Genomic DNA, 57,225 nt, shown 5'->3' with positions numbered 1-57,225 from the left:
GGAACACCATCTGGATGTTGCGGCGCACGGCCTTCAGCGCACGGCCGGACAGCTTGGTGATGTCCTGGCCCTTGTAGAAGACCTCGCCGGCGGTGGCCCGCTCCAGGGTCATCAGGAGCTTGGCGACCGTGGACTTGCCACAGCCGGACTCGCCCACGATGCCGAGGGTCTCGCCCTGGTAGAGGTCGAACGAGATCCCGTCCACGGCCTTGACCGCGCCGACCTGCTTCTTGAACAGGATGCCCTGGGTCAGCGGGAAGTGCTTGACCAGGTTGCGCACCTGGAGGATCGGCTCGCCCCTCGACACCGGGGTGTCCAGGGCGGCCACGGCCTCCGTCTCGCTGGCCGCGTTGACCGTCGCCACTTCGGTGACGTTCGGGGTGGCGTCCACGGACTTCTTGTCGAGCTCAGCCATGGATCGTCTCCTTCCAGAAGTGGCAGGCGCTGCCGCGGCCGACCAGCTCGGCACCGTCCTGCTCGGTCACCGGGCGCAGCGCCGGGACCTCGGTACGGCAGATGTCCTGCGCCATCGTGCAGCGCGGGTTGAAGGCGCAGCCGGACGGCACGTGCAGCAGGTTGGGCGGCAGGCCCTTGATCGCGTAGAGCTCCTGGCCCTTCTGGTCCAGGCGCGGGATCGACTCCAGCAGGCCCTTGGTGTAGGGGTGCGCGGGGCGCTTGTAGATCTCGTGGACCGGAGCGGTCTCGACGATCCGGCCCGCGTACATCACGGCGATCTTGTCCGCGACGTCGGCGACGACACCGAGGTCGTGCGTGATGAGGATCAGGCCCATGTTGAAGTCGCGCTGGAGCTCCGCGAGGAGGTCCATGACCTGGGCCTGGACGGTCACGTCGAGCGCCGTGGTGGGCTCGTCCGCGATGATCAGGTCGGGCTCCAGCGCCAGCGCCATCGCGATCATGATGCGCTGGCGCATACCGCCGGAGAACATGTGCGGGTAGTCGTTGACCCGCTCCTTGGCCGCCGGGATGCGCACGCGGTCCATCAGCCCGATGGCCTTGGCCTTGGCCTCCTTCTTGGAGAGGCCCTGGTGCACGCGGAACATCTCGCCGAGCTGGTAGCCCACGGAGAGGACCGGGTTCAGCGAGGAGAGCGCGTCCTGGAAGATCATCGCGATCTTCTGGCCGCGGATCTGCCGGCGCTCCTCGTTGGACATCTTGAGCATGTCCTGGCCGCGGAAGAAGATCTCGCCCTTCGGGATGCTGCCCGGGGGCATGTCCAGGATGCCCATGATCGCCTGAGCGGTCACGGACTTGCCCGAACCGGACTCGCCGAGCACGGCGAGGGTCTCGCCCGCGCTGACGCTGTAGTTGACTCCGTTGACGGCCTTGGCGACGCCGTCGCGGGTGTGGAACTCCACATGGAGGTCGCGGACCTCGAGCAGCGGGCCGCTCGCGTCGTCGGAACCCCGCGGAGCGGGAACATCCGCCGTCTTGTCGATGATGGTCATGTACGCCTCCCTCAGCGCAGCTTGGGATCGAGGGCGTTGCGTACCGCATCGCCGAGCATGATGAACGCCAGGACCGTGATGGACACCATGACCGACGGGATGATCAGCACGAACGCGGCGTTGCGCAGCTGCTCCTGGCCGGAGGAGATGTCGACACCCCACGACACGGTCGGCTCGGCGAGGCCGATGCCCAGGAAGGACAGGGTGGCCTCGGCCGAGATGTAGCCGCCGAGCGCGATGGTCGCGACGACGATCACCGGGGCGATCGCGTTGGGCAGGATGTGCCGGAGCAGGATGCGGCTGGTCGAGGCGCCGAGCGCCTTGGCCGCCATCACGTAGTCGGCCTGCTTGATCGTCAGGACGGAGCCGCGTGCGACACGGGCGATCTGGGTCCAGCCGAGGAAGGCCAGGGCCAGGATGACGACCCAGATGTGCCGCTCCTCGAACGAGGTCAGGACGACCATCGCGCCGAGGATGAACGGGACGCCGAAGAAGATGTCGGTGACCCGGGACAGGATCGTGTCGATCCAGCCGCCGAAGTAACCGGCGAGCATGCCGACCACGGTGCCCAGGACCGTCACGAGGACCGTGACGACCACGGCGACGGTGATCGAGGCACGGGCGCCGTAGACGACACGCGCGTAGATCGAGCGCCCCTGGATGTCGTACCCGAACCAGTCCTCCTGGAAGAAGTTCCCCCACCTGGGCTTCTGCAGGTAGTGGTGGGCGAGGTCCGCGTAGCGCGGGTCGGCGCCGGTGAACAGGCCGGGGAAGACGGCCATCGTCATCAGGAAGACGATCAGGATCGCCGACACCACGAACAGGGGGCTGCGACGCAGGTCGTGCCAGGCGTCCGACCACAGGCTGCGGGGCTTGCCGACCGCGGCGGTGGGAGCCGGCACGGCGGCGATCGGGGCGGACGCGTCCGCGGAGGTTTCCTTGAGCGTCTCAGGCATACCGGATCCTCGGGTCCAGGACCGCGTAGAGCAGGTCGACGATCAGACTGGCGGCGAGGTACACCACGACGATCAGCGTCACGATGCCGACGACCGTGGCGCCTTCGCGGTGCCGGAGCGCGTCGAAGACGGCGGAGCCGACACCCTTGACGTTGAAGATGCCCTCGGTCACCACGGCACCTCCGAGCAGGGCACCGAGGTCGGTGCCGAGGAAGGTGATCACGGGGATCATCGAGTTGCGCATCAGGTGGACGCCGATGACGCGGCGGCGCGGGAGTCCCTTGGCCACGGCGGTGCGCATGTAGTCGGAGCGGAGGTTCTCCGCCACCGAGGTACGGGTCAGCCGCGCCACGTACGCGAGCGACAGGGACCCGAGCACGACCGCAGGCAGGATCAGCTCGCTCGAGCTCGCTTCAAGGCTGACGTTGGGCTCGACCCAGCCGAGCTGGAAGGCGAAGAGGTACTGGCCGAGGAAGCCCAGCACGAACGACGGCACCGAGATGAGCAGGAGCGTCAGGATGAGCAGTCCGCGGTCGCGGAGGGTGTCGGCCTTCAGACCGGCGAAGACACCCATGGAGATGCCGACGACCACCGTGAACAGGAAGGCAAACAGGGCCAGCCGGATCGTGATCGGGAACGCTTCCGAGATGATGTCGGCCACCGGTCGCCCACTGGCGATCTGGGTACCGAAGTCGCCCTGGAAGAGGCCTACGAGGTAGTTCCAGTACTGGTGCCAGAGTGGCAGATCCAGACCGAGGTCCTTCTTCATCGCCGCGATCTGCGCGGGGTCGACGGTCTGTTCGCCGGCGAGCGCGCGCACGGGATCGCCGGGCAGCGCGTACATCATGGCGAAGACCAGCAAGGTCGACCCGAGGAAGACCGGGATCATCTGGAGCAGTCGCCGCGCGACATAACGCCCCATGTTTGCCTCCGATTAGGGGTAATGCAGCCCAGGGACCGCGCTCCGGATAACGGAGCGCGGCCCCCGGGACCTACTGCCTGTGTGGGCGGCTGATGGCCGAGTGGGGCCCTCAGGCGTGGTTACTTCACGGTGACGTCGGTCATGACGTAGTCACCACGGAAGTCGATCGCGACGTTGTCGACGGACTTCGAGTAGCCACCGTTGATCTTGTAGTTCCAGAGCGGGATCGCCGGCATCTTCTCGAGGACGAGCTTCTCCGCGATCTGGTAGTCCTTGATCGCCTCGTCCAGGGAAGCCGCGTTGTCGCCCTTCTTGAACTCCGCGTCGACCTCCTTGTCCGAGAACCGGCCGTTGTTGGCCTCGGCGGTCGTGCCGTACAGCTCCCGCATGAAGTTGACGTTCAGCGGGTAGTCGGCGACCCAGCCACCGCGGTACATCGACTTGACCTGGTCGTTGTCACGCGCTTCCAGGTCGGTCTGGAAGTCCGGCTTGGCGTCCGGCACGCAGTCGACACCGGTCGCGTTGCGGATCGACTCGCAGACCGCGGTCACCCACTCCTTGTGGCCGCCGTCGGCGTTGTACTGGATCCAGATCTTGTTGTCCGGAACGCCGCCGCCTTCCTTGATGAGCGCCTTCGCCTTGGCCGGGTCGAACGTGAAGACGTCCGTGTCCAGCTTCTGGTTACCGGCGACGCCCGGAGGCGTGAAGCTGGTGGCGGGCTCGCGGGTGCCGTTGAGCACGGTCTTGGTGATCGTGGCGCGGTCGATGCCCATCGACAGACCCTGGATGACCTTCGGGTCGATGTCCTTGAAGGTCTTCGAGTAGAAGGTCGGGACCAGCGACTGGACGGCCGCGTAGGGCTCCTCGACCGTGCGGTCACCGAGGTCCTGCTTGTACTTCGGCAGGTCCTTCGGGCCGATCTGGCGGATCATGTCCAGGTTGCCGGAGATCAGGTCCTGGTACGCGGCCTCGACGGTCGCGTAGTTCTTGAACAGGATGCCCTTGTTCTTGGCCTTGTTGGGACCCTGGTAGTCAGGGTTGGCCTTGACCTGGATGAGCTTCTTGTGGTCCCACTTCTCGAAGACGTAGGGACCGTTGCCGACCGGCGCCTGGCCGAACGCCTTGGTGTCCTTGTAGAACACCTCGGGCAGCGGGGCGAAGGTGTAGTAGCCGAGCTTGTACTCGAAGTACGGAACCGGCTTGTCCAGCTCGATCGTGAAGGTGGTGTCGTCCACCGCCTTCAGACCGGACATCTCCTGGGACTTGGGGTCACCCTTCTCCGGGTGGACGTCCGCGTAGCCCTTGATGTCCTCGAACCAGAAGGCGTTCTGCTGGTTGTTCTTGATGTTCGCGTACCAGTTCCACGCCTTGACGTAGGACTCAGCGGTGACCGGGGTGCCGTCGTGGAACTTCCAGCCGGGCTTGAGCTTGACCGTCCACGTCTTGTTGTCGTCCGACTTCACGGACTCCGCGTTCGTGTAGACGATGTTGCCGTCGCCGTCGAACTCCAGCAGCTGGGTGAACAGCGACTGGATGACATAGCTGCCGAGCGACTCGTTGGTGTCGGCCGGGATCAGCGGCTTCTGCGGCTCGCCGACGTCGACGGAGACGTAGCCCGCGGGCTTGCCCTTCTCCTTCGAAGCCGAGTCGCTGCCGTCGTCGTTGCCGCCGCCACAGGCAGTCGCGGCCAGGGCGATGATTGCCGCTCCCGCGACCCACTTGGCGCTCTTGGCACCGCGCATGGGTTTCCTCCTCATGAGTCCACTTTTGACTACAAGAAGGGCACTGGAGAGATCCACCGACACCCCTGACGGCGATCGTTTTCAGTGCCCCGAGTGTGCTCGTGAGTCCGCACTCCCCACAGTGCGCCGACCCATTGACCCGAGCTCAATGGAGCCAACTATTAAGTAACACCGGGCTGTAAACCACACTTAAAGGGTCTCGGTTTGACAACATCGAGAAGCCATGGTTGCCCGAAATCCGGACAAAGTGATCCCAGACAGACACCCCCGAAACGGACCGTTAACACATGTTCCGGAGAGCGACGCACGATATCCGGACACCTCGGTCAGAAAAACGGGTTGACGAAAGGCCCGGACCCCCACAGTGTCTGCGGGGGTCCGGGCCTCATGTCAATGGCTCGTACTGACGGTTCGTCGGCCGGAGCGGACGGTCCGGTCAGGTCAGCCGTTCTTCGCGCGCGAGGCCGAGCGGCCGCGCTGCTTCTGGTCCAGGACGACCTTGCGGATGCGCACGGTCTCCGGGGTCACCTCAATGCACTCGTCGTCGCGGCAGAACTCCAGGGACTGCTCCAGCGACAGCTTGCGGGCGGGCACCACGTTCTCCGTGGTGTCCGCGGAAGCCGCACGCATGTTGGTGAGCTTCTTCTCCTTGGTGATGTTGACGTCCATGTCGTCGGCGCGCGAGTTCTCGCCGATGATCATGCCCTCGTAGACCTCGGTGCCGGCCTCGGTGAAGATGACACCGCGCTCCTGGAGGTTGACCATCGCGAACGGCGTCACGACGCCCGAGCGGTCGGCCACCAGCGAACCGTTGTGGCGCGTGCGCAGCTCGCCGAACCACGGCTCGTGGCCCTCGAACAGGGAGTGCGCGATGCCGGTGCCGCGGGTCTGCGTCAGGAACTCCGTACGGAAGCCGATGAGGCCGCGGGACGGCACGATCCACTCCATGCGGACCCAGCCCGAACCGTGGTTCGTCATCGTCTCCATGCGGCCCTTACGGGTCGCCATGAGCTGCGTGATGGCGCCGAGGTGCTCCTCGGGCGAGTCGATCGTCATGCGCTCGATCGGCTCGTGCGTCTTGCCGTCGACCTGCTTGGTGACGACCTCCGGCTTGCCGACGGTCAGCTCGAAGCCCTCACGGCGCATGGTCTCGACCAGGATGGCCAGGGCGAGCTCACCGCGGCCCTGGACCTCCCACGCGTCGGGACGCTCGGTCTCCAGGACGCGGAGCGAGACGTTACCGATCAGCTCGCGGTCGAGGCGGTCCTTGATCTGACGCGCGGTGACCTTGTGGCCCTTGCCGCCCTTGCCGACGAGCGGCGAGGTGTTCGCGCCGATCGTCATCGAGATGGCCGGCTCGTCGACCGTGATCAGCGGCAGCGCGATCGGGTTCTCGGGGTCGGCCAGGGTCTCGCCGATCATGATGTCCGGGATACCGGCGATCGCGCAGATGTCGCCCGGGCCGGCCTTCTCGGCGGGCTTGCGGGTGAGCGCCTCGGTCATCAGCAGCTCGGTGATGCGGACGTTGGACATCGTGCCGTCGCGCTTGATCCACGCGACGGTCTGGCCCTTGCGCAGCTCGCCCTGCTCCACACGGCAGAGCGCGATACGGCCGAGGAAGTTGTCGGCGTCCAGGTTGGTGACGTGCGCCTGGAGCGGGGCGTCCTCGTCGTACTCCGGGGCCGGGACCGCGGAGAGGATCGTGCTGAAGAACGGCTCCAGGCTGTCGCTGTCCGGCGGGACGCTGCCGTCCTCCGGCTTGGTCAGCGAGGCGACGCCGTCACGGGCACAGGCGTAGACGATCGGGAACTCGATCTGGTCCTCGTCGGCGTCCAAGTCCAGGAAGAGGTCGTACGTCTCGTCGATGACCTCGGCGATCCGGGAGTCCGGGCGGTCCGTCTTGTTGATGCAGAGGATGACCGGCAGCTTGGCCGTCAGCGCCTTGCGGAGCACGAAACGCGTCTGCGGGAGCGGGCCCTCGGACGCGTCGACGAGCAGCACGACCGCGTCCACCATCGAGAGGCCGCGCTCGACCTCACCACCGAAGTCGGCGTGGCCGGGGGTGTCGATGATGTTGATGGTGATGACGTCGCCGCCATCCTTCGGGTGGTACTTGACGGCCGTGTTCTTGGCCAGGATCGTGATGCCCTTCTCACGCTCCAGGTCGTTCGAGTCCATCATGCGTTCGTCGAGGTTCTCGGCGGCGTGCGCGGCGAAGGCGCCCGCCTGCTTGAGCATGGCGTCGACCAGCGTGGTCTTGCCGTGGTCGACGTGGGCGACAATGGCTACGTTACGGATGTCGTGGCGCGTGGGCATGGGTGGCTTGCGCTTCTCTCGGATCGTGGGATCAGGCGTCTCAGTCGGTCTCGAGTCCTCGTACGCCCGCCGGGCGGCACGCCACGGCTAGTCCAATGGTACGGGCCCGATGGGTCCGGGGCTTCCCGGGCCGATCCTGAGAGCCCGGCCACAGCCACAATTCAGCCGATATTCAGCCGGTATTACGTCATCGTCCAGCCGGTGTGCGGCCGGACGGCAAGGGGTGTGGGACAACGAGCGGCCCGGGTCTGGGCGGACACCACCTTGCCCGCCGGGGACTCCGGCGGGCAAGGGAGTTGAGCTGTATCTGAGCTTTGAATACGGCCTTGACCTGCTACTTCTTCCTATTCGCGGGGGAACCTGCCGCTTCACGACCGGTGAAGCCGATGTCCTCGTAACGAGGTGTGGCGAAGCCGAAGGCGCCGATGTTCGCCAGCTTCTTGTCGACGGCGACCAGCTGTGGTCTCTGATACAGCGGAATCGATCCGGCTGCGGCCCAGATCCGTGCGTCGGCCTGCTTCAGGAGGTCCCTGGACGCGTTGGTGTCGAGCTCGGAGACGGCCCGGTCGAAGAGCTGGTCGATGTGGTCCGAACCGACCCGGGTGTAGTTCTGCTCGACGAGCAGCGACCCGTCGGTGGCGGGCTCCGGCTTGGCGAAGATCGGACGGCCGTCGGTCGCCGGGTAGGCGGTGGCGGGCCAGGAGTACAGCGCCAGGTCGTACGCGCCGGACGCGATGTGGTCCTTGAAGTAGCTCTCGTCGTCGACCTTGGTGACCTGCGTGCTGATGCCGATCGAGTCCAGCATCGCGACGATCTTCTCCCCGACGGCGCGCAGCGACTGCGAACCGGGCCCCGAGGGCAGGACGAAGCGGAGGCTCAGCGGCTTGCCGCCCTTGCCGAGCCGGTCCTTGACCGAGGCGGGGGCCGGTGCCGCGGTCCCCGCGGGGGCGTAGGCGCCCGCGGCGCCACCGGGACGCTTGTCCTGGGCGGTGACCTCGGCGTCGCCGGCCGGGCGCTCGCCCGGCTTGTCGTCGCCGACGACGTACGACCCCTCCTCGCGCGAGGCCTTCCCGTCCTTCTCGGCCGCCTTCGCGTCCTTCTCCTCGGCCTCCTTCTTGTCGGTGGCCTTCTCCTCGGCGGCCTTCTTCTCGGTGGCCGCCTTCTTCTCGGCCTCGCTGCCCGCCTTGGTGTCCTCGGTCTTGCGGATCGCCCCGCCCACGGTCCATCCCGCGTCGGCCAGCAGCGCCTGCGCCTCCTTGGTGTCCCGGTCGCCGAGCGCCCCGCTGCCGTCCTTGTAGGCGGGCTGCCCGGCCAGCGCGAGGTGGCTGCCGGGCGGCTTCGCGGGCAGTCCGAGCGGCTTCAGCACCGTGTCGGCGAGCTCCTGCCGGTCCAGGGTGCGGGCGATGGCGCGGCGTACCCGGTCGTCGGAGAGCGGCCCGGACTCACCGTTCAGCGCGAGCTGGGTGTAGGCGGGCTCCAGGGACTTGCGTACGGCGAAACCGCGCAGCTCCTTCTGCTCGGCCGCGTACACGGCGATGGCCTCCCGGCTCTTCTCACGGGCGGCCTGCGCCGTCTCGGCGGCCTCCTCGTCCGAGCCGTGGGCCAGCGCCCAGGAGCGCAGGGCGGAGGCCGGGGTGGTGTCGGCTCCCGGCCCGTGGGCGGGGGGCTGTCCGTTCCCGCCCCGGTAGCGGGCCGCCTGCGCGATGCTGTTCGCGGCGGACGGGTCGATGTCGGCGACGTCCACCGTGCCCTTGGTCAGGGCCTCGGTGCGGTCCTCGGTCCTGACGGCTCGGAAGACCAGGGACTCGAGCTTGGCCTCGTCGCCCCACCAGCGCGGGTTCCGGTCGAGCACGACCGTCCCCTTGGCCTTGCTCACGCTGCGCAGCCGGAAGGGGCCCGCCGTGTTCTTGAGGGTGGTCCGCGCCCCGTCGTTGAAGGTGCCCGGGGAGCCGGTGACCTCCTTCGGGTACAGCGGCGAGAAGAGCGAGCGCCAGTCGGCGTAGGGCTTCGCGAACGTGACCCGGACCTGGAGGTCGTCCTTGCCGCGCTCGATCTTCTCGATCCGCTCGTACCCCGCGTTGCGCGCGGTCCAGAAGGCGGAGTCCTTGCCGCTCAGCGCGCGCCACTGGGCGACGAAGTCCGGGGCGCCGATCTCCCGGCCGTCGCTCCAGACGGCCTGCTGGTCGAGCTTGTAGAGCACGACCTGCTTGGGCTCCTGCTCGATGACCTCGGCCGACTCCAGGTAGTTCGGGTTGAGCCTGGGCTCCCCCCGCGCGTCCATCGGGAAGAGGGTGGGGAGGAGGGCGCCGGTGATCCGCGCGGTCGCGCTGTCGGCGTCCGCCTGGAAGGCGTTGAGGGTGGCGGGGACCGCGTCGATCGCCCAGGTGAGGGTGGAGCCCTCGTCGACCCGGTCGCGGGAGGCCGGGGCGATGTCCTGCGGGACGGCCACCGGGGCGGGGCCCTCGCTGTCCGAGGTGCAGCCCGCCAGTACCGGGATCGTGAGCACACCTGTCGCCAGGAGCGCGACCGAGCGGCGCTTTCGGGCCGTCCCGCGCGGGACGCCGACGTGGGCCATGGCTGATACCTCCGGGGCCGGCCCGGTCCACCCCGTACCGGAAGGGACCGGATGATGCGTTCTGGTGGCATTTGCAGTTGATCGGATTGATCCGCTGATCCACTGAACGCACCTGTACGCGCCGGGGGAGGCAGACGCGGCCGGTGGGGCCGCGGACGTCACCCGAGCGGCCCCGGTCCCGGCACCGGCCCGGCGGCGTCAGCCCAGCAGCTCGATGATCGCCTCGGTGGTGTCGGTCTCGCCGAGCCTCGGGAAGATCTTCTCGACGCTGTTGCCGTGGGCGGCCGCGTCCATGTCGGTGACCGCGTCGGTGGCGACGGTGACGTGGTAGCCGTGCTCGTGGGCGGCGCGGGCGGTGGACTCGACACCGATGCTGGTCGCGACACCGGTCAGCACGACCTGGGTGATGCCGCGGCGGCGCAGTTCGAGGTCCAGTGCCGTGCCGTGGAAGGCGCCCCACTGCTGCTTGGTGACGACGATGTCGCCGTCGTGCGGGCCGAGCTCGGGCACGAGGTCGGCCCAGTCCGCCGCGGGCTTGCCGGCCGGCGCCTTCCCCTCGTTGCGGCCGGGGGCCCCGCCGGTGACGCGGACCAGGAAGACCGGGAGGCCCTTGGCGCGGAAGGCGTCGGCGAGGGCCGCCGAGCGGGCGACGACGTCGCCGGTGGGGTGGGCCGTCGGAAGGGCGACGATGCCCTTCTGCAGGTCGACGACGACGAGTGCGGTGCGGGGGTCCAGGACGGTGGCGGTCATGTGCGTACTCCTTGGGGTGCTGATGTGCTGATGTGCTGGGGGAAAGGTCAGGTGCGGACGCGCAGGGCGCGGTCCGTGAGGGTCAGGACGGCCAGCAGGACGGCCAGCACCACGGAGACCGCCGCCATGAGGTGCAGTCCGGCGTCGGTCGCCGCGTCGGCGTAGGCGAGGGCGATCAGGCTGGACGCCGTGATGGCCCCGATGTACTGGGCGGTGCGCTGGAGCCCGGCCGCCGCGCCGATGCCCTCCTGGGGCGCGTACGCCTGGACGGCCGCCTGGTTGCTCGTCCCGATGAGCCCCTGCGGGGCGCCGAAGCACGCTCCGGCGAACAGCAGGACGGCCAGCGGGGTGCCGTCGGTGAGGAACACCAGGATTCCGGCGCCGGCGGTGAGCAGCAGGCAGGCCGCGGTCAGCGGGGCGCGCAGGCCCTTCGTCCGGGCACCGAGCAGCGAGCAGACGAGCGCCGTGACGGACATGGGCAGCATGAGCAGCCCCGTGTGGCCCGAGGAGAATCCGCGGGCCTCCTCCAGCCACTGCGTGTAGCCGTACATGACGCAGTAGATGAGGAGATAGCTGAGCCCGTGGCGCACGTAGGTGCGCAGCAGGGGGCCGTTGCCCGCCAGCATCCGGATGTCTATGAACGGCTGCGGCGTGCGCAGCTGCCAGCGGATCAGGACGGCCGTCAGCACGGCGAAGGGGGCGAGCAGCCACCACTGCGGGTGGGCGAGGTCGAGCAGGAAGAAGACCAGCAGCGTCAGCGCCGTGGCGAACAGGCCGATGCCGAGGGGGTCCAGGGAGAGCTTCGGCGCACTCCCGTCGGCGGACCGCTCGCGCGGCGGATCGGCGGGGACCCAGAGCAGCGCGGCGCCGAGGGCGAGCAGGGCGATCGGCACGTTGACGGCGAAGATGCCGCGCCAGCCGACGACCGACACGAGCAGCCCGCCGAGGGCGGGGCCGACGGCGGCGCTGCCCAGGGCGGCGAAGGAGAGCCTGGCGAGGACGGGGCGCGGGGTGGGGCGGCCGAGGCGGCGCGACTCGTCGCGCAGGACGGCCATGGCCGCCGGATAGGCGGCGGACGTGCCGACGCCCAGCAGCAGGCGGGAGACGATCAGCGTGCCGAACCCGGGGGCCAGCGCGCCGACCAGCCCGGACGCGATCACGACGACGAGGCCGGCCAGGAAGACCCGCCGCGGGCCGAGGGTGTCGGCGAGCTTGCCGAGGACCGGCTGGGCGACGGCGCTGGCGAGGTAGAGGACGGAGATGAGCCAGGCGGTGTCGGCCGCCCCGATGCCGAAGGAGTGCCCGATGGACACCAGGGCGGTGGAGATCATCGTGGTGTTGAGCGGGTTGAGCAGGGAGCCCATCAGCAGCGGCGCGGTGAGACGCGCGCTGAACCCGGGGCCCGGATCCGCCGGCCCGGCGGGCGGGGTTTCCGCCACCGGTGCGACGGGGCTCAGGTCCGTCCCGTACCGGGTCACTTGTCGACCAGCCGGCCGATGAGCTCGACGGCCTCGGCGAGCGAGCGGCGCTCCGCGCCGTCCAGCTCGGCGGCGATCGCGTCGGCGAGCCAGCTCCGCTTGGCGGCCCGCACGCCCGCCAGCGTGGTGCTTCCCTCCTCGGTGACCGACACGACCGACTTGCGGCCGTCCTCCGGATCGGGTGCGCGGGCGACGAACCCCTGGCTCTCCAGCGCGCCGAGGGTCAGCCGCATCGACTGGGGCCGCACGAGCTCGGCCCGGGCCAGGGCGGCCGTGGTGGCGGGGCCACCGTCCTCGAGCCTGGCGAGGACCGAGCGCTGGGAGGGCGTGAGCAGGCTGTCGGCCGACGAGCTGCGCAGCCGCCTGAGCAGACGGCCGACGACGGCCGAGAGATCCGTGGCCACGCGCTCCGCGCTCGGGTCGCCGGGATGCTGCGACTGAGGGGTCTCGGACGTTTCGGACATGTTCACCACGGTAAAGATGGACAGGGCATCTTGCAAGGCAGCCTGTTCATTATTGGGCAAAGAGCGGATGACGCGCGGAGCGGGGGCCGCTGTTGCCCGTCACCGGGCCCGCGATCTAGGGTGAATGCGCTTTCAGTAGAGGGCCGCCACCCGCAGCAGCGGGTGCTGCGCACGGAGAAGAAGCGGACGGTCGGTCGAGTGAGCGCCCCCACGGTGTACGACGTCGCCGAGCGGTCGGGCGTCTCGATCGCCACGGTGTCCCGGGTCTACCGCAACCCCGACTCCGTGCGCGCCCAGACGCGGGAGAGGGTCCTCCAGGCGGCCCGCGAGCTCGGCTACGTGCCGAGCGGCAACGCCCGGGGCCTGGCCAGTCGCACCACGGGTGTGCTGGGACTCTGCTTCCCCGACTACGCCGATCCGGACGCCGAGGCGGACGCGGAGACCGACAGCGGGGCCGACGACGCGGCGATGCTGTACTCCGACCAGATCATCCGCGGGATGGAGCGGGCGGCGCGCCGCCACGGCTACGCCCTGCTGATCGCCGCCTCCCTGGAGGGCGGGCCGGAGAGCCTCGTCGCGAAGGTCGCGGGGCGGGTGGACGGCTTCGCCGTGCTGGCGCAGACCGTGCCGACCGAGGACCTGGAGGTCATATCGCGCCGGCTCCCGGTGGTGATGCTCGCCGGGCCCCGCGAGATCGACCACCTCGACCACCTCGTCGTCGCGAACGCCGCCGGGGAGCGCGAGCTGGCCCGCCATCTGATCGAGGACCACGGGCTGCGCCGGCTCGCCTTCGTCGGAGGCGAGCCGGACTCCCCCGACGCGGAGGCGCGGTTCCGCGGCTTCCGGGAGGCCTGCCGCGACGCGGGACTGCCGGCCCCCGACGCCCCGGACCTGCGGACCGGGATGATGACCCGGGCCGAGGGCGCCAGGGCGGCCGAGACCCTGCTCGACCGGGGCGCCGAGCGGCCGGACGCGATGCTCTTCGCCAACGACCAGATGGCGGTCGGGGCGCTGCGCGCGCTGGAGCGGCGCGGGGTGCGGGTGCCCGAGGACATCGCCGTGACCGGCTTCGACGGGATCCCCCTGAGCCGGATCGTGCGCCCCTCGCTGACGACCGTGCGGCAGCCCATCCGGCAGCTGGGCGAGCAGGCGGTGGAGTTGCTGGTGCAACGCCTGGCCGATCCGGGCCGCGCCCCGGTCTCCCTGGAGCTGCCCGTCTCCCTGGCCCGCCGCGCGAGCTGCGGCTGCGGCTGATCCCCGGCGGTCCGGAGGCCGCCTCGGAGCCGGATCCGCGTCCCTCGGAGCTGTCGTCCCGGAGCCACTTCCCCCGTAGCCCCCTCAGAGCCACTCCCCGAAGAAGGCCTCGCGTCGCGCGACCAGCCCGGCACTCTCCTCCGCACCGCCCTCATGGGCGAAGTGGCCCGCCCGCAGCACCATCAGCTCCCGGTGCCCCGGCAGCGCGTTGTGCACGGCGAACTGGCCCGGCGGCGGGACCACCGGGTCGAACAGGGCCGCGGCGACCAGCGTCGGCAGCTCCAGGCGCGCCGCGGCTGTCGCCGCGTCGAAGTACCGCAGCACCTCCGTCACCTCGGGGTGCTCGCGGTGATGGGCGCGTACGGACTCACCGCTGCCGACGCCGGGCAGGGTGAGCCGCAGCGGGTGGCTGCCGAAGGTCGGCACGGTGAGCTGCGCGGCGCCGAACCGCTCGTCCCAGGGCAGCGCCAGGGCGCCGAGCCCGCCGCCGAGGCTCTCGCCGAGGTAGCCGAGACGGCCGGGGCCTGCGAGGCCGGGCAGCAGCTCCTGGAGCGCCGACGCCGCGCACCACAGGTCGGCCACGCAGTCGCCGATGACGTAGGTGTCGCGCGAACCGATGCCGTGCAGGACGTGCGTCCCGGCCTCGTCCGGGACGCCTGGCAGCCGGCTCCGGGAGCCCATGCCGCGTACGCAGGGCAGGATCGCGGCGGACCCGGGGAGCGGCAGCGGCACGTCGGGCCCGGCGGACTGCCGGCCGCCGTAGCCGTGTCCGATGACGAAGCCGTGCTCCGCCGGGCCCTCTGCGGGCAGCGCGAGCCAGCCCCCGAGGCGTACGCCTCCGACGGACGTGAAGGTCACGCCGTGCACCCGGACCCCGCCACGCTCCTCCTCGGCCGGGCCCACCTCGGGAGCGGTCGTGACCGCGCGGGCCTCACGGTGACGTGCCCTCCAGAACGGCTCGAAGTCCGCGGGGGCGTCGTCGGGCGCCGGTATCCGCAGCAGGTCGTCGAGCGTCCGGCCGTAGGCGGGGTCGAAGGGGTGGTCGTGCGCGAACGAAGCCATGGCCAGGACAGTAATCGGCCACTGAGTGACCTCCGAATTCCGCCAAACATGCGGAATCGGTCACATCCACTTCAAATCCGCAAACGGTGTGCTTACGGTGCCACGACCGGTCCTCCAGGTGTCGAGCACGTTGCACGAGTGTGACCCAGCACCCCCTTGCGGATTCCCGAGCGACTGCCGCAGAGTGATGTATGCGCTTACAGGCAGCGCATACATTCGGATTGCTCGAGGAGGAGCCCTCCATGTCCCGCACCGCCAGAACCGCCTCCGCCGCCGTCACCGTGGCGCTCGCCCTCGGCCTCTCCGCCTGCGGGAGCTCCGGCGGTGACGACGTCGCCGCGGACGCGAAGCAGACGCTCACCGTCTGGGCCATGGGGGCCGAGGGCGAGAAGCTCGCGGAGGTGGCCGACGTGTACGAGAAGGCCAACCCCAACGTCACCGTGAAGGTGACCCCGGTCGGCTGGGACGTCGCCCACCAGAAGCTCGTCTCCGCCGCCGCGGCCGGCACCATGCCGGACGTGGCACAGATGGGCGGCAGCTACATGGGAGAGTTCGCCGAGCTCGGCGTGCTGGAGCCGGTCGACACCAGGACCTTCGACAAGAAGGACTTCTTCCCCGCCGGCTGGGACCAGGGCGAGGTGGACGGCACCGCGTACGGCGTGCCGTGGTACGTCGACACCCGGGTCCTCTACTACCGCACCGACCTCGCGAAGAAGGCCGGCGTCGACAAGGCGCCCGCCGACTGGCAGGAGATGCGGGACCTGGCGGCCGCGTACCAGGAGAAGGCCGGCACCACGTGGGGCCTGTCCATCCAGCCCAGCGGCCTGGACACGGTGCAGAGCTTCTACTCCTTCCTCTACTCCGCCGGCGGCACGATCCTCGACGACGAGGGCAAGGCGGCCGTCGACAGCCCCGAGGCGGTCAGGGCGCTCAAGGAGTACGGCACGTACTTCGAGAAGGGCCTCTCCGACACGTCGCTGCAGCCGGGCTACGACGTCGTGAAGGACTTCGGCAACGGCCGGGTCCCCATGTTCTTCGGCGGCCCCTGGCACGTCACCCTGCTGAACGAGGGCCAGCCGCAGATCAAGGGCAAGTGGGCCGTGGCCCCCGTCCCGGCGGACAGGACCTCCGCCTCCATGGCGGGCGGCTCCTCCCTGGTGGTCTCCAAGGACAGTGAACACAAGGCCGCGGCCACCGAGTTCGTCAAGTACCTCACGGACACCGAGGGCCAGGCCGACTGGTACGAGCGCACCAAGGACCTCCCCGCGAACACCGCGGCCTGGGACTCCGGGAAGCTTGCGGACGACGCGAATCTGCAGGTCTTCAAGAAGCAGATGGACACCGCCAAGTCCTCGCCGGCCACGGCACGGCTGACGGAGATCACCGACAAGGTCGACCAGGCGATCGCGAAGGTGACGCAGGGGAAGGCCTCCGCCGAGGACGCGCTGAAGACCGCGCAGTCCGAGATCGAAGGCCTCGTGGAGCAGTAGCCATGGGCACCACGACCTCGACGGCCGCGCAGCCGGCCACGCCGAAGGACGGTCCCGGGGCGCTCCCGCCCCGGGCCGGCCGGGACGGGCGGCGGAGCGGGAAGCGCTCGATGGGCGTGCAGAACGCGGCGGGCTGGCTGTTCTCCATGCCCTTCCTCGTCCTGTTCACCGTCTTCATGGCGTTCCCGATCCTCGCCACGCTGCTGATGAGCTTCACCGACTTCGGGCTGCGCAACGTCACGCGCCCCTGGGAAGCGAACTTCATCGGCTTCGAGAACTACACCGAACTGTTCGGTGACGAGAAGTTCCTGAAGTCGCTCTTCAACACGGCGTACTTCGTCGTGGTGGGCGTCCCGCTCACGATCGCGATCGGGCTGGTCGTCGCCGTACTGCTGAACAACGGCATCGACCGGGCGCGGACCTTCTTCCGGGTCGGCTTCTACGCCCCGGTGGTCACGACGATCGTGGCCGTCGCCGTGGTGTGGCGCTTCGTGCTGGACCCGAGCGACGGGCTGATCGCGGGCCTCTTCTCCGAAGTGGGCCTCACCGCGCCGGACTTCCTCGGCTCCGAGGCGCTGGCGATGCCCTCGATGATCGCGATGGCCGTCTGGCGCAACGTGGGCACGGTCATGGTGCTCTTCATCGCCGGTCTGCAGGCCATCCCCACCGAGGTCCGGGAGGCCGCGCGCCTCGACGGCGCCGGGATGTGGCAGGAGTTCCGGGGGATCACGGTGCCGTTGCTGCGGCCGACGCTCCTCTACGCCACGGTGATCACGACCATCGGCTACCTCAACGTCTTCGAGGAGCCCTTCGTGATGACCCAGGGCGGCCCCTCCGACTCCACGCTGACCGTGTCGCTGAACATGTACCGCGAGGGCTTCAACTTCTTCCACATGGGCTACGCGAGCGCCATGGCGTACGTGCTCTTCGTGGTGATCATGGGCATCACGGTGCTGCAGCTCCGACTGCTGAAGGACAACACCAAATGACCGTCGGCCGAGCCCCCGCACGGACGGCGCCCACGGGCACGTCCCGGAACCTGAAGCGTCCTCTGGTCTACGTCCTGCTCTCGCTGGGACTGCTGGTCATGTCGGCGCCGTTCCTCTGGATGGCCGTGTCGTCCTTCAAGACGACGAGCGACCTCTCGGCCAGTCCCCCGGTGTGGATCCCCACCGAGTGGACCCTGGAGAACTTCCGGCAGCTCCTCGACAAGCTGGACCTGCCGCTGTACTTCATGAACTCCGTGATCGTGGCGGTGCTGGTCACCGTCTCGAACCTGGTCTTCTGCTCGATGCTCGGGTACGCCCTGGCCAAGCTGAGGTTCGTCGGCCGCGACAAGATCTTCGGGGTGGTCCTGGGCGCCCTGATGGTGCCCGGGAACCTGATGCTGCTGCCGCTGTTCGTGCTGATGAGCAAGTTGAAGCTGATCGACTCGTACGCCGGCCTGGTGCTGCCCTTCGCCGCCGGGGCCTTCGGGGTCTTCCTGATGCGGCAGTTCATGCAGTCGATCCCGGACGAGCTGCTGGAGGCGGCCCGGATGGACGGCGCCGGCGAGTGGTACATCTTCTGGCGGATCGTCATGCCGCTGGTGAAGCCCGCTCTCGCGACGCTCTCGATCTTCACCTTCCTCGGCTCCTGGAACAACTTCGTCTGGCCGCTGATCGCGACCAACGACCCCGGCAAGTACACGCTCCCGGTGGCCCTGGCGACCTTCGCCACCGACCCCAACAAGGCGGGCGGTTCCAACGGCATGCTGATGGCCGGGGCCTTCCTGGTCGTACTGCCGGTACTGATCCTCTTCATCGCCCTGCAGCGGCACTTCACCCAGGGCATCGCCACGGCCGGCATGAAGTAGCCCGCCCGCCCGGTACGCACACGAGGCCGCACCCCGCGCCGCGGCCGCGCCCCTCCACGCACAGAAAGACACTCCGCGATGACGCACGCCCCTGTCCCGTTCCCCGAAGGCTTCCTGTGGGGGGCCTCCACGGCCGCCCACCAGATCGAGGGCAACAACACCAACAGCGACTGGTGGGTCAAGGAGCACTCCGCCGGCACCCACATCCAGGAACCCAGCCTGGACGCCTGCGACAGCTACCACCGGTGGTCCGAGGACATGGACCTGCTGGCCTCCCTCGGCTTCACCGACTACCGCTTCTCGATCGAGTGGGCGCGTATCGAGCCCGCCGAGGGCCGGTTCTCCCGTGCCGAGCTTGCGCACTACCGCCGCATGGTCGAGGGTGCGATCGCCCGCGGGCTGCGCCCGATGGTCACGCTGCACCACTTCACGGTGCCGCAGTGGTTCGAGGCGCGCGGCGGCTGGACCGCGGACGGCGCCACCGAGCTGTTCGCCCGGTACGTGGCGGCCTGCGCGCCGGTGATCTCCGAGGGCGTCAGCCATGTCTGCACGATCAACGAGCCGAACATGATCGCCGTCATGGCCGGCCAGGCGAAGCGCGGCGACATCGGCTTCCCGCCCGCCGGGCTGCCCACCCCGGACGACGAGACCACCGAGGCGGTCATCGCCGCGCACCACGCGGCGGTGAAGGAGGTCCGGGCGATCGACGCCGGGATCCAGGTCGGCTGGACCATCGCCAACCAGGTCTACCAGGCCCGCCCGGGAGCCGAGGAGGTCACCGCCGCCTACCGGTGGCCGCGCGAGGACGTCTTCATCGAGGCCGCCCGGGGCGACGACTGGATCGGCGTCCAGTCCTACACCCGCACGGAGATCGGCGCCGACGGCCCGGTCCCCGCGTCCGACGACGTCGAGCGGACGCTGACGCAGTGGGAGTACTACCCCGCCGCCGTCGGGCACGCCCTGCGCCACACCGCCGAGGTCATCGGCACCGGCATGCCGCTGATCGTCACGGAGAACGGCATCGCCACCTCCGACGACACCCGCCGCGTCGCCTACTACACGGGCGCGCTGAACGAGGTCGCCTCCGCGATCGAGGACGGGCTGAACGTCCAGGGCTACCTGGCGTGGAGCGCCCTCGACAACTACGAGTGGGGCTCGTTCCGGCCGACGTTCGGCCTGATCGGCATCGACTGGGAGACCTTCGAGCGGACCGCGCGCCCCTCGGCCGAGTGGCTGGGCTCCCTCGGCCGCACCCGCGAACTGCCCCGCACCGCCGGCTGAGACCGGCCCCCTGACAGGGATCGCCTGACGGCTCCCTGCGGTACGGGAGCCGCCGTCCCCTGACCGGCGGCGGCTCCCGCACCGCGCCCCCGCACCACCCTCCGCACTTCCGCGGCGCCGCGCCCCCCGCCGCCCCTCCACCGGCCGGGTCGCGGGCGGACGAAGGCGGACATAGCCTCCCAGATGTGACGCCGCCAGCGAGCCGTACCGGGATGTCCCGGCCTTCGATACCCGGCAGGATCCTCGTCGCCGCCCTGACGGCGGTGCTCTGGATCTCCCTGCCGGGCGGCCGGGACGCCCGGGCCGAGGACCCGGTCGCCCTCTCCCGTGACGGGCAGATCACCGACAAGGTGCGGGCGCTCGGCGACCGCGAGCCACAGGTGGAAGCCGCCCTCGACCGCCTGTTCGAAGAGCGGCAGGTGCAGCTGTTCGTGGCGTACGTCCGTGACTTCTCCGGCCGCGACGCCCAGACCTGGACCGACGAGACCGCGAACCGCAACGGCCTCGGCCAGGAGGACGTGCTGCTGGCGGTGGCCACGCACGACCGGCAGTACGCCTACTCCGTCGACCAGGGGTCGCGGCTCACCGACGCCCAGCTCCGGGACGTGGCGAGGACGGCCGTCGAACCGGCTCTCCGGCAGAACGACTGGGCCGGGGCCGCGATCGGTGCCGCCGACGGCTACGCGGCGGTCCTCGCCGGCGATCCCGTGCCGGCCCCCGCCGTCACCCCGGGCGCGGCGGACCCCGGAGGCACCGACGGCGGCGCGTCGGTGAATCTGATCGTGCCGCTGGCCGTGGTCGCCGTCGCGGGCGCGGTCGCGTTCCTCGCCTTCACCCGCCGCAGACGGCGTACGGCGACCCGGACGACCCCGGCGGCCGGCGGCTGGGGCCGTGGGGGCGGAGCGGCGGCCGAGCCCGCGGTCCCGCTGCCGGAGCTCGACGCGCGGGCGAGGGAGGACCTGGTCGACACGGACGACTCCGTGCGCACCAGCGAGGAGGAGCTCGGCTTCGCGACGGCCCAGTTCGGCGAGGAGGCCGCCGCCCCGTTCGCCGAGGCCGTCGCGCACGCCAAGAGCGAGCTGACGGCCGCGTTCCGGGTGCGGCAGCAGCTGGACGACGCCTTCCCCGAGGACGACACGGAACGGCGCCGCATGCTCGACGAGATCGTCAGCCGCTGCGCGGACGCCAACGGGCGTCTGGACGCCGTGTCGGAGGACTTCGACCGGCTGCGGGCACTCGAACAGACGGCGCCCCGGGCCGTGAGCACCGCCGAGACTACCTTCCGCGAGCTGATCGCCCGTGTCTCCGCCACGGAGACGGCCCTCGCCACGATGCGCGAACGGTACGCGGAGTCGGCCACCGCTCCGGCTGCCGGGGACATCGAACAGGCCAAGGACCGGCTGGTCTTCACCACCTCCACCCTCAACCAGGCCCGCCAGGCCGTGGACAGCGGGAACAACTCCGAGGCCGCGGTGTACGTCCGTGCCGCCGAGGGAGCCATCAAGCAGGTCTCCACCCTGGTGGACGGCGTCGACCGGCGGGCCGGTGAGCTGGCCGAGGCGGCGGGGAAGCTGCCGGGCGCGCTCACCGAGACGGAGACGGACCTGGCCGACGCCAGGGGGCTGCTCGACGGCACCCCGGAGGGTGTGCCGACCGCGGACCTGCGGGGCAGGGTCGCCCGCGCCGAGGCGGTGGTCGCGGACGTGAGGGGCGAGACGGCCTCCGGACCGTACGACCCCGTCGACGCGCTGCGCAGGGTGGAGGAGGTGGACGCGACCCTGGACGAGGCGCTCACCGGGGCACGCGAGCAGGAGCACGGCGATCAGCGGGCCCGTTCGCTCCTCGACCGGGCCATGCTCACCGCCCGGGCGGCGATCGGCGCGGCCGCCGACCACATCACCACCAACCGGGGAGCGGTCGGCAGCCAGGCGCGCACCCGGCTCGCGGAGGCCCAGCGGCGCTGGGAGAGAGCCGGGCAGCTGTCGGAGGCCGGCGACCCCCAGGCCGCCCTGGCCGAGGCGCAGCAGGCGGACGCGCTGGCGGCGCAGGCGCGGAGCCTCGCCGAGCAGGACGTACGCGACTACCGCGACCGGAGCGGCTTCGGCGGCCCGCGCGGCGGGGGCGGGGCGGGCGGCGCCGTGCTGGGCGGGATCATCCTCGGCGGGCTGCTGGGCGGGGGGCGCGGCGGTGGCACGCGAGGAGGCTTCGGCGGCGGATTCGGCGGTTCCGGGGGCGGGTTCGGAGGGGGACCGGGCAGCTTCGGCGGCGGGGGGACCCGCGGCCGGCGGGGCGGCGGGGGCCGCTTCTGAGGGCGCGCGTCCGCCGGCGTCACCGGCTCACGTACGACGAGATCCCGCACAAGGAGAGGTGTCATGAGCAAGCAGACCGTCCTCGGCCGCGTCACCCAGCTGGCGCGGGCCAACATCAACGCCCTGATCGACCAGGCGGAGGACCCGCAGAAGATGCTGGACCAGCTGATCCGCGACTACACGGACAACATCGCGGAGGCCGAGCAGGCGGTGGCCGCCACCATCGGCAACCTGCGGCTGATGGAGGAGGACCACCGGGAGGACGTCGACGCGGCCAGGGAGTGGGGCCGGAAGGCACTGGCCGCCAGCAGGAAGGCCGACGAGCTGCGGGCCGCCGCGGCGGGCGCGGAGGCCGACACGTTCGACAACCTCGCGAAGGTGGCCCTGGGACGGCAGCTCCGGTCGGAGCAGGAGGCGAAGACGGCCGAGCCGACGATCGCGTCGCAGACCGTGGTGGTGGACAAGCTGAAGTCGGGCCTGGACCAGATGAAGGAGAAGCTCACGCAGCTGAAGTCCAAGCGGGACGAACTGGTCGCGCGCGCCGCGTCCGCCCGGGCGCAGAACCGGATGATGGACGCGGTCAAGAGCATCGACGTCATGGACCCGACGAGCGAGCTCGGCCGCTTCGAGGACAAGGTGCGGCGCGAGGAGGCGAGGGCGGTGGGCAAGCAGGAACTCGCCGCGTCGTCCCTGGACGCCCAGTTCGAGCAGCTGGACAGCCTCGGAGACAGCGCGGAGATCGAGGCCCGGCTCGCCGCCCTCAAGTCCGCCTCGTGAGCGGAGCCCGCTCCGGAGGGCGGCCGGGACGTCCGCGCACGCCCGGTCAGTACATGCTCAGCAACTGCTCCACGGAGAGTTCCGCGGCGGGCTCTCCGTCGGGCAGCGCCAGCTCGAACCAGACCGTCTTGCCGCGCGGGGTGCGGCGCGAGCCCCAGGCCGCGCTGAGCAGCCCGACCAGTTGCAGTCCACGCCCGCCCTCGTCCGTGTCGCGTGCGCGCCGGCGCCGCGGCTGGACGAGGCCCGCGTCCCAGACCTCGCAGACGAGCGTGCGGTCACGGAGCAGCCTGAGGCGTATCTCGCCCTCGCCGTAGCGCAGGGCGTTGGTGACGAGTTCACTGACGAGCAGCTCGGTGGTGTCCACCAGGTCGTCCAGGCCCCAGGCGGTGAGCTGGTCGCGGGCCAGCTCCCGTGCGCGGGCGACGGAACGCAGCTCACGGGAGAGCCGCCAGTCCCCCACGGCGTCCGGTGCCAGGCCCTGGATACGGGCCATCAGCAGGGCGATGTCGTCCTCGCCGTGCCGGGTGTCGAGTGTCGTCAGCACGTGGTCGCAGACGTCCTCGAGCGGCTGGGACGGCTCGGCGAGGGCGTGCCGGAACGCGTCGAGGCCCTCGTCCAGCGGGTGGTCGCGGGACTCGACGAGCCCGTCGGTGTAGAGGGCGAGGAGGGACCCCTCCTTGAGCTCCACCTCGACCTCCTCGAAGGGTTCGCCGCCGACGCCGAGCGGCATGCCCGGCGGTACGTCCAGGAGCAGGGCGGGCTCGCCCGGCTCGGCGACCACCGGCGGGAGGTGCCCGGCGTTGGCGAAGGTGCACCGCCGGGTGACCGGGTCGTACACCGCGTACACGCAGGTCGCCAGGTAGACCTCGGAGAGGTCGGCCTCGCGCGACTTGTGGGCGGCCCGCGAGGGCCACTGGGCGCCGCCGCCCGCGCCGAAGCCGTCGCTCCGCTCGCCGCCGCCGGGGGTGCCGAGACCGCGCGCCACCTCGTCCAGGGCGGAGAGCACCTCGGCGGGTTCCAGGTCCAGGAGGGCCAGCGTGCGTACGGCGGTGCGCAGTTCGCCCATGGCGACGGCGGCCCGCAGTCCACGGCCCATCACGTCGCCGACGACCAGGGCCGTGCGGTGTCCGGGGAGCTCGATCACGTCGAACCAGTCGCCGCCGACCTCGGTGGCCGTGTTGCCCGGGAGGTAGCGGCAGGCGATGTCGAGGCCCGCCGCCTCGGGATCGCCGGGCGGGAGCAGACTCCGCTGGAGGATCAGCGCCCGCTCGTGTTCTCGGCGGTAGAGGCGGGCGTTGTCGATGCAGACCGCGGCGCGGGCCGCGAGCTCGGTGGCCAGGGCGCGGTCCCGCTCGCCGAAGGGCTCGCTGCCCTTGGTGCGGGAGAACTGGACGAGGCCGACGACGATGTCGTGCGCGACCATCGGCACGGCGAGGGTGGAGTGGACGAACCCGCGCTCGTCCCCCGGCACGTCCTCGACGCGCCCGGTGCGCAGGGCGACGGCGCAGGGGGAGTGGAAGGGGTAGCGGTGGACCGAGCCGAGAGCGGGCTGCCCCGAGTCCCCGGCGTCGGCGCCGACACCGGGGAGGACACCGGGCAGGGCGTCGGACACGGCGCTGGCATGGGCCACCCGGCGCAGCTCCGCCGAGCCGGTGCCGGACTCCTGATGGTGCCTGCCCCAGCTGGCGGGTGAGGCCTCCTCACCGGTGAGCAGCCCCTGGTACAGGTCGACGGAGGCGAGGTCGCAGAAGCCGGGCACGGCGACGTCGAGCAGTTCCCGGGCGGTGGTCTCCAGGTCGAGGGAGTTGCCGATGCGCGCGCTGGCCTCGTTGAGCAGGGCGAGGTTGCGCCGGGCGCTGGCCGCCTCACGGGCGGCGATGTGCCGTTGCGTGACGTCGGTGGCGAGTCCGGCGATGCCGACGGGGCGCCCGGATCCGCTGTGCACCCGGTAGAGGTTCATGGACCAGTGACGCCGGCCCAGGGAGCCGGGCGGGGTGCCGACGAGCTGGAGGTCGGTGACCGCCTCGCCGGTCTCCAGCACCCGCTCGAGGGTGGCGGAGAGACGCTCGGCCTCGGGGCGGGCCAGGTAGTCCTCCACGGTGCGGCCCCGATGGTCGTCGGCCTCGCCCCCGAAGACGGTGGCGAAGCGCTTGTTGGCCCGCACGACGGCGAAATCGGTACCGAAGAGGACGAAACCGAAGGGAGATTGACCGAAAATCGCCTGCGAGGCGGCGAGGTCCGTCTCGATGCGGCGCAGCGCTCTGACATCCACGACGATACAGAGGGCGGCGCGCTCACCGGCTCCCGTCTCGCTCGGCATGACATAGATCTCGGCGAGACCGCGGACCGCGTTCTCGCCCGGGATCCGGAACGGGACGAGGCCCGTCCACTCCTTGCCGTCGAGTATCTCGCCGACCCGCCTGTGGGCGTCCGGGCGCAGTTCGGCGGGCATGAACGCCTCGACCGGGTCCCTGCCCACCACCTCGTCGGAGGCCATGCCGAAGAGACCGGCGGCCCGCCGGCTCCACTGCTCGATCAGCCCGTCGGGCCCGATCGAGAATGAGGCGACCCTGATGTAGTCATAGATCGAGCCAGGCGGGCTGCTCTGCCACATGACGTCGCCCGCTGTCCCAGGTATCTCGCTCACGCGACCGTCCCCTCCAGCTCACACACCGGACCGGTCCTGCCCGCAGTATTCAGCACTACGGGCCCCACCGGCACGGCGTTCACGATCACAGCACGGTCTCAGTCCCTTTCAGCCAGGTTCTGCCCGACCTCCGGTGATCGCTGTGCGTCCCTCCCCACTCCTAACCAGGCAGAGCGAGCTCGAACCACACGGTCTTGCCGCTCTTTCCGCGCCGGGTTCCCCAGCGGCGTGCGGAACAAGCCACGAGCTGCAGTCCGCGCCCTCCCTCGTCCTCGGGTCCGGCACTGCGTTCGGTGGGCGGTTCCGGAACCGGATCGGAGACTTCCACCAGCAGACCGTGACCGTCGGCCCCCCGTCCGGGCGCGTCACCGTCGGGGTGCGGCCGCACCAGCCGGACACCGATGGGGCCCGAGGCGTAGCGCAGGGAGTTGGTCACCAGCTCGCTGACGAGCAGGACGGCGAGGTCGCCCACCGCGGCGTCGTACCCCCAGGAGTGCAATGCGTCACGGACCGCGTGCCTGGCGCCGCGCACGGAGCCCGGCACCGCCGGAAAGCTCCACTCGGCACGGTCGCCGTCGGTATCGGTCACGCCGATCACTTCCCAGGGCCGGCAGCAAGGGCGCGCCCTGTTCAAAAGGGCCTAACCGGCACATACCCGATAAACGTCGCAACTTATCGCGCACCGCGACGCATGGTGCGTACGGGTGCACGTCCTCGGCCGAAGCGGTACGGGGAAGCTGATGCGCCGCCCCTCCCGGCCAGGCCTGGGGGGCGCACGGCCTCACCTCCGCCACCACCGACGCGCCCTCGACGCGGGCTCCTCAGCCTCGCGGCGTCTCCCGCAGGCGGCGCACCGCCTCGGCCACGGCGGGGCGGTCCTGGTCGAGCCAGTCGACGTCGCCCGTCTCGTCCGGGGCGAGCCAGCGCAGCTCGTCGTGGTCCTCCAGGGGCGCGGGCTCGCCGGACAGCAGCCGGACCGTCCAGACCTGGAGCACGTAGCCGGGTTTCAGCGGCCACTCCCCCGGGATGCGCTCCAGCGGCTCCGTCTCCACGCCGAGCTCCTCCCGGAGCTCCCGCACGAGCGCCTGCTCGCCGCTCTCCCCCGGCTCCTGCTTGCCGCCCGGCAGCTCCCAGCGCCCTGCCAGTTCCGGCGGGGCGCTGCGGCGGGCGGCCAGGAGCCGCCCGCCGTCGCAGACGGCTCCGGCCACCACCACGGAATCACTCATGTGCCGGAGCGTAGCCGGTGGATCTTCAACCGCTACGGGTGCGCGCTCCGGCTCGTTCGCTCCACCCAGTACAGCTGCTTGTGTCCGTGCCGGTCGAGGCCGTCCGCGATCTTCTGCGCCTCGTCCTGCGTCGCATAACGGCCGACGCGGTACCTGTTGCCGTTGTCGTCCTGTCTGATCACCAGCCAGGCGAGCACGGCACCGCTGTCCGTCATGGCGTCCCTCCCCAGCATCTCGCCCCTCTCCCCACTGGCGTGCACGTCTCTAAGGATCCCCAGGAAACCGCAGTACGCATATGCCCGAGCGTACGCCTGACCTTCACTCAACGGATGCGGGTTTACACAAAGAGACACGCATCCGGCCATACCAAAGGGGGCGCACTCTCCCGAGTGCGCCCCCTCTCGTCCAGTCGGCCGGGGTCGTTCAGCCGGCCGGGGTCCGCACGGTCGGCATCGGCATCATCACCGGGCCTGCCGCCGGTGCCGCACGGCAGACGTCCCCGCACTCCGCGTCCAGCGAGCAGCACAGGGAGCAGATCGGGCCGGACTGCACCGGGCAGTCCGCGATGTCCGGCAGTTCGTAGGCGGTCTCGCACACCGCGCAGGTGTGGGTGGCGGTGATGTCGGCGATCTCGACGTCCGGGCCGTTCACCGGGTTCGGCCGGGCCAGGTAGTACTTCCCCTTCGTCAGCCAGGCGATCAACGGGCAGAGGACCAGGGACAGTCCGGCCGCGATGAAGGTGGAGAAGGCCTCGGCGTACCGGCCGAAGAGCCCGAAGAAGGCGAGGATCGAGACGGTCGACGCGATCACCATGGCACCGAAGCCGGCCGGGTTGACGGCGTAGAGGTAGGCGCGCTTGAACTCGATGTAACGGGGGCTCAGCCCGATCCGTTTGTTGATGACCAGGTCCGCGGCGACGGCCGCGATCCAGGCGATGCCCACGTTCGAGTAGAAGCCCAGCAGCTTGTTGAGGGCCGCGAACATGTTCATCTCCATCAACGTCAGCGCGATGACGAGGTTGAGGAAGATGTACCAGACCCGGCCCGGGTGCTTGTGCGTGATCCGGGAGAAGAAGTTCGACCAGGACAGCGAGCCGCTGTAGGCGTTGGTCACATTGATCTTGATCTGGGAGACGATCACGAAGAGGGCCGCGGCCGGGAGGGCGAAGGAACCGAGCCACGGCTTCAGCGCCTCGATCTGCGGGGCGATCGGCTCCAGGGCGTGCGTCTTGCCGACCGCCTCCAGCGCGACGAAGGCGAGGAAGGCGCCCCCGATCTGCTTCGCGGCACCGATGATGACCCAGCCGGGGCCCGCGGCGAGGACGGCGAGGTTCCACCGGCGCCTGTTGGCCTCGGTCTTGGCGGGCATGAAGCGCAGGTAGTCGGCCTGTTCGCCGATCTGGGCGATGAGCGAGAGCGCGACCCCCGTACCGAGCCCGAAGGCGATCCAGGAGAAGCCCGGGCTCGCCCCCTCGGTGCCCGTGAAGGAGCCGAACGCGCCCCAGGAGTCCGGCGCTTCGACGGCGAGCACCACGAAGGGCAGCACCATGCCGATGATCCAGACCGGCTGGGTCCAGGCCTGCACCTTGGCCAGCGCGCCCATACCCCGGAACACGATCGGGATGACGATCAGCGTGGTGACCAGATAGCCGAGCTCGACGGGGAGCCCGACGGCCTGGTGCATGGCCTGCGCCATGATCGAGCCTTCGAGGGCGAAGAAGATGAAGGTGAAGGACGCGTAGATCAGCGAGGTCAGGGTCGAGCCGAAGTATCCGAAGCCCGCCCCGCGGGTGACCAGGTCCATGTCCAGGCCGTACTTCGCACAGGCGCGGGCGATCGGGATGCCCGTGAGGAAGATGATCGCCGCGGCGGCCAGGATCGAGGCGAACCCACTGGTGAATCCATAGGTGAAGACGATCGACGCACCGATCGCGAAGTCGGCCAGATACGCGATGCCGCCGAGCGCGGTCCCCGCGACCATCGAGGGTGACCAGCGCCGGAAGGAGTGCGGCGCGTAGCGGAGCGAGTAGTCCTCGCGGCTCTCGTCGGCCGCGAGCTTGGCGTAGCTGCGCCGGGGCGCCCCGGGGCCGTCCTGCGGCTCCGGCAGCGGTGCCTCGCCCGTCGTGGGCGTTGCGATGTCCGTCATCGATGGCTTCCCGTTCGTCGGTCCGGTGTGCGGTGACCCACGGGAAGCTAAGACTTGGACATGACAAGCCGTGACGGCGGACGGTTGCCCGCCGGTTACGGGGGGCGCGGGGGTGTTAACTCCGGATCACGCGCGGCGGACAGTCCGTCGCCCCCAGCGGTCACGGCGACCGCCCCACCTGTCACCACAGCCGCCCCAGCCGTCACTTGACTGGCAGATGGTAGGCAATCCGGTAGCGGTCGGCGGGGACGACCACATCGGCCGTCTCGACCGCGCGCCCCGACGCGTAGTACGTCCGCCCGATCACCATCACCACGTGCCCCGGCACGCCTCCGAGCGCCAGGAGTTCCTCCGCCAGCCCCGGACGCGCGCCGACCTCCTCCGCGACGTTGTCCACGACGACGTCGATCGCCGCCATGCGGTCGACCACGCCGCAGCCGCCGAGGGGACCTTCCTCCGGAAGCATCACCGGGGTGCGCCCCGTGACGGCCAGGGGCTCCCAGGACGTGGACAGCATCATCGCCTCGCCCGCCTCCCGGAAGACGTACCTCGTGCGCATCACCCGGTCGCCCGGCTCGATCCCGAGCCGCTCGGCGATCTCGGCGCTCGCCCCCTCCTGCTCGCTGCGGGACTCCCAGGTGCCCCGCACCCCTTCCGCCGTCTGCTCCTGACGGAACGGGCTGGCCCCCGCCCCCGGCCGGTAACCGGAGCGGGCGATGCGGCGCGGGACGGGGCGCGCGCGCACGTAGGTGCCCGAGCCCGACCGGCCCTCGACGAGGCCCTCGGCCATCAGCACCTTGCGCGCCTCCAGCGCCACGGTGTCCGAGACCCCGTACTCCTCACGGATACGGGCCTGCGACGGCAGGCGGGTATGAGGCGGCAGCGCGCCATTGACGATCTTCTCCCTGAGATCGCTCGCCACGCGCAGATAGGCGGGCTGCTCACCGAAAGGCACAGGCCACTCCCAACAGGTTGACAGACAGCAACAGCGTCGCAACCGTGGGTTGAGTACCGCAAGCACGGGCCAGAGTTTCACTCGAAGTGATGATTCCCCGCCCACCTGCGCATACCTGACCCAGGTATGCGCGGATGACCCGCGAACCCTTGACCATTTTTGGTCCAGACCAATACCTTCCTGTGCACAGCACGGCTCCCGAACGCCTTCCAGCACACGGACAACTCCCCCGCGACCAGCGCGGAACCAGCACCCGGAACCCGTCCAGGACCACGCACAGGAACGAGCCCCATGCGCCGAAGAACCCTGACCGGTCTGACCACCGCCGCCTGCGCCCTCACCCTGCTCGCCGGCCTCGCCCCCGCCGCCACGGCCGGTCCGGCCGGCCACGACCGCGGGCCGGGCCACCACGACCGCGCGTACCGCACCGTCGGCTACTTCACCCAATGGGGCGTCTACGGGCGCGACTTCCAGGTCAAGGACCTGGAGACCAGCGGCACCGCCGGAAAACTCACCCACATCAACTACGCGTTCGGCAACGTCAGCGCCGAGGGCCGCTGCTTCACGGGCAACGTGCCCGGCGAGGCGGACGCCTGGGCGGACTACGCCCGTCCGCTGGACGCCGCGGGATCGGTCGACGGCGTCGCCGACACCGACACGCAGGCGCTCGCGGGCAACTTCAACCAGCTGCGCGAGCTCAAGGCCGCGCACCCCGGGCTCAAGGTGATGATCTCCCTGGGCGGCTGGAGCTGGTCCACCCACTTCTCGGACGCGGCCCGCACCGCCGCCTCCCGCAAGGCCCTCGTCTCCTCCTGCATCGACCTGTACATCAAGGGCAACCTGCCGGTGGACGGCGCGCGCGGAGGTGACGGATCGGCGGCCGGCCTCTTCGACGGCATCGACCTCGACTGGGAGTGGCCGGGCTCGGCCGGCGACACGGACACGGTGTACCGCCCCGAGGACAAGAAGAACTTCACGGCCCTGGTCCACGAGTTCCGCACCCAGCTCGACGCCTACGCGAAGAGCGGCCGGAAGGGCAGGGCGAAACACTACGAGCTGTCCGCCTTCGTCCCCACGGCCCCCGCCAAGATCGACGCGGGCTTCGACGTGCCGCGCATCATGCGGGACTTCGACTTCGTCAACCTCCAGGGCTACGACTTCCACGTCTCCGGCGAGAAGTCGACCGCCCAGCAGTCGGCGCTGTACGCCAAGGGCGACTTCAGCGTCGACCAGACGGTCCGTGACTGGATCAGGCGCGGCGCGCCGGCCCGCAAGCTCGTGATGGGCATGCCGTTCTACGGCCAGGGCTGGACCGGTGTCACCGGCGGCGGCGACGGGCTCGGACAGCCGGCGACGGCGCCCGCGCCGGCCACGTACGCCGCCGGCTACGAGGACTACAAGGCGCTGAGGAAGCTGGCCGATTCGGGGCAGTACACCGTGCACCGGGACACCCGCAACGGCCATGCCTGGCTGTTCGACGGCACGACCCTGTGGACGTACGACGACCCGCAGGTGCTGCGCGCCAAGACCTCGTACATCCGCGAGCGCGGGCTCGGCGGGGCGATGTTCTGGTCCCTGGACGGCGACACGGAGGACGGCGAGCTGATGACCGCGGTCGACCGGGGTCTGGGCCGGCGCTGACTCCCGGTGGGGCCGCGCGGGACTCCGCGCGGCCCCACCGGTGCTGGATCCGATGCGTGCCGGCGCCCTACATTCGCCCCATGTCCGATGCACCGGTGCCCACGGCGGCCTACCTCTGTCCCCGGGACGGGGAGCGGGCCGCACCCACCACGACGGCTTGGTGCTGCCCGGTCTGCGGGGGCCCCTGGGACCTCGACACCACCGCCCTGCGACCGGTCCGTCCCGACGCCCTGAACAGCCGCGTCAATTCACTGTGGCGCTACGAGGAGGCTCTCCCCCTCGCCGGGCCGGCCGTCTCCCTCGGCGAGGGGCGGACCCCGCTCGTACCGCTCACGGACCGGGTCTCGGCCAAGCTCGACTTCCTGATGCCCACACTCTCCTTCAAGGACCGCGGCGCCGTGATGCTGGCCGAACTGGCCCGCAGACTGTCCCCGGACCGGGTCGTCGCGGACAGCAGCGGCAACGCGGGGACGGCCGTCGCCGCGTACTGCGCCCGGGCAGGGCTGGCGTGCACGGTGTACGTCCCCGAGGGGACCTCGCCCAAGAAGACCGAGCAGATCCGCGCCCACGGCGCCCGACTGGAGACCGTGCCGGGCGGCCGCGAGGCCACGGCCCGGGCCGCCCGCGCCGCCGCAGGGGCTCCCGGCACCTTCTACGCCTCGCACGTCTTCAACCCGTACTTCCTGCACGGCACGAAGACGTACGTCTACGAGATCTGGGAGGACCTGGGCTGCACCCTGCCCGACGCCATCGCCGTCCCCGTCGGCAACGGCACCCTGCTCCTGGGTGCGGCGCTCGCCACCTCGGAGCTCCTCGCCCACGGGCTGATCGACCGCCGCCCCGCGCTGATCGCCGTACAGGCCGAGGCCGTGTCCCCGCTGGCCGCCGCGTTCCGGGCGGGGGCCGAGGAGCTGTCCGGTGCCCCGGAGCAGGCGGCGCCCACGCTCGCCGAGGGGATCGCCATCCCCCGCCCGCCGCGCGCGCGGCAGATCCTGGCGGCCGTCCGGGAGTCGGGCGGCACCTTCCTCACGGTGACGGAGGACCAGATCCGCACGGCGCAGAGGGATCTCGCCGCACGGGGTCTCTTCGTCGAGACGACCGGGGTCGCCTGCTGGGCGGCCGTGGGCGGCGAGACGGAGCGGAGCGTGGTCGTCCCGCTCTGCGGGGCCGGCCTCAAGACGGGCCTCGCCGTCTGAGTGCGGCGGGACGGCCCTTCGGGCTCCGGCGACCGCGGGGCGGTAAGTCGACCGCGGGGCGGTAAGTCGACCGCGGGGCGGTCAGTCGGCCGCGGGGCGGTCAGTCCGTCCAGTACGTGTCGTGCCGGAAGAAGAACTCCGCCCGCTCCTTCTCCGGCCAGTCGGAGACCTGGCCCACCTTCTCGAAGTACTCCTCGCGGGGCGCCCCCGGGGTGAAGAGCAGCAGCATCGAGGCGGGTTCCCCGGAGTCGTTGCGGAAGGCGTGCAGGCCGCCCTGGGGCACGTACACGAAGTCGCCCGGCACGGTGTCGGCCCACCGCTCGCCGTCGTGGATCCGGACCGTCCCGCCGAGGATGAAGAACGACTCCGAGATCGACCGGTGGAAGTGCTCGGCCGGGCCGCCCGCCCTGGGTGCCATGTCGATCCGGTAGAGGCCGAACGCGCCGTGCGTCGACTCCGAGGTGGCCAGGTAGTGGGTGCTGCCGCCGGAGCGCGTCAGCAGATTCGGGGTGGTGTCCGCCGGGCGGTACTGCGCGCTGATCTCGCCCGCACCGTCGGTGTACACAGGTTCCGGGTACGACATGCCGTCCTCCTGACCCCGGCCTGGACCGGTCCGCTCGTCCCGCGCGCCGGTACCGCACCGGCGGCGCGGGCTTCCCTACCTTCGGGGGGTGAGCCTCACGCGCATCTCCCTCATCGCGCCCCTGATCGTGGGCACGCTCATCGCCCCTCCGCCCCCGCTCTCGTACGCCGCCGGTCCTGCCCCCGCTCCCGTGTGCGGGGAGCCCGGGACGACCACCGACGCCTCCTGGGCGCCGACGTCCACCACCTTCGGCGAGGCCGGAGGATACGACCCCTATGTCGGCAACGGGTACCTGGGCCACCGCGTGCCCGCCACCGGCGCCGGTTACGCCGCCACGGGCGGGAGCACGGGCTGGCCCCTCTACACCCCACGGTACGACGGGGCCTTCGTCTCCGGGCTGTACGCCCGTGACGAGGGCCTCGCCGAGGGCCGCGAGGTGATCGCCGCGCTGCCGTCCTGGACCACGCTCGACGTGCGCGTCGGCTCCGAGACGTACGGCTCCGCCACCCCCGCCGGCCGGATCTCGCACTACCGGCAGACCCTCCACCTGCGCTGCGGCGTCGTGGTCACCTCCCTGCGCTGGACCACGGCGGACGGCCGCGCGACGGACCTGTCGTACGAGGTCCTGGCCGACCGCTCCGACGTGCACACCGGCGCCGTACGCCTGCGGATGACCCCGCGCTGGAGCGGCACGGCGACCGTCACGGGCCGGCTGGACGGACGCGGGGCACGGCGGGTCGCGGTGGCCGGCGACGGCACGTTCACCACGCTCGGCACGGGCACGGAGGGGGCGATCGCCCAGCGGGGCACCGTCGACGCCCGCACGGTCGGGGTGCGGGCGGGACGCTCGTACACCTTCGAGAAGTTCGTCGGTGTCGACACCGCGCTCACCTCCCGCACCCCGCGCGCCTCCGCCGAGGCCGCCGCCGGGCGCGCGGCACGGCGCGGCTGGCCGGGAGTCCTCTCCGCCAACGCGGCGGCCTGGCGTGGGGCCTGGGCGTCCGACGTCAGGACGCCGGGCGGCCCCGACCTCCAGGCCTGGCTGCGGGCCGCCCGGTACGGGCTGCTCGCCAACACCCGGCCGGGCTCCTCGGACAGCATCGCCCCGGCCGGGCTCACCAGCGACAACTACGCGGGCATGGTGTTCTGGGACGCCGAGACCTGGATGTATCCGGCGCTGCTGGCCACCCGCCCCGAACTGGCCCGCACGGTCGTCGAGTACCGCTACCGCACCCGGGCCGCCGCCCGCGCGAACGCCCGGAAGCTGGGGTACGAGGGGCTGTTCTACGCCTGGACCAGCGCGAGCAGGGGCGATCTGGACGCCGAGTGCCAGAGCTGGGACCCGCCCCACTGCCTGACCCAGAACCACCTCCAGGGCGATGTCGCACTGGCCGTCTGGCAGTACTACCTGGCCACCGGGGACCGCGCCTGGCTGGCCGGCCGGGGCTGGCCGCTCCTCAAGGGCATCGCCGACTTCTGGCAGTCGCGCGCCACGGCGAACCCCGACGGCAGCTGGTCGGTGAAGAACGTCGCGGGCCCGGACGAGTACAGCAACGGTGTCACCGACGGCGTCTTCACCAACGCGGTCGCCGCCACCGCCCTGCGCCACGCCATCCGCGCCGCGGAGCTCCTCGGCCACCCGGCGCCCGCCGGGTGGACCCGGGTCGCGGACGGCCTGCGCATCCCGTACGACGCCGAGCGGAAGATCTTCCTCCAGTACGCCGGGTACAACGGCTCGACCATCAAGCAGGCGGACACCGTGCTGCTCATCCACCCGCTGGAGTGGCCGATGGAAGAGGGTGCCGCCGCCGCGACGCTCGACTACTACGCGGCCCGCACCGACCCGGACGGCCCCGCGATGACCGACTCGGTGCACGCGACCGCCGCCGCCGCGATCGGCGGGCCGGGCTGCGCCACGTACACGTATCTCCGGCGCGCGGTGCGCCCGTTCGTCCGCGGTCCCTACCACCTCTTCTCCGAGGCCCGGGGCGAGAAGTCCGGCGCCGAGGACCCGCTCTCCGGATTCCCCGCCGAGGACTTCCTCACCGGCAAGGGCGGCTTCCTCCAGGTCTTCACCCACGGCCTGACGGGGCTCCGGCTGCGCGAGGACGGCGTACGCCTCGACCCGCTCCTGCCGCCGCAGCTCCGCGAGGGCGTGGAGCTGACGGGACTGCATTACCGGGGCAGCACCTACGACGTCGCCGTCGGCCCCCGCACGACCACGGTCCGGCTGACGGACGGCGCGCCCTTCACCGTCCACACCCCGGCCGGCCCACGCCGCCTCGCCTCCGCCCTCACGCTCCCCACCCGCCGCCCCGACCTCACCCCGACGTCCGACGCGGCCCGCTGCCGCCCCGCGACGGCCACCTCCGAGGCCCCCGGCCTGTACGCCGAGGCGGCGGTGGACGGGAGCCCGGCGACGTCCTGGTCACCGGACGGCGCGACGGGCACGCTGACGGTCGCCCTGCGGCACGTCACCCGGATCGCCTCGCTCACCCCACGCTGGACGGACGTCGCCCCGGCCTCCCACACCCTGGAGACGTCCCTGGACGGCCGCACCTGGCGGCCGTTCCGCGCCGGGGACACGGCCCGCCACGTCCGGCTGACGGTGCGCTCGGCGGACGCGGAGAAGCCGACGGGGGTGAGCGAACTGACGGCCCGGACGGGAACGAGCTGAGGACTGATCGTGAGTTAGGTCGCTTACTGCTGGTTCGGGTTGCGAGCAGGGACGGTCGTCGTGTTCGGATGAGGTGATGCACACCCCGCACCCCATGGACCCGCGTCACCACCCCCACGGCCGCTCCACAACCGCCCGCAACCCCTACGAGGAGCTCGGAGCGCTCGCCGACGCGCCTCCGGCCGGGTTCCCCGGCGAGTCCGCCGGCGAAGGCGCCGCCCCGCGGAGGGCCTGGCGGGAGCGGGAACGGCCCCCGCGCGTGGACCGCCGCGGCGGTCGCCGCCGCCGCCGCTTCGCGGCCCTGCCGGTCGCCGCGAAGGCGGTGGTGGGTCTGGTCGTCCTCACCGCCTTCGTCGCCCTGGCCGACCGCTGGGCCGTGCTGTTCGCCGAGCGGAAGGCGGCCGACACCCTCAAGAGTCAGCTGGACCTGAACGCCGCCCCCGAGGTGGAGATCGGCGGTTTTCCCTTCCTGACCCAACTCGCGGACAAGAAGCTGGACTCGGTACAGGTGACCGTGCCCGACGTGGCGGCCGACCGGGTGTCGCTGGCGAAGGTGTCGGCCACGGCCCACGACATCCGGCTGAACGCCGACGGCCTCACGTCGGTGCGCGGCGCCGACGTCTCCCGCCTCGACGGCGACGTCCTGCTGTCCTTCGACGACCTCAACCGCGAACTCGGCGCCTCCCAGGTGACCTTCAGCGGTGACGGCAGCGACCGGGTCGAGGCCCGGGGCACCCTGCCGGTCGCCGGGCACGACCTGCGGGTGCACGCCGAGGCCACGATCCGGCGGCAGGCCGAGCGGGGCATCGCCACGGAGATCGGCGGCATGCGCCTGGACATCGGGGACCTGGCGACCTACCGCCCCGGCTCCCGCGCCTCGGACGGCCTGCACCTGACACCGAAGGCATCCGCCGATCTCGCCCGGGAGACCCGCAAGGCGAAGGCGCTGCTGTCGGTCCCGGCGATCGTGCAGCGGCTGGGAGTGCCGGAGGCGACCGTCCGCGAGGGCCTGAGCGACGACGGCGCGCTCACGAAGCTGACCGGGTCCCCGCGCTTCGCCCGCGAGGCCCAGAGCCTCAACCTCATCGACCTGGCCGAGGACAACCCGGAGGTCCTCAGCGACCTGGGCCTCGACCCCGACCTCCTCGACGGCCTGTCCCGGCTCACGCGCCCGGTTCTCGCCGACCGGCTCTCCCTGGCCTTCGAGCTGCCGGAGCCCGAGCACGGGGACGTCCGCCTGCGTGACGTCCGCGTCGGGGAGGACGGCATCCGGGTGCGGCTGACGGGTTCGGAGCTGGCCGTGGGCAGTTCCTGAGACCACAGCGGCCGGATCCCTGGGCGGAATCCCGAAAACCTCGTCACCCCACACGGTCCCCGGCGCTACATTGCCCTGCGTGATCAAGACAGCGGTCAACGGCGTGTCCATCCGTTACGACGACCAGGGCCCCGCCGACGGCACCCCCGTGGTGCTCGTGCACGGCCATCCGTTCGACCACACCCTGTGGGCTCCCCAGGCCGCGGCGCTGACGGCAGCCGGATACCGGGTCGTGACGCCCGACCTCCGCGGCTACGGCAGCAGCGAGGTCGTGCCGGGGACCTGCCTGCTCTCCGACTTCGCCGACGACATCGCCGCGCTCCTCGACACCCTCGGCCTCCAGGACGTCGTCATCGGCGGGGTCTCCATGGGCGGACAGATCGCCATGGAGTTCCTGCGGACCCGTCCGGAGCGGGTGCGCGGGCTCGTCCTCTCCGACACCTCCCCGGTCGCCGAGACCGAGGAGGGCAAGGCCTTCCGCGCCGCACTCGCCGACCGGCTCCTCGCGGAGGGCATGGGCGGGTACGCGGACGAGGTGATCGGCAGGATGATCGCCCCGTACAACGTCACGGCCCTCCCGGACGTGGCCGCGCACGTCCTGGCGATGATGCGCGGCACCGCCCCGGAGGGCGCCGCGGCCGCGCTGCGCGGACGGGCGCTGAGGCCCGACTACCGTGACACGCTCGCCTCGGCCTCCGGGCCGGTCCTCCTCGTGGTCGGCGCCGATGACGACTACACCCCGGTCAGCGACGCGAAGGCCATGCACGGCCTGGTCCCGTCCGCCGACCTCGTCGTCATCGAGCGGGCGGGACACCTCCCCGGCGTCGAGCAGCCCACGGCCTTCAACGAGGCGCTCCTGCGCTTCCTCGACACCCGGGTGCGCCACGGCAGTTGACGGCCTCCGCCCTCCCCGGACCGCCTCAGTCCGTGTAGACCTCCGCGCGGTCCACGCTCACGAAGGAGGCACCCGACTGTGTGCCGTGCTCTCCGGTGACCCGGACGCGCAGCGTGTGCCGGCCTCGGGGCAGCCGGGGACTGAGGTACTGGAGCGTCTCGCCCGTGCGGATGGATCCGTAGAGGTCGACGCGCTGCTCCGGACCGCCGTCGATGCTCAGGGCGGCGATGCCGTTCCCGGTGTCACGGACGGACAGCAGGGCGATGCGGGTTCCGTCGAAGGTGAAGGTCGCGGTGTCGCCCGCCCGCTCGTTCCAGTGGTCGTCACCCCAGAAACACTGGGTGGCGCAGCCGCTGCCCGAGTTCCATGCGCCGGTGTACGAGACGGTCCCGGCACCGCTGGAGCGGCCGTCGTCGTTGATCCAGTAGGTGCCGGACCCGGGGTCGCCCGACGGCAGGTCCTGGGTGGCGCCGAGCGCGTACGGACGACCGAAGTCGGGGCTGCCGTCGGCCTTCCAGGTGAACCGCTGGGCGCGGGTGGTGCGGTTGGAGTAGGTGAGGGCGGAGGTCGTCTTGGCGTGGTGGACGATCCAGTCCTCGGTGCCGTCGGGCGAACGGAAGAACGCGTGGTGGCCCGGGCCGTACACGCCGCGGTCGTCGGCACGGGAGAAGACCGGGCCGGGGTGCTGGGTCCAGTTGCCGGGTACCAGCGGATCGGCGGTGGCGGGCAGCGACATCATCCAGATCTGGTAGTCGGGTTTCCCCGTGTCACAGGTGGAGTAGGTCATCCACGTACGGCCGTTGCGGTAGAGGAACTCCGGCCCCTCCCGGACCTCGGGACAGCCGCCCGCCGCGTCGATGGCGACCGCGTCGCCCGACACGGTGTAGGGATTCGACATCGGGGCGATGTTGAGCCCGTTGTGCTGATACGGGTTGATACCGCTGTAGGCCAGGTAGAGGCGGCCGTTGTGCTGCAGGATGCCGGCGTCGATGGCGAAGTCGTTCGCGTGGTTGGGCGGGGTGAGCTTCGCCTTGAAGTGGTACGGACCGGCCGGGTCGTCGCGTTCCGACTCCAGCACGTACAGACGGTGGTGGTCGTCGACCCCGTCGTCGGCGGTGTAGTACAGGTACCAGCGGTCCCCGAAGCGGTAGAACTCCGGGGCCCAGATGTTGCGGTTGCGGGAGGGGTCGGAGTCGGTCCACACGGTGACCGGGTCGGCCGCGAGCAGGGTGCCCAGCGAGGACGAGCGCCACATGCGGACGCTGTCGCCCTGCGTGGTGGCCAGGTAGTAGGACCCGTTCCAGTGCGTCATGAACGGGTCGGGCCCGGTGTTCAGCGGATTACGGAACGTCCCCGCTGCGGCTGCCGCTCGGGGTGTCGGAGCGGTGGCGCCCGCCACCGCGGCCGGTGACGCCGTCAGCAGGCCCGACAGGACGGCGATGAGCACGGCCACCGCCACGGCTGCGCGGCGCACGGCACTGCCGCGGCTCGGGGAGAGGCCGCGGACGGGGGTGGGCAGGGGGATCCGGGCTGCGCGCACGGGCGGCTCCTTAGGGCGGGAGGTGCTCGTCGGTGGGGGGCGCCACTACTCGATTACATCGATGTAATACCGGGATGACACGCTAGAGACAGCGTCAGTACGTGTCAACGGGACTCCCGTGAAGGGCACTTGGGTCGGCCTGTCCGCCCGGCGCACGGCGGAGAGGCCGGCCTCACCCTCGTCCGTCGATCAGGCCCGATTCCCAGGCCCAGGCAGCGATCTCCACACGGTTGCGGGCGGAGAGCTTGGTCTGCACGTTGGCGAGATGTGTCTTCACCGTGCCCACCGTGATGGTGAGTTCGGCGGCGATCTCCGCGTTCGTCAGCCCCCTGGCCACGAGCCGCACCAGGTCCGTCTCCCGCGCGGAGAGCGCGGTGTGCGGCTCCCGCGGGGCGGGCACGGCGTTGTTGAGGCGCCGCAGCAGCCGGACGGTGATGGCCGGGCTCACCAGTGCTTCGCCGGAGGCCGCCGCTCGGATCGCCTCGACGAGCAGGGCCGGGCCGGAGTCCTTGATCAGGAAGCCGGAGGCTCCCTCGCCCAGCGCGCGCTGGACGTACTCGTCGTCGTCGAACGTCGTGACCACGACGACCTTCGGCGGATTCACGGTACCGGGGCGCGTCAGTCTGCGGAGCGCCTCCAGCCCGTCCATACGGGGCATGCGGATGTCCATCAGCACCACGTCGGGACGGTGGCGCTCGGCGAGTTCCACGGCGTACACCCCGTCCGCGGCCTCGGCGACGACGTCGATGTCGTCCTCCGCGGCGAGGATCATCGCGAACCCCGCACGGACCATGGCCTGGTCGTCGGCGATCAGCACCCGGATCGTCATGAGACCGCCGCCCCCGCCGTCGCCACCGGGAGCGTCGCCTCCACGGCCCAGCCACCTGCGGCCACCGGGCCCGCCTGGACGCTTCCGCCGACCAGGCCCACCCGCTCGGCCAGGCCCTTCAGCCCGAAACCGCTCGGGGAGACATGGCGCGGCCGTCCGTCGTCGCCGACCCGTACGGTGAGCCGGTCTCCCGAACGGTCCACGCGGACCCGTACCTCGGTGCATCCGTGGGCGTGCTTGCGTACGTTGGTGAGGGCCTCCATCACCACCCGGTGGGCGGTGGTGGTCACCTCCACCGGCAGGTCGTCGAAGGTCCCCTCCAGGTCGAGCCGTGCCCGTGCCCCGCCGACGGCCGAGAACTCCTCGACCAGCGAACGCATTTCGCCGATGCCTGCCAGCGGTGTCAGTGCCACCTCCCCGTCGGCGTCCCGGAGCATCCCCACCATGTGCCGCATGGAGGTCAGCGCCTCCGAGCCCGCCTGTTCGATCCGCTGCAGCGCGGGCGGCACCAGTTCGGGCCGCCGGTCCGCGATCGCGTGGGCCCCCTGTGCCTGGACGACGATGCCGGTCACGTGGTGGGCGACGAAGTCGTGCAGGTCCCTGGCGAACTCCGTGCGCTGCTCCAGTTTGAGAGCCGCCGCCTGGCGCCGCCGGTCCACCAGGAGCAGACGCATCCCGAGGCCGGCGCTCAGCACCGCGAGCGCCGCCAGGGCGTAGATCAGCGCGAAGATGGTCGTGGACTGCTTCACCTGGACCGACACCGGTCGCAGCACGATCGCCAGGTAGAGCAGGGGAACGGCCACCGCCGCCCACGACCACTTCCCCCGCCGGGCGACGGCCAGCAGGAGACACACCAGAGCCGCCGGTTCGGCGTATCCCAGCGCCTGCGCGCCGATCGACATCTCCAGGTGCAGCACCGCCGAGAGGCACAGCGACACGACCGCCAGCGTGCAGCCGACTGCCGGCAGCGCCCGGCTGCCGAGCCGGGGCGAAGCGACGACGAGAGCGATGGCCAGCAGGGCGCCGCCCAGCTTGGCGGGCCCCAGCGCGGAGCCGTCCCCGATCCGGTAGAAGTCGCCGCCCACCCAGTCCATCACGACGAGGACGCTCAGGGCCCCTGCCGTCAGCAGCCGGACCGTGACGGGCAGGAGTGGCGGGCGTCCGATCCTCCGTACGGCCGTGGCCACCGCGTCCGCCGCCTTCGGCATCCCTCTCACCGTCCTCCCGCCGACCGGCCGAAAGTCGGAGTCGGCCGCTCAGGATCTGTCTTTCGCCCGATCCGCCGCGGGGCGCGGCCGAGAAGAGTGGTCCTCACCGGGCGGCGTTCGCCGTTCATCACACAAGGAGGATGCCATGATCGCGGCCGCCCGCCCGCCGCTCACCGCGTCGCGCACCCGGCCTCGACGGCAGCCGCGCGGCCTCGGGTGTGAGCGATGTCCCGACCGCGATGTCCCGACCCGGTGGTCGCCCGCACGCATGCCCGGCCCGTTCCCCACACGCAAGGGCCACCCCTCCCCACACGCACAGGAGCCCCAGATGAAGCACGCGGAGTCGCACCACGGAAGCGGAACGGGGTGCGCACGCCCGCCCGCGGGAGAGTCGGCGATCGAGGCCCACGGTCTCGGCAGGAAGTACCGGCGCGGCTGGGCGCTGCAGGACGTCTCCTTCCGGCTGCCGGCCGGGCGGGTGTGTGGCCTCGTCGGTCCCAACGGCGCCGGCAAGAGCACCCTGATGGGCCTGGCCACGAACATGACCCGGCCGACGACCGGTGCCCTGCGGGTGTTCGGCGCGGCGCCCGGGTCGACGGAGGCCGTCCTGCGGACCGCGTTCCTGACCCAGGAGAAGCCACTGTTCCGGCGCTTCACCGTGGCGGAGACCCTGCGGCTCGGAGCCGAGTTCAACCCCCGCTGGGACCAGGAGGTCGCCGAGGGCATCGTCGGCGCGGGCCAGGTGCCCCTGAAGGCGAAGGTCGGAACCCTGTCCGGCGGTCAGCGCACCCGGGTCGCCTTCGCCCTGGCCTTCGGGAAGCGCCCCGATCTGCTCATCCTCGACGAACCGATGGCCGACCTGGACCCGCTGGTCCGCCGCGAGCTCATGGCCACCCTGACGACGGAGGCCGCCGAGCACGGCACGACGGTGCTGGTGTCCTCGCACATGCTCGCCGAGCTGGAGTTCATCTGCGACTACCTCCTCGTCATCGCGAACGGCGGGCTGCGCCTCGCGGGCGAGGTGGACGAACTGCGCGCCGCACACGCCCTGATCGACGTCCCGGGGGGCGACCCCTTCCCCGTCGTCGCCCCGCACCGGGTCATCGAGTCCCGCCGCGGCGAGGGCCGGCCGGGCGTCCTGGTACGCCTCGGCGGACCGGTCGCGTACAGCGGGGGCGCAGCCGAGACCCCGACCCTGGAGGAGCTTCTGCTCGCCTATCTGCGGTCACCCGACGCGCCTCCGCTGATCGCCCCGAGCGCACGGGTCGGCGACATCCAGGACATCATCGCCCGCGACCGTACGAAGGCTGTGACGGCATGACCGCACTCACTCACGACCCGGCCCGTACGACGCCCGCCGGACCCGCACGGAGCCGCTGGATCCCCCGGCTCGGCGGTCCGGTCTGGCTCGTCTGGCGCCAGCACCGCGCCGCGTTCTGGACGCTCCTCGGCGCCACCGTCGTCGGGGTGATCGTCATGGTCCACCTGCGCGGGCAGATGATGGACTACCTGGCGACCCAGGACCCGACCTCGCGCAGGTCCGGCGGCCTGCCGCCCGAGTTCGAGGCGTACACCGACCCCCTGTTCGACATCGGGAGCTACCTCAGCTACATCCCCGTGCTGGCCGGTGTCTTCCTCGGGGCTCCGCTCGTCGCGGGCGACCTGGAGACCGGCACCGCCAAGCTGGTCACCTCGCAGTCCGTCAGCCGGCTGCGGTGGCTCACCGTGAAACTCGCCGTTCCCGCCGTGATGCTCGCCCTGTCGGCCGGCGTCCTCACCGGCGTCCTCACCTGGTGGTGGCACCCGGTCAAGGGGCTGTCCAGCGGCCTCATCTGGACGGCCTTCTTCGGTGTCACGGGCGTCACGCCCGTCGCCTACGCCCTGCTCACGTTCACCGTGGGCGTGGCGGTCGGCCTGCTCCTGCGCCGCACGCTGGTGTCGATGGTGGTCACACTCGGCATCGTCGTGGCGATCGGGTTCGTCCGGGACGAACTCTGGCGGAGCCTGGGGCACGTCATGTCGGTCAGCACCGACAAGGGCGTCGGGCCCGGCGCGGTACAGCCGGAACTGCCCGCCGAGGCGGAGCAGCAGGGGCAGGGCACCTACTTCCTCACCAGCTCCGGAGACCGCCTGGACTGGACCACCTGTCTCGATCAGGTGGAGGACGACCGGGCGCACACCGCGTGCCTGGAGTCGCAGCACGTCATCGGCTGGTCCATCGACTATCTCCCCGTCTCCCAGATGCAGTCGATGCAGTGGCTCGGAGCCGGCATCATGCTCGCCGTCGCCGCGGCCGTCGGCGCGTTCGTCATCCTCTGGGGCCGCAAGCGGCTGCTCTGAAGCGCAGGAACCGTCGGTCAGCCACCGAAGGGCCAGGGACCGAAACGGCCCCAGGCGATGAACACGGCCAGGGCGAGGTACACGGAGTTCAGCAACACCAGACCGTACTGGCCGAGGCGGCCGTGGGTGATCATCGCCCCGACCATGAGGGCCACCCAGCAGACGGCCGTCACCGGCACCATGACCGGCGCGATGTCGAGCACGGCGGGCAGGATCAGGCCGGCCGCGGCCAGGATCTCGAGGATCCCCAGGGTCTTGATGAAGCCGGGGCTCGCGCTCTGCGTCCACTCCCCGCCGTGCTGGGCGGCCAGTCTCGCCTTGGGGATGAAGGTCTTGCTGACGCCACCGGCCAGGGCGACCGCGCCCAGCAGTCCGGCGGCGATCCAGAGGGTGAGATTCATGGGTGGGACTCCCGGTCTCGTAGATCTCTTAGGTCTCGTGGTCTCGTGGTCTCGTGGTCTCGTGGTCTCGTGCGAAGTGGGTCGGGGTGCGGGGCGCACCCCCGCCCGCCCCGGCCCGCGAAGGGACGCCGACGGGGAAGGGGGGCGGACCGCCGGACTCCGTCAGGCGTGCCCATGTCCCAGGGGCCGTGGCGGCGCCCCCGTGAGCGCGGCGGAGTCGAGGTACCTGACCTCGTAGACGCGTTCACTGAACTTCCAGCCGTCGGACGTGCGCCGGTAGCGGTCGTGGTACAGCGCGTGGTTCAGGTGCGAGCCGCCGTCGTGCATCCGCCCGAACTCCTCGATGTACACCCGCCCGGTCGCGGTGTCACCGTCGAGCCGGACCACGCCGGGGTGGACGTTCTGCACGAAGAACTCCCACAGCCCCTGGCCCCACTCGATCCCCGCGCGGATCTCCTCACGTCCGACGAACTCCTTGTCGATGTGCGGCCATCGCAGGGCGCCGTCGGACGTGAACAGCGAGGCGACGCGGTCGAAATCACGCATCATCACCGCGTCGGTGACCTCGGCGCGCAGCGCCTCGATCTCGACGCGATCGGCGACGGCCTGCATAGTGCTCATCGGGTTCCCTGCCTCATCGATGCGTCGACACGGCGTCGTCCGCCTGCCCGGTGGGTGATGGATCCAGCATCGATGCAGGTCAGGGGCAGAACAAGGGAGAGTCCGTGGGGCTGTCCATAACATGGGGGTTATCCATGGAGCTCCGGGACATCGACATCTTCCTGACGCTGGCCGAGGAGCTGCACTTCGGCCGCACAGCGGAACGTCTCCACGTGTCCCAGGCCCGCGTCAGCCAGGCGATCAGCAAGCAGGAACGGCGCCTGGGCGTGGCCCTGTTCGACCGCACCAGCCGCCGCGTGGCCCTGACCCCGGTCGGACGGCGCCTGCGCGAGGACCTCCAGCAGGCCGTCGACCTCCTCCACGCAGGACTCGCCCGCGCCCAGGCAGCGGGCCAGAACGCGGGCCGGACCCTGCGGCTGGGCGTCTTCGGCCACGCCGGACACGAACTGCGGCCGCTCGTAGACGCGTTCACCGCCCGCCACCCCGGCAGCGACATCCAGTTCGGCGAGATCAACGGCCACGACGCGTTCACCGCCCTGCGCGCCGGGGAGCACGACGCGCACGTGCTGTGGCTGCCCGTCGCCGAACCGGACCTCACCGTCGGCCCCACCGTGCTCACCGGGGGCCGCGTACTGGCCGTGTCGTCGGACCATCCGCTCGCCGGGCGCGGCTCCGCGTCCCTGGAGGACCTCGGCGACAACCAGGTCGTCGATCTCGGCCCCGATGCCCCCGAGTACTGGGTCGCCTCCATGGTCCCGCACCGCACCCCGCTCGGCCGGCGCATCCCCCGCGGCCCCGCCGCGCGCACCTTCCACGAGATCCTGACCCTGGTCGCCTCCGGGCAGTGCGTCCACGTGCTGGGCGAGATCGCCGCCCGCTACAACAGACCGCCCGGCATCGTCTTCCTGCCGCTCGACGGCGCCCCCACCCTCGAATGGGCCCTCACCTGGCGCACCACCGCCGACAACCCGGCCCTCCGAGCCCTGGCCCGGACCGCTGCCGAGATCGGTCCCATCACCCTGTGAGCGCGGCGACGTCCACCTGGAGCACCCCTCGCGAACACCGCTGGGGCTCTCCCGCGTGGCCTACCCGGCCCGTTCCGCCCTGAAGGCGCGCCGGTAGGCGGCCGGTGTCGTACGGAGGGCCTCGTGGAAGCGCCGCCGCAGGTTGACGGCCGAGGAGAGCCCCACCCGGCCCGCGATGGTCTCCACGGACAGGTCGGTCTCCTCCAGGAGCGCCCGGGTGGCGGCGATCCGCCGGTCCAGCAGCCAGCGTCCGGGACTGATGCCGAGCTGCTCGGAGAAGCGGCGCGTCAGCGTACGGGCGGACACCTGCGAACGGACCGCCATCTCCGCGACGCTCACCGGCTGGTCCAGACGCCCGGACAGCCACTCCAGCAGAGGGGCGAGCGAGTCGGCGACCGGCCCGGAGGTGGGCAGTTCGGCGTACTGCAGCTGGCAGCCCTCGCGGTGCGGCGGCATCACCAGCTGCCGGGCGACCCGCATGGCGTACGCCGCGCCCTGGTCGGAGCTCACCAGGTGCAGGCAGAGGTCCACACCTGCCGCCGATCCGGCGCTGGTGGCGACATCTCCGTGGTCCACGTAGAGCACCGCCGGATCGACGCGGACCTGCGGGAACCGGGTGGCGAGCTCGGCGGCCCTGGCCCAGTGGGTGGCGGCCCGGCGGCCGTCCAGCAGGCCCGCGGCGGCGAGCAGGAAGGCACCCGAACAGAGGCCGACGACCCGTGCGCCGCCCCGGTGCGCCGCGCGGATCGCCGCGACCACGGCGGGCGGCGCCTCGGTGCCGGGAGGCTGGTGCCAGCCGGGCACCAGCACGGTGTCCGCGCGCTCCAGCGCCTCCAGGCCGGTCGTGACCACCATGTCGTAGCCGGCCCCGGTACGCACCGGACCGGGGTGCTCGGTGCAGAGCTCGAACGCGTAGCGGGCGGGGATCGCCGGGCCGTGGTCACCGAACACCTCGGTGGCGCAGGCCAGGGGGAAGGGCGCCTGCGGGGGCCTCAGCAGGGCCACGACTCTGTGCGGTGCCGGGGACGTCGGCAGCGGACGGGGTGTCATGGCGCGAAAGTACCCCATCATGTCGTTCGGGACACTGGGTCGGCCGATTGGTCCGGTCCAATATCGGTGAGGTGACCACCGCACAGACACAGCCCCTGTCCAGGCCCGAACCACCCACCGCCCGAGCCCCGTTGTGGGACCGGCGCTTCACGCTCTACTTCGTCGCCCGCGCCGTCTCGCTGTTCGGCGACGCGATGATGCCGGTCGTCACCGCGCTCGCGGTCGGCGCGCTGTACGGAGTCTCCGGGGTCGGCCTCGTCCTCGGCATCTGGACCGGGACCTTCGTCCTCCTGGTCCTGTTCGGCGGGGTGTTCGCCGACCGGTTCGGCGCCCGCCGGATGATGATCGGCGCGGACCTCGTCCGGGTACTCACCCAGGGTGTGCTGGCGGCCGCCTTCTTCGCCGGGCCTCCGCCGTTCTGGCTGCTGGTGACGGCGGCGGCTCTGGCCGGTGCCGCCGTCGCCATGTTCCTTCCGGGGGTGAACGGGATGGTCCCGCTGGTCGCCCGCGAACCCCAGCGGGCGAACGCCACACTCAAGGTGGCCGACGCGCTCGCCCATCTGCTGGGGCCGGCCCTGGCAGGGGTGCTGGTCGTGCTGACCAGCGCCGGCGTCGTGTACGCGATCGACGCGGGCACCTTCCTGCTCAGCGCCCTGTGCCTGGCACTCGTCCGGCTCGCGCCGGCAGCCGCGTCCCCGGCGGACCCGGCCGGCGCCGACTCTCCTCCCCGCACCGGCAGTTCACTCCGGCGCGACCTGCGTCTGGGCTGGCAGGAGTTCCGGGCACGCACCTGGATGTGGGCGGTGATCCTGATCTGGGTGGGCTTCGGCGTGCTGCTCTTCGGCCCGCTGGTACCGCTCAGCTCCGCGGTGATCACCACCCGGTTCGGCCCGAACGCCTACGGCCTGGCGGTCTCGTTCCTCGGCGTCGGCACGGTGCTCGGCGGCCTTCTGGCCCTGCGGCTGCGCCCGGCCAGGCCTCTGGCGGCAGGCGCGGTGGCAGTGGGGCTGTACACCGCGCTGCCGCTGAGCACGGCGCTGGGTGGCAGCATGCCCGTACTGCTGGGGGGTCATGTGCTCGGCGGCGTCGCGGTGGCGTTCTGGTCGGTGATGTGGGCGACCAGCGTGCAGACCCACACCCCGCCGGCGGTGCTCAACCGGGTCACCGCATACGAGCTGGCCGGCTCGGTGTCCGGGATCGCGCTCGGCCAGATCCTGGCGGGACCGGCCACCGCCCTGGCCTCCCCCGAGCGGCTGCTCCTGGTGTCATCGGGCGCCTGCCTGGTGGGCTGCGTGGCACTGTTCGCGACTCCGGCGATCCGCACCCTGCGCCGCGCGGACCCCGCCTCCGTGGCCGGGGAGTGAGCGGCTCGCGGGCCGCTGCGGTCAGTGGTTCTGGACGATGTTGTAGACGTTGCCGTCCGGCGCCCGGACGAAGAACCGGTGGACCCCCCAGGCTTCGGCCGTCAGAGGGTGCACGATCTCGAAGCCACGCTCCCGGGCCTCGGCGAAGGCCGCCTCCACGTCATCGACCTTGATCGATGCGACCGGATCGACCGGGGCGGTCGCGTCCCTGGTGACGAGCTGCAGATGTGCACCGGTGTCCGGCGAGGTGTACCGGGCCACCCAGCCGAGATTGAACTCCTCGTCGGCCAGCCCCAGATAGTCCGTGTAGAACGCCCGGGCCGCCCCGAGGTCGTCCACGTGGATGTCCGCAACAACACTGGTGACGCGCACCCGGTCCTCCTCGACGGCAAAACGACCGACCCCTGCCCGACGGCCCGGAAGAGACCGCCCACCGCAGGGTACGGAACGCCGGTGCGCACGGGCGTCTCCCCACACCGTTCACAGGTCCGGGGAAGAGCGCGAGATCAACCGGATCATCGACGAGCACATGGCCGGCCCCGCACCCGGCATCCCGATCGAGGACATCATGAGACAGGCCTTGGCGCGCCGGGAGTGAGTACCGAACCGTCTTCTGCCCCGAGGCGCAGGCCGACTGCGGAAATGACGATCTCCTTGTCGGTCACCAGGTAGACGAGGCGGTGCTCGTCGTCGCCCCGGGCAAGTGGCACTTCAAAGGTTCGGGCTTGCCGATCCCGGTGAAGGGGTCAGGCCTGACATCCTCGATGAGCTTATGGAGCCGGGCGAGCGTTGGAGTGGAATGCCCGAAGCCCGATCCTGACCCGCGACGGAGCATGCGGCAGAGGGGCCGGACCCTCAACTCAGCACAGAATCAGCACGGGGCGAAGGGCTCGGACCAGGCAGATTCGCTGTCCTCCCCTAGCCCTCCGCCTTTGTCGCCGCCAGCCCACGATTCTCGCGCGGGGAAGCGACGCGGCCCCTCATCCATGACACCAGGTTGTCCACGCCCTGGTCCACCAGGGCTCGCATGTACTCGTTTCGCTCCCCAACGAGACTGACCCCGTACCACTGGTCGCAGATGAGCTGCCTCACGTGTCGCTCGGGGAGCTCTAGCACTGTGGCGATGCCGGCGATGTACTTCGGCTCAGGCGGAGGGGGCATCTCGCCGATGGCCACCTTGTTCCACCATGCCAGGACAAGGTCCCCTCCTTGCCCCCTGTCTCCCGAGTCTTCGCCTCCATCTGGCCGTAGGTCATTCCTTCACCGATACGCCGGAGTACTTCCCTGCTGAACACGTTGTTGGTCATGACCGTCATCGTGCACGTAGATAGGCGTCCTGTGTGGCGAGTTGGAGGACCCGTGATCACAGCTCAAGGATGCTGCTATGCATCCCTCGACGAGCTGAAGGGCCGTCTCGACTAGGAGCCAAACGCAAACGAACTGTGCATCGCAGCGGGGCGCTGGACGATGCTTCGGATCTTGCGGCCACCTACGGCCATGACTGGCCGACGGTACGGCGACCCGCCTAATAAGTACGCTTGTTCGGAAGTCGGCGTCCCGGTACCTGCGTACCGGCTACGCACAGAGCCGAGCCGGTGACGAAACGCTCGCCTGGTCGGATGCGCACGGCCGGGACGCGAAGAGTGTGTACTTCACGCGCCAGAAGACCTGGCTCCTGGAGGAGCTCGTCGGCCGGAAGCGCGGCATCACCTCGGTGGGGTTTCCGCGCGGGGCACGAAGCGCCACCCCGACCAGCCCGCCCACATGCCGGTCAGCTACTCGCCTGACTCGCCGCTCCCGATGTTCTCGGACGAGGTGAGTCCCTGATGAGCGTGCAGCGCAGGCGCGGGCAGACGGCCTGCGTGTGGGTGACGAGGGCGGTTCTCATTTCAGCCGTCGTCGACCTCGTGGCCCGGACCTCGCTGAGTCGCTACGGTTGAGCCATGACCGCACTGCCCGACTGGATGCGCCCGCCCCGCGCGGAAGGCTGGTTCGCGGAGGACCTGGACCGCCTCCCGGAAGCACCGCGCCACACCGAGCTGATCGACGGAGCCCTCGTATTCATGATGTCCCCGCAGCGGTGGTGGCACGGCCATCTCGTCACGATGCTCACCGTGGCTCTCATGGAGCAGGCGCCGGCCGACGTAAGGGTCGGACGGGAGATGACCATCAAACTCGATCAACGCAATCGGCCCGAGCCGGATCTGCTGGTGACGACGGCCGACTTCGACGGTGACCGCACCTGGTTCGCACCGGATGAAGTACGACTCGCCGTCGAGGTGGTCTCCCCCGAGTCCGCACACCGGGACCGCACGGTAAAGCTCCACAAATACGCAGAGGCCGGCATCCCGCACTACTGGCGCATCGAGGACGAGGACGGAGCACCCATCGTCCACGTCTACGAACTTGACGAGCCGACCGCCACCTATGTACCCGTTGGCATCTTCAGGGGCTCGCTCAACCGTCCGGTGCCCTTCGAGATCAACCTCGACCTGGAGAAGCTCGCTCCACCCCGCCGCGGCTGAGTCAGCACCAAGTCGGCATGGAAATGCGGTAGGGGCCGGACTCACCCAAGTCCGACCCCTCTGACCAGCATTCTTGACAAATAGCTGGCTTGCAGTAACCGATCCGCTACACGTTGAAGCGGAACTCCACCACGTCGCCGTCCTGCATCACGTAGTCCTTGCCCTCCATGCGCGCCTTGCCCTTGGAGCGGGCCTCGGCGACCGAGCCGGTCTCGACGAGGTCCTCGAAGGAGACGATCTCCGCCTTGATGAAGCCCTTCTGGAAGTCGGTGTGGATCACACCGGCCGCCTCGGGGGCCGTGGCGCCCTTCTTGATCGTCCAGGCGCGGGCTTCCTTCGGGCCTGCCGTGAGGTAGGTCTGGAGGCCCAGGGTGTCGAAGCCGACGCGGCCGAGGGTGGCGAGGCCCGGCTCCTCCTGGCCCATGGACTGGAGGAGTTCGAGGGCCTCGTCGTCGTCGAGCTCGATCAGCTCGGACTCGATCTTGGCGTTGAGGAAGATGGCCTCCGCCGGGGCGACCAGGGCGCGCTGCTCGTTCTTGAAGTCCTCGTCGACCAGCTCGTCCTCGTCGACGTTGAAGACGTAGAGGAAGGGCTTCGTCGTGAGCAGGTGCAGCTCGTGGAGGAGGCGGCCCTTCTCGGTGCCGGCGGTGATGCCGCGGGAGAAGAGGGTGTCGCCCGCCTCGAGGATCTTCTGGGCCTCCTCGACGGCGGCGAGGACCGCGACCTTCTCCTTCTGGAGGCGGGACTCCTTCGTCAGGCGGGGGACGGCCTTCTCGACGGACTGGAGGTCGGCGAGGATCAGCTCGGTGTTGATCGTCTCGATGTCGTCCTTGGGCGAGACCTTGCCGTCGACGTGGACGACGTTCTCGTCCTTGAAGGCGCGGATGACCTGGCAGATCGCGTCGGACTCGCGGATGTTCGCGAGGAACTTGTTGCCCAGGCCCTCGCCCTCGCTCGCACCGCGCACGATGCCCGCGATGTCGACGAAGTCGACCGTCGCGGGGAGCAGCTTCTGCGAGCTGAAGATCTCGGCGAGCTTGTCCAGGCGGGGGTCGGGGACGCCCACGACGCCCACGTTCGGCTCGATGGTGGCGAACGGGTAGTTGGCCGCCAGCACGTCGTTCTTGGTCAGGGCGTTGAACAGGGTCGACTTGCCGACATTCGGCAGACCGACGATTCCGATCGTGAGCGACACTTTGGCGACTTCCTGGAGTGAGGAGAGGGGCTGTCCGGGCGGGCCGGGAGTGGACCGATTCTCCAGTTTACGGGCGGGGCCGGGCGGCCGGTCACGGGTGCGGGGACGGAACCGGCCCCGGGGCCGAACGGTGCTGTTTCGGCCGTGTGGGATCGAACGCAACGCCAAGGTAGGCCAAAGCGCGTGTCCAACGCCCGAAAGAGTGCACCCGGCGACCTAGGTTGTCGGGGTGGAGCAGCACAGGACACGTACCCCGCAGCGCAGGCAGACCCCTCAGGTCCAGCCCGCCCCGCCCGGCGGCCTCGGCGAGGTGACGGCCGCGTCCGCGTATCCGGTGTCGGTGGCGGTCGCCCCGGCGCCGGCGACGGGCGCCGGTCCGGGGGCGGGACCGGGCTCCCGGCCCCGCCGCGGTGTTCCGCCCGTGGTCCTGGCGCTGCGCAGATTCCCCAACCCCCGGCTCACCGGCATCGGTGCGGGACTGTTCGCGGCGCTGACCATGTTCCTGCTGGCCTGTGCGGACCGGGTGCTCCTCGGGAGTTCCGAGCTCGTGTACGGCCTGCTGTTCCTGCCGGTCAGCGCGCTGACGGCGCTCTGGGTGCGGCCCGCCGACCTGGTGACCGCCCCGATCATCGTGCCCATCGCCTTCGCGGTCGGCGTGATCCCGGTCGCCGGGGGCACCGGCGGGTTCGGCGGTCAGACGATGGCCGTCGTGACCGCGCTCGCCGTCCACGCCGGCTGGCTGTACGGGGGCACCCTCGTGGCGGGGCTCATCGCCACCGTGCGGAAGATCCGGCAGATGCGGGAGCGGCAGCGGCACCTGCTGAGGACCGCCGCCCGCCACCCCCGCCCGTAGGGCTACTTGCCCGCGGCCGCCATCGCGGCGCCGACGATCCCGGCGTTGTTCTGCAGCTCGGCCGGGACGATCTGGGCCCGTACGTGCTCGATCAGCGGCAGGAACTTGTCCGCCTTGCGGCTGACGCCGCCGCCGATGATGAAGAGCTCGGGCGAGAACAGCATCTCCACGTGGACCAGGTACTTCTGCACCCGGTGCGCCCAGTGGTGCCAGCTGAGGTCCTCGTCCTCCTTGGCCTTGGTCGAGGCACGCTTCTCCGCGTCGTGGCCGTGCAGCTCCAGGTGGCCGAGCTCGGTGTTGGGGACCAGATGCCCGTCCGTGAAGAGCGCGCTGCCGATGCCCGTGCCGAGGGTCAGCATGATCACCGTGCCCTTGCGGTCACGCCCCGCGCCGAAGGTCATCTCGGCGATCCCGGCCGCGTCGGCGTCGTTGAGGATCGTGACGGGCTGCCCGATGCGTTCGCTGAGCAGCGTCCGGGCGTCCGTGTCGATCCAGCCCTTGTCCACGTTGGCCGCGGTCCTGGTGATGCCGCCGGTGACGACTCCGGGGAACGTGATGCCGACCGGCCCCTGCCAGTCGAAATGGCCCACGACCTCGGCCACACCGTCGGCGACGCTCTCGGGCGTGGCCGGGTGGGGTGTCAGTACCTTGTGGCGCTCCTGCGCCAGCTCTCCGCGGTCCAGGTCCACGGGCGCACCCTTGATCCCTGAACCGCCGATGTCCACACCGAAGATCTCCATACGGTCCACGGTACGGGCAGGTGGCACGGATCACTCCACGGAACGGCGATCCCGCAGGGCGCGCCCGGGGCACCCGGCCCACCCGGTTCAGCACGCCGGCGCCCGGGCGGGTGACTCCCCGGGCGCCCGCACGCTCCGCTCCCGCTACTCGGCGGAGAGCGCGGCGGCCTCGGCGCGCAGGTCGCGCCGGAGCTCCTTGGGCAGCGAGAAGGTGATCGACTCGTCCGCGGTCTTCACCGTCTCCACGTCGGCGTAGCCCCGCTCGCCCAGCCATTCCAGTACGCCGTCGACCAGGACGTCGGGGACGGAGGCGCCCGAGGTGAGGCCGACCGTGGTGACGCCTTCCAGCCAGGCCTCGTCGATCTCGGCGGCGAAGTCCACCAGGTGGGCGGCGGGCGCACCGGCGTCGAGGGCGACCTCGACCATGCGGATCGAGTTCGAGGAGTTCTTCGAGCCGACGACGATGACCAGCTCGGCGTCCTCGGCCAGCTTCTTCACCGCGATCTGACGGTTCTGCGTGGCGTAGCAGATGTCGTCGCTCGGCGGGGAGAGGAGGTTCGGGAACTTGTTCTTCAGCGCGCCGACCGTCTCCATCGTCTCGTCGACGGAGAGCGTGGTCTGGGAGAGCCAGACCACCTTGGACTCGTCGCGGACCTCGACGTTCGCGACGTCCTCGGGGCCGTCGACCAGCGTGATGTGGTCGGGGGCCTCACCGCTCGTGCCGATGACTTCCTCGTGGCCCTCGTGGCCGATCAGGAGGATGTCGTAGTCCTCCTTGGCGTAGCGGACGGCTTCCTTGTGGACCTTCGTGACCAGCGGGCAGGTCGCGTCGATGGTGGCGAGCTTGCGCTCGGCGGCCTCCGCGTGGACGGTCGGGGCGACGCCGTGCGCGGAGAACATCACGATGGAGCCCTCGGGCACCTCCGCGGTCACGTCGACGAAGATCGCGCCCTTCTTCTCGAGCGTTTGCACGACGTACTTGTTGTGCACGATCTCGTGACGGACGTAGATCGGGGCGCCGTACTGCTCCAGGGCTTTCTCGACGGCGATCACGGCGCGGTCCACGCCCGCGCAGTAGCCACGGGGTGCGGCGAGCAGGACACGGCGGGCAGGCGTTGCAGTCATGCGTCCCATCGTAAGGCCGTACCGAACAGGCGCCGGTTCAGCGGGGTCGGGAGACTGATGCGGACGCGATCCAGCGACCGCGTAGGCAATCCAGCGACGGAGGGTTCATGTCGGGCAGCACCACCGAAGAGGGAAAGCTGCGGCGCACACTCGGGTTCCGGGACCTGGTGGTCTACGGGCTGCTGTTCATCGCGCCCATGGCCCCGGTCGGTGTGTTCGGCACGCTGGACGCCAGGTCCGACGGGGCCGTGGCGCTGGTGTATCTCGTGGCGACCGTGGTGATGGCCTTCACCGCGTTCAGCTATGCCCAGATGGTGCGTGTCGCACCGCTCGCCGGATCGGTCTTCGCGTACGCCCGCAAGGGGCTCGGGGAAGGTCCCGGGTTCATCGCCGGCTGGATGGCGATGCTCGACTACCTGCTGATCCCGGCGGTCGCCTACCTCTTCTCCGGGATCGCGATGAACGCGCTGGTCCCGGAGGTGTCACGGTGGGTGTGGACGGCGATCGCGGTCGTGGTGACGACGGCGCTCAACCTCTGGGGCGTGCGGGCGGCGGCCCGGGTGGGTTTCGCGGTCCTCGCCATGGAGATCGTGGTGCTGCTCGTGTTCGTGGTCTCGGCGGTGGTGGTGCTGGCCAGGGACGGGGCGGAGCGCGGCTGGCTGACACCGCTCACCGGGGACACCGGGTTCTCCGTGACGGCGGTGCTGGGAGCGGTGTCCGTCGCGGTGCTGTCCTATCTGGGCTTCGACGCGATCGCCTCGTTCGCCGAGGAGGTGACCGGCGGGTCGGCGAAGGTGGCCCGGGCCGTGCTGTTCTGCCTGGTGCTCGCGGGAGTGCTGTTCGTGGCCCAGTCCTATCTGGCCGCACTGCTGGAACCGGTGAGCTCGGCCGAGCTGGCGGCGGATCCGGTGAAGCAGGGGTCCGCCTTCTACGACGCGGTGGACGCCTCGGTCGGGACGTGGCTGCACGACCTGGTGGCCGTCAGCAAGGCGATCGGCGCGGCCTTCGCGGCGCTGGCCGGGCAGGCGGCGGCCGGTCGGCTGGTGTTCGCCATGGCGCGTGACGGCCGGCTGCCCTCGTTCCTGTCCCGGGTCGACGGGAGGTCCGGGGTGCCCCGGGTCGCTCTCACGGGGGCCGCGGTGGTGACGCTGGTGGCGGCGGTGTGGGCGGCCCGGCGCGACGACGGGCTGGACCATCTGGTGTCGGTGGTCAACGTGGGCGCGCTCACGGCGTTCGTGCTGCTCCACGCGTCGGTGGTGGGGTGGTTCGCCGTCCGCCGGATGGAGGGGCCGCCGAGCTGGTGGCGCCATGTGCTGATGCCGGTGGTGGGCGCGGCGGTCCTGGTCGCGGTGATCCTGGAGGCGACGACGAGCGCCCAGCTGGTGGGGGTCTGCTGGCTGGGGATCGGGCTGGTGGTGCTGGCGGTGCAGTGGGGGCGGCGGGCCGCCTGATTGTCGGCTCCGGCCGATACGCTCGCCCGTATGGCTCTCACTACGTCCCCGGAAGCCCCGCTGCCCGTCGGCGACGTGTCACGGCTGATCGGCGGCTGGATCGACCGGCTCGGCGCGGTCTGGGTGGAGGGGCAGATCACCCAGCTGTCGCGCCGGCCGGGTGCCGGGGTGGTGTTCCTGACGCTGCGCGACCCGTCGCACGACATCTCCGTGAGCGTGACCTGCTTCCGGCAGGTCTTCGACCGGATCGCCGATGTGGTGACCGAGGGCGCGCGGGTCGTCGTCCTCGCCAAGCCCGAGTGGTACGCCCCCCGTGGCCAGCTGTCCCTGCGCGCCACGGAGATACGGCCGGTCGGCATCGGGGAGCTCCTGGTGCGGCTGGAGCAGCTGAAGAAGTCGCTGGCCGCCGAAGGGCTCTTCGCCCTGGACCGGAAGAAGCCGCTGCCGTTCCTGCCGCAGCTGATCGGTCTGGTCTCCGGGCGGGCGTCGGCGGCGGAGCGCGATGTGCTGGAGAACGCCAGGCGGCGGTGGCCCGCGGTGCGCTTCGAGGTGCGCAACACGGCGGTGCAGGGTGTGCACGCCGTGAACCAGGTGGTCCAGGCGGTCCAGGAGCTGGACGGGCTGCCCGAGGTCGACGTGATCGTCGTCGCCCGGGGCGGCGGCAGCGTGGAGGACCTGCTGCCGTTCTCCGACGAGGCGCTGATCCGGGCGGTGGCCGCGTGCCGTACGCCGGTGGTCTCCGCCATCGGGCACGAGCCGGACTCCCCGCTGCTCGACCTGGTGGCCGATGTACGGGCGTCGACGCCGACGGACGCGGCGAAGAAGGTCGTGCCGGACGTGGGTGAGGAGCTCGACCGTGTCCAGCAGCTCCGGGACCGGGCGCTGCGCACCGTACGAGGGCTGATCGACCGCGAGGAGCGGGGGCTCGCGCACGCGCTGGGCAGGTCCTCCATGGAGCGGCCGCAGCGGATGGTGGACGAG

At 71.0% G+C, this 57,225-nt stretch carries 49 protein-coding genes and 2 pseudogenes (2 of these 51 cut by a window edge); 21 read left to right on the top strand and 30 right to left on the bottom strand.

Annotation, left to right across the window (positions count from 1 at the left end):
* The 10 genes from OG488_RS24570 to OG488_RS24525 all read right to left on the bottom strand — a co-directional run.
* A protein-coding gene (locus tag OG488_RS24570) for an ABC transporter ATP-binding protein (protein WP_329232509.1) crosses the window boundary here: on the bottom strand, positions 1-415 show its 5' end (the start). The gene continues 728 nt to the left of window position 1, outside the view; only the first 415 of its 1,143 coding nucleotides appear in the window; it begins with the start codon at positions 413-415; its stop codon lies off the left edge, out of view.
* Positions 408-1,466 (bottom strand): ABC transporter ATP-binding protein, encoded by a 1,059-nt coding sequence (locus OG488_RS24565; RefSeq protein WP_329232507.1) that lies wholly within the window; start codon positions 1,464-1,466, stop codon positions 408-410. The genes OG488_RS24570 and OG488_RS24565 overlap by 8 nt, the downstream gene beginning before the upstream one ends.
* A gap of 11 nt (positions 1,467-1,477) precedes the next feature.
* Positions 1,478-2,422, bottom strand: coding sequence for an ABC transporter permease (locus OG488_RS24560; RefSeq protein WP_329232505.1), 945 nt, complete (start codon positions 2,420-2,422; stop codon positions 1,478-1,480).
* Complete coding sequence (locus OG488_RS24555; RefSeq protein WP_329232503.1) at positions 2,415-3,344, bottom strand: ABC transporter permease; 930 nt, start codon at positions 3,342-3,344, stop codon at positions 2,415-2,417. The genes OG488_RS24560 and OG488_RS24555 overlap by 8 nt, the downstream gene beginning before the upstream one ends.
* A 119-nt stretch (positions 3,345-3,463) precedes the next feature.
* On the bottom strand, positions 3,464-5,086 hold the full coding sequence (locus tag OG488_RS24550) for a peptide ABC transporter substrate-binding protein (protein ID WP_329232501.1): 1,623 nt from the start codon (positions 5,084-5,086) through the stop codon (positions 3,464-3,466).
* Between the two features lie 441 nt (positions 5,087-5,527).
* On the bottom strand, positions 5,528-7,402 hold the full coding sequence (typA, locus tag OG488_RS24545) for a translational GTPase TypA (RefSeq protein ID WP_329232499.1): 1,875 nt from the start codon (positions 7,400-7,402) through the stop codon (positions 5,528-5,530).
* Positions 7,403-7,736: 334 nt separating this feature from the next.
* Positions 7,737-9,977, bottom strand: coding sequence for an ABC transporter family substrate-binding protein (locus OG488_RS24540; protein WP_329232498.1), 2,241 nt, complete (start codon positions 9,975-9,977; stop codon positions 7,737-7,739).
* A gap of 198 nt (positions 9,978-10,175) precedes the next feature.
* Positions 10,176-10,727, bottom strand: a complete 552-nt coding sequence (locus tag OG488_RS24535) for an isochorismatase family protein (RefSeq protein WP_329232496.1) — start codon at positions 10,725-10,727, stop codon at positions 10,176-10,178.
* 47 nt (positions 10,728-10,774) lie between these two features.
* Complete coding sequence (locus OG488_RS24530; protein WP_329232494.1) at positions 10,775-12,166, bottom strand: MFS transporter; 1,392 nt, start codon at positions 12,164-12,166, stop codon at positions 10,775-10,777.
* 35 nt (positions 12,167-12,201) lie between these two features.
* Positions 12,202-12,669, bottom strand: coding sequence for a MarR family winged helix-turn-helix transcriptional regulator (locus OG488_RS24525; RefSeq protein ID WP_329232491.1), 468 nt, complete (start codon positions 12,667-12,669; stop codon positions 12,202-12,204).
* Between the two features lie 198 nt (positions 12,670-12,867).
* Between OG488_RS24525 and OG488_RS24520 the strand changes: the two genes are divergently transcribed.
* Positions 12,868-13,923: a LacI family DNA-binding transcriptional regulator gene (locus OG488_RS24520; protein ID WP_329232489.1), complete on the top strand. Its 1,056-nt coding sequence runs from the start codon at positions 12,868-12,870 to the stop codon at positions 13,921-13,923.
* Positions 13,924-14,007: 84 nt separating this feature from the next.
* On the opposite strand, the gene OG488_RS24515 is transcribed toward OG488_RS24520, so the two are convergent.
* Complete coding sequence (locus tag OG488_RS24515; protein ID WP_329232488.1) at positions 14,008-14,985, bottom strand: acetylxylan esterase; 978 nt, start codon at positions 14,983-14,985, stop codon at positions 14,008-14,010.
* 242 nt (positions 14,986-15,227) lie between these two features.
* On the opposite strand from OG488_RS24515, the gene OG488_RS24510 reads away from it, so the two are divergent.
* The 6 genes from OG488_RS24510 (at position 15,228) to OG488_RS24485 (ending at position 22,697) form a co-directional block, all read left to right on the top strand.
* On the top strand, positions 15,228-16,475 hold the full coding sequence (locus OG488_RS24510; protein WP_329232486.1) for a sugar ABC transporter substrate-binding protein: 1,248 nt from the start codon (positions 15,228-15,230) through the stop codon (positions 16,473-16,475).
* Positions 16,476-16,477: 2 nt separating this feature from the next.
* Positions 16,478-17,464, top strand: coding sequence for a carbohydrate ABC transporter permease (locus tag OG488_RS24505; protein ID WP_329232484.1), 987 nt, complete (start codon positions 16,478-16,480; stop codon positions 17,462-17,464).
* A complete protein-coding gene (locus tag OG488_RS24500; RefSeq protein WP_329232482.1) occupies positions 17,461-18,330 on the top strand; it encodes a carbohydrate ABC transporter permease in 870 nt (289 codons plus the stop codon). Before OG488_RS24505 ends, OG488_RS24500 begins: the two co-directional genes overlap by 4 nt.
* A gap of 78 nt (positions 18,331-18,408) precedes the next feature.
* Positions 18,409-19,611: a glycoside hydrolase family 1 protein gene (locus OG488_RS24495; RefSeq protein ID WP_329232481.1), complete on the top strand. Its 1,203-nt coding sequence runs from the start codon at positions 18,409-18,411 to the stop codon at positions 19,609-19,611.
* A gap of 212 nt (positions 19,612-19,823) precedes the next feature.
* Entirely contained in the window at positions 19,824-21,920 is a 2,097-nt protein-coding gene (locus tag OG488_RS24490; RefSeq protein WP_329238973.1) for a TPM domain-containing protein, read from the top strand.
* A gap of 63 nt (positions 21,921-21,983) precedes the next feature.
* Positions 21,984-22,697, top strand: a complete 714-nt coding sequence (locus OG488_RS24485; protein WP_329232479.1) for a PspA/IM30 family protein — start codon at positions 21,984-21,986, stop codon at positions 22,695-22,697.
* 46 nt (positions 22,698-22,743) lie between these two features.
* On the opposite strand, the gene OG488_RS24480 is transcribed toward OG488_RS24485, so the two are convergent.
* The 6 genes from OG488_RS24480 to OG488_RS24455 all read right to left on the bottom strand — a co-directional run bounded on the left by OG488_RS24480 (position 22,744) and on the right by OG488_RS24455 (position 29,670).
* Positions 22,744-25,311, bottom strand: a complete 2,568-nt coding sequence (locus tag OG488_RS24480) for a SpoIIE family protein phosphatase (protein ID WP_329238971.1) — start codon at positions 25,309-25,311, stop codon at positions 22,744-22,746.
* Between the two features lie 193 nt (positions 25,312-25,504).
* Positions 25,505-25,942 (bottom strand): ATP-binding protein, encoded by a 438-nt coding sequence (locus OG488_RS24475; RefSeq protein ID WP_329232477.1) that lies wholly within the window; start codon positions 25,940-25,942, stop codon positions 25,505-25,507.
* Positions 25,943-26,165: 223 nt separating this feature from the next.
* Complete coding sequence (locus OG488_RS24470) at positions 26,166-26,570, bottom strand: (deoxy)nucleoside triphosphate pyrophosphohydrolase (RefSeq protein WP_329232475.1); 405 nt, start codon at positions 26,568-26,570, stop codon at positions 26,166-26,168.
* A 32-nt stretch (positions 26,571-26,602) separates the two neighbouring features.
* Positions 26,603-26,785: an SPOR domain-containing protein gene (locus OG488_RS24465; protein ID WP_329232474.1), complete on the bottom strand. Its 183-nt coding sequence runs from the start codon at positions 26,783-26,785 to the stop codon at positions 26,603-26,605.
* 208 nt (positions 26,786-26,993) lie between these two features.
* The gene (locus tag OG488_RS24460) at positions 26,994-28,715 is read right to left on the bottom strand and encodes a purine-cytosine permease family protein (RefSeq protein WP_329232472.1); all 1,722 of its coding nucleotides are present in this window, start codon (positions 28,713-28,715) and stop codon (positions 26,994-26,996) included.
* Between the two features lie 202 nt (positions 28,716-28,917).
* Positions 28,918-29,670, bottom strand: coding sequence for a GntR family transcriptional regulator (locus tag OG488_RS24455; RefSeq protein ID WP_329232470.1), 753 nt, complete (start codon positions 29,668-29,670; stop codon positions 28,918-28,920).
* A gap of 291 nt (positions 29,671-29,961) precedes the next feature.
* On the opposite strand from OG488_RS24455, the gene OG488_RS24450 reads away from it, so the two are divergent.
* Positions 29,962-31,311, top strand: coding sequence for a glycoside hydrolase family 18 protein (locus tag OG488_RS24450; RefSeq protein ID WP_329232468.1), 1,350 nt, complete (start codon positions 29,962-29,964; stop codon positions 31,309-31,311).
* 80 nt (positions 31,312-31,391) lie between these two features.
* The gene (locus OG488_RS24445; RefSeq protein WP_329232466.1) at positions 31,392-32,507 is read left to right on the top strand and encodes a threonine synthase; all 1,116 of its coding nucleotides are present in this window, start codon (positions 31,392-31,394) and stop codon (positions 32,505-32,507) included.
* Positions 32,508-32,607: 100 nt separating this feature from the next.
* Here OG488_RS24445 and OG488_RS24440 read toward each other — a convergent pair whose 3' ends face one another.
* Positions 32,608-33,090 carry a cupin domain-containing protein gene (locus tag OG488_RS24440; RefSeq protein ID WP_329232465.1) on the bottom strand — a complete coding sequence of 161 codons (483 nt, stop codon included), beginning with the start codon at positions 33,088-33,090 and terminating at the stop codon, positions 32,608-32,610.
* Between the two features lie 88 nt (positions 33,091-33,178).
* Here OG488_RS24440 and OG488_RS24435 point away from each other — a divergent pair, with 88 nt between their 5' ends.
* The 3 genes from OG488_RS24435 to OG488_RS24425 all read left to right on the top strand — a co-directional run bounded on the left by OG488_RS24435 (position 33,179) and on the right by OG488_RS24425 (position 37,977).
* The gene (locus OG488_RS24435; protein ID WP_329232463.1) at positions 33,179-35,767 is read left to right on the top strand and encodes a glycosyl hydrolase family 65 protein; all 2,589 of its coding nucleotides are present in this window, start codon (positions 33,179-33,181) and stop codon (positions 35,765-35,767) included.
* A gap of 76 nt (positions 35,768-35,843) precedes the next feature.
* Complete coding sequence (locus OG488_RS24430) at positions 35,844-37,082, top strand: LmeA family phospholipid-binding protein (protein ID WP_329232462.1); 1,239 nt, start codon at positions 35,844-35,846, stop codon at positions 37,080-37,082.
* A gap of 79 nt (positions 37,083-37,161) precedes the next feature.
* A complete protein-coding gene (locus OG488_RS24425) occupies positions 37,162-37,977 on the top strand; it encodes an alpha/beta fold hydrolase (protein WP_329232460.1) in 816 nt (271 codons plus the stop codon).
* A 25-nt stretch (positions 37,978-38,002) separates the two neighbouring features.
* On the opposite strand, the gene OG488_RS24420 is transcribed toward OG488_RS24425, so the two are convergent.
* From OG488_RS24420 to OG488_RS24410, 3 genes are all read right to left on the bottom strand, one after another.
* Complete coding sequence (locus tag OG488_RS24420) at positions 38,003-39,451, bottom strand: family 43 glycosylhydrolase (protein ID WP_443074282.1); 1,449 nt, start codon at positions 39,449-39,451, stop codon at positions 38,003-38,005.
* A gap of 238 nt (positions 39,452-39,689) precedes the next feature.
* Positions 39,690-40,346 (bottom strand): response regulator transcription factor, encoded by a 657-nt coding sequence (locus OG488_RS24415; protein WP_329232458.1) that lies wholly within the window; start codon positions 40,344-40,346, stop codon positions 39,690-39,692.
* Complete coding sequence (locus OG488_RS24410; protein WP_329232456.1) at positions 40,343-41,554, bottom strand: sensor histidine kinase; 1,212 nt, start codon at positions 41,552-41,554, stop codon at positions 40,343-40,345. Before OG488_RS24410 ends, OG488_RS24415 begins: the two co-directional genes overlap by 4 nt.
* Before the next feature lie 328 nt (positions 41,555-41,882).
* Here OG488_RS24410 and OG488_RS24405 point away from each other — a divergent pair, with 328 nt between their 5' ends.
* Together OG488_RS24405 and OG488_RS24400 are read left to right on the top strand one after the other, a co-directional pair.
* A complete protein-coding gene (locus OG488_RS24405) occupies positions 41,883-42,875 on the top strand; it encodes an ABC transporter ATP-binding protein (RefSeq protein WP_329232454.1) in 993 nt (330 codons plus the stop codon).
* Positions 42,872-43,894, top strand: a complete 1,023-nt coding sequence (locus OG488_RS24400; RefSeq protein ID WP_329232452.1) for an ABC transporter permease — start codon at positions 42,872-42,874, stop codon at positions 43,892-43,894. Before OG488_RS24405 ends, OG488_RS24400 begins: the two co-directional genes overlap by 4 nt.
* 17 nt (positions 43,895-43,911) lie before the next feature.
* Here OG488_RS24400 and OG488_RS24395 read toward each other — a convergent pair whose 3' ends face one another.
* Both OG488_RS24395 and OG488_RS24390 read right to left on the bottom strand, forming a co-directional pair.
* Entirely contained in the window at positions 43,912-44,295 is a 384-nt protein-coding gene (locus OG488_RS24395) for a DoxX family protein (protein WP_329232450.1), read from the bottom strand.
* Between the two features lie 162 nt (positions 44,296-44,457).
* Positions 44,458-44,916: a nuclear transport factor 2 family protein gene (locus OG488_RS24390; protein WP_329232448.1), complete on the bottom strand. Its 459-nt coding sequence runs from the start codon at positions 44,914-44,916 to the stop codon at positions 44,458-44,460.
* Between the two features lie 134 nt (positions 44,917-45,050).
* On the opposite strand from OG488_RS24390, the gene OG488_RS24385 reads away from it, so the two are divergent.
* Positions 45,051-45,941 (top strand): LysR family transcriptional regulator, encoded by an 891-nt coding sequence (locus OG488_RS24385; protein WP_329232445.1) that lies wholly within the window; start codon positions 45,051-45,053, stop codon positions 45,939-45,941.
* A 60-nt stretch (positions 45,942-46,001) separates the two neighbouring features.
* On the opposite strand, the gene OG488_RS24380 is transcribed toward OG488_RS24385, so the two are convergent.
* Positions 46,002-46,991, bottom strand: a complete 990-nt coding sequence (locus OG488_RS24380; protein WP_329232443.1) for a GlxA family transcriptional regulator — start codon at positions 46,989-46,991, stop codon at positions 46,002-46,004.
* Positions 46,992-47,062: 71 nt separating this feature from the next.
* Here OG488_RS24380 and OG488_RS24375 point away from each other — a divergent pair, with 71 nt between their 5' ends.
* Positions 47,063-48,355, top strand: coding sequence for an MFS transporter (locus OG488_RS24375; RefSeq protein WP_329232441.1), 1,293 nt, complete (start codon positions 47,063-47,065; stop codon positions 48,353-48,355).
* A 21-nt stretch (positions 48,356-48,376) separates the two neighbouring features.
* Here OG488_RS24375 and OG488_RS24370 read toward each other — a convergent pair whose 3' ends face one another.
* Positions 48,377-48,727 carry a VOC family protein gene (locus OG488_RS24370; protein WP_329232440.1) on the bottom strand — a complete coding sequence of 117 codons (351 nt, stop codon included), beginning with the start codon at positions 48,725-48,727 and terminating at the stop codon, positions 48,377-48,379.
* 109 nt (positions 48,728-48,836) lie between these two features.
* Between OG488_RS24370 and OG488_RS39305 the strand changes: the two are divergent.
* Positions 48,837-48,953: pseudogene (locus OG488_RS39305) on the top strand (type II toxin-antitoxin system prevent-host-death family antitoxin); the annotation flags it as partial.
* On the opposite strand, the pseudogene OG488_RS24365 reads toward OG488_RS39305, so the two are convergent.
* Together OG488_RS24365 and OG488_RS24360 are read right to left on the bottom strand one after the other, a co-directional pair.
* A pseudogene (locus tag OG488_RS24365) lies at positions 48,922-49,190 on the bottom strand (type II toxin-antitoxin system YoeB family toxin). The pseudogenes OG488_RS39305 and OG488_RS24365 overlap by 32 nt on opposite strands.
* An 83-nt stretch (positions 49,191-49,273) precedes the next feature.
* The gene (locus tag OG488_RS24360) at positions 49,274-49,531 is read right to left on the bottom strand and encodes a hypothetical protein (RefSeq protein ID WP_329232438.1); all 258 of its coding nucleotides are present in this window, start codon (positions 49,529-49,531) and stop codon (positions 49,274-49,276) included.
* Positions 49,532-50,298: 767 nt separating this feature from the next.
* Between OG488_RS24360 and OG488_RS24355 the strand changes: the two genes are divergently transcribed.
* Positions 50,299-50,880, top strand: coding sequence for a Uma2 family endonuclease (locus OG488_RS24355; RefSeq protein WP_277328134.1), 582 nt, complete (start codon positions 50,299-50,301; stop codon positions 50,878-50,880).
* A 106-nt stretch (positions 50,881-50,986) separates the two neighbouring features.
* Here OG488_RS24355 and ychF read toward each other — a convergent pair whose 3' ends face one another.
* The gene (gene ychF / locus OG488_RS24350) at positions 50,987-52,075 is read right to left on the bottom strand and encodes a redox-regulated ATPase YchF (RefSeq protein ID WP_329232436.1); all 1,089 of its coding nucleotides are present in this window, start codon (positions 52,073-52,075) and stop codon (positions 50,987-50,989) included.
* 229 nt (positions 52,076-52,304) lie between these two features.
* Here ychF and OG488_RS24345 point away from each other — a divergent pair, with 229 nt between their 5' ends.
* Positions 52,305-52,928 (top strand): DUF6542 domain-containing protein, encoded by a 624-nt coding sequence (locus OG488_RS24345; RefSeq protein WP_329232433.1) that lies wholly within the window; start codon positions 52,305-52,307, stop codon positions 52,926-52,928.
* Positions 52,929-52,930: 2 nt separating this feature from the next.
* Here the strand turns inward: OG488_RS24345 and ppgK are convergent, their stop codons facing one another.
* Complete coding sequence (gene ppgK, locus OG488_RS24340) at positions 52,931-53,668, bottom strand: polyphosphate--glucose phosphotransferase (RefSeq protein ID WP_329232432.1); 738 nt, start codon at positions 53,666-53,668, stop codon at positions 52,931-52,933.
* Between the two features lie 144 nt (positions 53,669-53,812).
* Complete coding sequence (locus tag OG488_RS24335) at positions 53,813-54,802, bottom strand: 4-hydroxy-3-methylbut-2-enyl diphosphate reductase (RefSeq protein WP_329232430.1); 990 nt, start codon at positions 54,800-54,802, stop codon at positions 53,813-53,815.
* A 98-nt stretch (positions 54,803-54,900) separates the two neighbouring features.
* Between OG488_RS24335 and OG488_RS24330 the strand changes: the two genes are divergently transcribed.
* Positions 54,901-56,244 (top strand): APC family permease, encoded by a 1,344-nt coding sequence (locus tag OG488_RS24330; RefSeq protein ID WP_329232428.1) that lies wholly within the window; start codon positions 54,901-54,903, stop codon positions 56,242-56,244.
* A gap of 30 nt (positions 56,245-56,274) precedes the next feature.
* Positions 56,275-57,225: the 5' portion of an exodeoxyribonuclease VII large subunit gene (xseA, locus tag OG488_RS24325; protein ID WP_329232425.1), read on the top strand. The gene runs 261 nt beyond the window's last position; only the first 951 of its 1,212 coding nucleotides appear in the window; the start codon lies at positions 56,275-56,277; its stop codon lies beyond the right edge, outside the window.

This window comes from Streptomyces sp. NBC_01460 (assembly GCF_036227405.1).
Classification (GTDB): Bacteria; Actinomycetota; Actinomycetes; order Streptomycetales; family Streptomycetaceae; genus Streptomyces.
This window is presented reverse-complemented; position numbering and strand designations above follow the sequence as displayed.

What these genes read in the sequence shown, in the direction of transcription:
- OG488_RS24565 (WP_329232507.1), bottom strand. Translation starts at nt 1,466, where the DNA reads ATGACCATCATCGACAAGACGGCGGATGTTCCCGCTCCGCGGGGTTCC.
- OG488_RS24355 (WP_277328134.1), top strand. Translation starts at nt 50,299, where the DNA reads ATGACCGCACTGCCCGACTGGATGCGCCCGCCCCGCGCGGAAGGCTGG.
- OG488_RS24495 (WP_329232481.1), top strand. Translation starts at nt 18,409, where the DNA reads ATGACGCACGCCCCTGTCCCGTTCCCCGAAGGCTTCCTGTGGGGGGCC.
- OG488_RS24505 (WP_329232484.1), top strand. Translation starts at nt 16,478, where the DNA reads ATGGGCACCACGACCTCGACGGCCGCGCAGCCGGCCACGCCGAAGGAC.
- OG488_RS24390 (WP_329232448.1), bottom strand. Translation starts at nt 44,916, where the DNA reads ATGAGCACTATGCAGGCCGTCGCCGATCGCGTCGAGATCGAGGCGCTG.
- OG488_RS24550 (WP_329232501.1), bottom strand. Translation starts at nt 5,086, where the DNA reads ATGCGCGGTGCCAAGAGCGCCAAGTGGGTCGCGGGAGCGGCAATCATC.
- OG488_RS24515 (WP_329232488.1), bottom strand. Translation starts at nt 14,985, where the DNA reads ATGGCTTCGTTCGCGCACGACCACCCCTTCGACCCCGCCTACGGCCGG.
- OG488_RS24450 (WP_329232468.1), top strand. Translation starts at nt 29,962, where the DNA reads ATGCGCCGAAGAACCCTGACCGGTCTGACCACCGCCGCCTGCGCCCTC.
- OG488_RS24460 (WP_329232472.1), bottom strand. Translation starts at nt 28,715, where the DNA reads ATGACGGACATCGCAACGCCCACGACGGGCGAGGCACCGCTGCCGGAG.
- OG488_RS24380 (WP_329232443.1), bottom strand. Translation starts at nt 46,991, where the DNA reads ATGACACCCCGTCCGCTGCCGACGTCCCCGGCACCGCACAGAGTCGTG.
- OG488_RS24465 (WP_329232474.1), bottom strand. Translation starts at nt 26,785, where the DNA reads ATGACGGACAGCGGTGCCGTGCTCGCCTGGCTGGTGATCAGACAGGAC.
- OG488_RS24480 (WP_329238971.1), bottom strand. Translation starts at nt 25,311, where the DNA reads ATGTGGCAGAGCAGCCCGCCTGGCTCGATCTATGACTACATCAGGGTC.
- OG488_RS24330 (WP_329232428.1), top strand. Translation starts at nt 54,901, where the DNA reads ATGTCGGGCAGCACCACCGAAGAGGGAAAGCTGCGGCGCACACTCGGG.
- OG488_RS24500 (WP_329232482.1), top strand. Translation starts at nt 17,461, where the DNA reads ATGACCGTCGGCCGAGCCCCCGCACGGACGGCGCCCACGGGCACGTCC.
- OG488_RS24445 (WP_329232466.1), top strand. Translation starts at nt 31,392, where the DNA reads ATGTCCGATGCACCGGTGCCCACGGCGGCCTACCTCTGTCCCCGGGAC.
- OG488_RS24385 (WP_329232445.1), top strand. Translation starts at nt 45,051, where the DNA reads ATGGAGCTCCGGGACATCGACATCTTCCTGACGCTGGCCGAGGAGCTG.
- OG488_RS24405 (WP_329232454.1), top strand. Translation starts at nt 41,883, where the DNA reads ATGAAGCACGCGGAGTCGCACCACGGAAGCGGAACGGGGTGCGCACGC.
- OG488_RS24510 (WP_329232486.1), top strand. Translation starts at nt 15,228, where the DNA reads ATGTCCCGCACCGCCAGAACCGCCTCCGCCGCCGTCACCGTGGCGCTC.
- OG488_RS24415 (WP_329232458.1), bottom strand. Translation starts at nt 40,346, where the DNA reads ATGACGATCCGGGTGCTGATCGCCGACGACCAGGCCATGGTCCGTGCG.
- OG488_RS24490 (WP_329238973.1), top strand. Translation starts at nt 19,824, where the DNA reads ATGTCCCGGCCTTCGATACCCGGCAGGATCCTCGTCGCCGCCCTGACG.
- OG488_RS24470 (WP_329232475.1), bottom strand. Translation starts at nt 26,570, where the DNA reads ATGAGTGATTCCGTGGTGGTGGCCGGAGCCGTCTGCGACGGCGGGCGG.
- ppgK (WP_329232432.1), bottom strand. Translation starts at nt 53,668, where the DNA reads ATGGAGATCTTCGGTGTGGACATCGGCGGTTCAGGGATCAAGGGTGCG.
- OG488_RS24525 (WP_329232491.1), bottom strand. Translation starts at nt 12,669, where the DNA reads ATGTCCGAAACGTCCGAGACCCCTCAGTCGCAGCATCCCGGCGACCCG.
- OG488_RS24335 (WP_329232430.1), bottom strand. Translation starts at nt 54,802, where the DNA reads ATGGGACGCATGACTGCAACGCCTGCCCGCCGTGTCCTGCTCGCCGCA.
- OG488_RS24540 (WP_329232498.1), bottom strand. Translation starts at nt 9,977, where the DNA reads ATGGCCCACGTCGGCGTCCCGCGCGGGACGGCCCGAAAGCGCCGCTCG.
- OG488_RS24535 (WP_329232496.1), bottom strand. Translation starts at nt 10,727, where the DNA reads ATGACCGCCACCGTCCTGGACCCCCGCACCGCACTCGTCGTCGTCGAC.
- OG488_RS24555 (WP_329232503.1), bottom strand. Translation starts at nt 3,344, where the DNA reads ATGGGGCGTTATGTCGCGCGGCGACTGCTCCAGATGATCCCGGTCTTC.
- OG488_RS24430 (WP_329232462.1), top strand. Translation starts at nt 35,844, where the DNA reads ATGCACACCCCGCACCCCATGGACCCGCGTCACCACCCCCACGGCCGC.
- OG488_RS24400 (WP_329232452.1), top strand. Translation starts at nt 42,872, where the DNA reads ATGACCGCACTCACTCACGACCCGGCCCGTACGACGCCCGCCGGACCC.
- typA (WP_329232499.1), bottom strand. Translation starts at nt 7,402, where the DNA reads ATGCCCACGCGCCACGACATCCGTAACGTAGCCATTGTCGCCCACGTC.
- OG488_RS24410 (WP_329232456.1), bottom strand. Translation starts at nt 41,554, where the DNA reads ATGCCGAAGGCGGCGGACGCGGTGGCCACGGCCGTACGGAGGATCGGA.
- OG488_RS24395 (WP_329232450.1), bottom strand. Translation starts at nt 44,295, where the DNA reads ATGAATCTCACCCTCTGGATCGCCGCCGGACTGCTGGGCGCGGTCGCC.
- OG488_RS24485 (WP_329232479.1), top strand. Translation starts at nt 21,984, where the DNA reads ATGAGCAAGCAGACCGTCCTCGGCCGCGTCACCCAGCTGGCGCGGGCC.
- OG488_RS24560 (WP_329232505.1), bottom strand. Translation starts at nt 2,422, where the DNA reads ATGCCTGAGACGCTCAAGGAAACCTCCGCGGACGCGTCCGCCCCGATC.
- OG488_RS24440 (WP_329232465.1), bottom strand. Translation starts at nt 33,090, where the DNA reads ATGTCGTACCCGGAACCTGTGTACACCGACGGTGCGGGCGAGATCAGC.